The sequence below is a fragment of the Coprococcus sp. AF99-45 genome, assembly GCF_027663865.1.
Classification (GTDB): domain Bacteria; phylum Bacillota; class Clostridia; order Lachnospirales; family Lachnospiraceae; genus Allocoprococcus; species Allocoprococcus comes.
In genome coordinates this window covers 1-42,898 of record NZ_JAQDGZ010000024.1, presented here as the reverse complement: position 1 = coordinate 42,898, position 42,898 = coordinate 1, and the positions used below count along the sequence as shown (strand labels likewise).

Sequence of the window (42,898 nt, the reverse complement as noted above, 5' to 3'; positions counted from 1 at the left end):
AACTATTGACAATTTTTTTGTTATCTGATATAATACATTTATATTCAAAATATACTATCTTTCTTTAGATAGTAAAGTAAACATCTTGGATACTATTCAGTATCACAATTTCCCAAACAAAAGGTTGCGTAAAACAAAATAAATAAAATAACAGAATCCATGGTAGTGCTGTTCTGTATTTTTGGTGTTTGCAAAGAGAGCAAACAAAAAAGTCCAACTCGAAAAACGCCAAAAGAAGATGTTTCTCCGTATGAAATCTTTCTAAAAAGAGCTAATACTTTCTACAGTGCCTTACCAACTCTGTATTTTAAGTATGGCTCTTTTTTTTTATGCAAACAAGAAAAAGGAGGTAGAACAGAAAAACATGGGTAGAAAGAAGAAAAATAGAGTCTATGTAGGAATTGACGGTATTGATATAAAAGTTAATACAACGAGCATTTTAGAAGAAAATTACTATGCATTTAAAAACAAAAATGGTGAAGAGATTGGAACTCTTAAAGCGGTAAAAGATGGCTATTTATTACATTTATGTTTGCCGAAAGTATTAAGAAACGATAATATAACACCTTTTACCACAACAGATTTTAAACATATGGAAAGTGTATTGAAATATATACAGAAACAATTGAAAACCATATTCGGTAATGAAATATATGAAACAGTTGTACGCACATGTGAAGTCAACGCCACAGCAGAGCTGTCTGACGTAACAAAGACAGAACCTATGCTAAAATTGCTTGCTAAAATCCTTTTGACAAAAGGTGAGAAGCTTTTCATATGTGCAACAGGAGAACAAACAGGGAAACGCTACGAAGCTGTGAAATGTCTATGTTCTGGACAAAGGATAGAAAGCATAAAAACAGCACAGCTTTCAAATTCAAGAGTGAAGCTTAAATTGTATAACAAAAGTAAGGAACAAAATATAACAGACAGAGGTTTATTGAGAATAGAATTTATCTACTCTTCACGTGGTTTAAAAGTTGCTAAGACTGGAAAAACACTTGCAGAGTTTTTAACTCCAACTTCAATACATTCTCTTTTGGAATGGTATAGAAAAGACTATAAAGATTTACTCATAGCAAGGTATTGGAACAACAACGATCGCTACAGTTTAAATGATGGGTACAGTGTACCAATATACAAAGAGATGATTGAAGTCATTTACAATGATTTAGTCGCACATGAGGGACAACCACTATCTGTTGCCCTTATCAATAAAAATCTGATAGAGATTGATTATGAGCTTTTTAAACGTGCGTGTAAAATGTATTATCCAAAACTAAATAGTGCGCAGAAAGCATGGGCGAGGGTTCAAAAATCTGGTGAAATACAAATAAACATGGGTGTGATTGATGAGTTTGTTTCAATCAGTAGACAGATAATATACGAGTAAAAATGGATAGTCGTGTCCGTTTTGGTACATAGGTAACAACCGAGAAACGTTGAAAATTCGTATGTTTTTCAATTTTTCAGTCCCTCTAAAGAAAAGACATATACATGTAAAGGTAGGTGACAAAAACAATGAAACAAAAACAGCGTGGTAGACCAAACCTCTGTAGAGGAACGAAAGAAAGAAAAAAAGTATTTGATAGCAGACTGCAAGGCTACAGCCTACAAGCTTTAGAAAATGTTATTCATATTGCAGAGTCAGCATATGACGTAAATACAAAATTAAAAGCAAACTGTTATTTATTGGATAAGACAGTCGGTAAAGAATATAAATCAATAGAACAAAACAGAGAAAATGAACAAAAGGAACTGTCTATAAATTTGAATATAGTAGAACAAAAACATTCTATAAATACAGAACAGATTGAAAAAGAAATCAAAGAAACCGAAGCCGATTTAGAGGATGATGAAAGTTGGGGCGATAATTTATATACCCCATAGAAAAAGTCCCTTAAACAGGCAAATACGAGCTTAGAGAGGTATATAAAAAGGAGGAAAATTAACATGACAATTATGTATACAAGTAATGCCGAGCGAATGTATTATGAGAGGAATCCGAAAGCGAAAAAGGAACGGGAAAGTCTCGAAGATAAAAACTGTAGGTTATCCAGAATGTATAATAACTGTTCTTGTGTTATTAGTGAAATCAAAAATAGAACAGATTATAAGAAAGCACAGGAACTTATCAATTCTTATGCAGATGAAACGGACAGCCAATTGGATATTTACAGATTGAATAAAATGTTATCTGAGAAGATAGCTTCTTTATTACAACAAAATGACGAAAACATGAAGAAAATACAAAAGGAAATTGCTGACATTAAAGCAGTCCGAGTTGAAGAATCTACAGACCAATTACAGAAATTAGAATATGAAAGCAATAATATTTTATATTCAATGATGGCACAATTACATAACGGTATAAATGAAAACAGTGATAGACGTAGGGTTGGAAACTGGTGTAAGAACCCATCAAGACAGGAGTCAATTGCGTTACAGAAGTTATACGCCCTTCCACAATACCAGAAACTTTTTACAGCACATCAGAAAGAAGTGATTGTTGCAAACGGCAGAAATCCAGATGAAGTAGCTCATGAACAGGCTATGCAACCAGTACTACAGGAAAAAAATTCACAACTTGCCAAAACATATTTAAACGGGTTTGGGTTGCGTAATATTCAAATGCAGATGTCAAACAAATTAACGGCGTTAGAAAAGGATGGTGAAAACTGATGAACAAAACAACAGCCAATGCAATACAAAAAACAGCACAGGACATTGCAAACACACGTAGAAAACAGAGTTTACAAAAGAGAAAAGATTTTGTTATGGGACTTCCAGATTGTCCCCCTCTTCTATCACTGAATGAACTAGCAAACAAGACACGTTTACCGTATAAGTTTTTAAGGCATCTGATAATAGAACAGAATAAAATCCCGTACTTAAAAATAAATGCTAAGTATTATATCAATTATCAACACTTTCTCAACTATATGGACGAGTTAAATTAAATAGGAGGTGGAAATAATGACCGAACATGAAAAAGATACCCTTGCAATTTATAAGCTCCTGTATGATGCATATAAGGAATCTCATAAGAAAAGCTATGAATTATTACATGAAGGTTTGGAAAGTGCCTTAAATCACTTACCAGAAGATGCAGTTATATATATGCTTATGGAAGAAGTAAAGGAACATAGGAATATGTCATAATATCTAAACTAAAATAGGTTTTAAACAAATATGTCAAAATATATTGACAAATAGGTTAATTGACACTATAATAAACTTGTAAGCAAACAATAGATTAAATGACACATACAAGTGAGGGAAACAAAGCTATGAAACATAACTATTTCGGTTATATGAGGATTAGCACAAAAGAAGAACGCCAGAAACAAAGCTACATAAGACAGTCGGTTGCTTTAGATTATTATGCAGACAATCACGGTTTTGAATATGTCGCTGTATTAAAAGAAGATGTCTCTGGTAAGTCTTTTGATAACAGAGAACAATGGAAAAAATTAGAACAGTTAGTCCATACAGGTGATACGATTGTATTCAAGGATATTTCCAGATTCACAAGAGAAACAGAAAATGGATATCAAAAGTATATGGAGCTGTACACCAACGGGGTTGAGCTTATTTTCATCGATAACCCTACTGTCAGTACACCATATATCAAAAAGATGTTAGATATCGCCAAAGAACAAAATTTAATTGCAAGAATTACATTGGAGAATACAGTTAAGCTATTACTCATGGTAGAACTTGATAGAGTTGAACAGGAACGCAAGATAATAGTGAAGCGTATTAAAGATGGTATACAAGCCAGCAACAAGAAATCTGGACGTAAGACAGGCTCACTGGATAAGATGTCAGATGAACTAAAAGCAGATATACAACAGTTTTTGAAAGACAGAAGCATAAAACAAATTGATTTAATGAGGAAATATAACATAAGCAGAAATACTTTAAAGAAGTATATAGCTATTATCTCTGAGGAAGAGAACACAAAACAAAAATAATATTGATTTAAAGCAAAAGTACAGGGAACAAAAGGTATGAGAAATAATAAAACTTATGCGTTTTTGTTCCCTGTTTTTAGTAAAAAGCAAAAAAATTGTTGATACAGAAAGTTAGGAGGTAACTAAGATGAATTGTATTTTTGAAATAAAAATGGAGCATATAAATGAGAGATTTTACGGAAAGGGACTTATTAAACTTAAATAATTTAGATGAAAGCGAGAAATATGTTATAATAAAATTTGTAGATGCAATAGGCAGAACAAATGATATGAAGAACAAAGAGTATTTAAAGATGCATCCATATGCTATTTCTTGTGGGAATGATGGCTACTATAGAACATATCTTCCATTACTGAATGGAAAACGTAAACAAATAAAAAAGAAGAAATTGGAAGATTTAGAAGCAGTTATCATTGACTATTGGAAAAACAATTCAACGACATCATTTAAAGAAAGATATAAGGTCTGGATTGAACGCCAAAAGAACAAAGGTGTTTCCGATAATACAGTTTACAAATATAAAACAGACTACAATAGATTTTTTAAAGATAGTGAAATTGAAAACAAAGATATTACCACTATAGATGCAGATTATTTAAATACGTTTATCAATCATCTTTTAACTGAAAAAGAGATTCCATACAGAGCATTAAAAGGTATGTTTGGATATATGAAAGGAATATTCGATAAAGCTATAAAAGATGGATTGATAAAGAGTAATCCTTGTGACAGGGTGGATTTACCGCTATTTCAAAAAAAATGCAAACAACAGATGTTAAAAGGTACAGAGGAAAGAACATTCTCACAGGACGAGAAAAAAACTCTTTTAGCAGACTTGCAACAGAAATATGAAACAACACCGAACTATATCGTTCCGTATGCGGTTGAATTGGCATTACTTACGGGAATGAGAGTTGGTGAATTGTCTGGTTTAATGTGGGAAGATATAGATTACAAACATAGAGTAATCAATATCAGACATAGCGAAAAGCGTAACCGTTTAACAAATGAGTATTCTATCTCAACACCTAAGAATGGAAAAATAAGAATATTTCCATTAACAGAGGAAATACATAATTTGTTAAAACGAATTAAAGCAGTTGAAACAAAGTTTGGATATCTAACAGAATATGTTTTTTCAAATGAAAACGGAAGAATCCATGCAAGAGTTATTTCTGACTATGTAAAACATAGAACAGCTAGAAAAGAGTTCACAAATACTAAAAGTATCCATACTGCAAGAAGAACATTAAATTCTGAATTGATAGCGTCTGGTGTCCCTAGAGAAGCGTGTTGTGCAATGATTGGAAACACAGAGCGAGTAAATGAACAATACTATACTTATGATATGTCTAGTATTGATTACAAAATGCAGATGGTATCTAAAGCAAATAAACAGTTGATAGCACAAGGATAACAAAATAGTAATCAAAGGTAATCAGAATTATAAAACAAAAAAAAGTTCCGAAACCCTTATAAAATAAGGATTCCAGAACAAAATGAGAAATGCCGGCAGCGGGACTTGAACCCGCACGCGGTCACCCGCAACAGATTTTGAGTCTGCCTCGTCTGCCATTCCGACATGCCGGCATAAAATTCATGTTTTTTAATCACGAACCGAAAATAATCATATCATACTTATCTTCGGTTCGCAAGTATTTTTTCAAAATAAACTATTTGAAATTATTTTCCAAGCTTATCCGCTTCTTCCGTATTCTTCTTAAGTTCCTCATAAACCGGGAAGCAGTCGAAAGTTGCAAAGTAATCCATCGGCGTCTCTGCTCTGCGGATCAGCTGTGTACCTCCGTCCTCTTTCAGAAGAACTTCTGCGGAACGAAGACGTCCATTGTAATTATATCCCATAGAGAATCCATGTGCTCCGGTATCATGGATCACAAGCAGATCTCCCATGTCAATCTTCGGAAGCTGACGGTCGATTGCAAATTTATCATTATTCTCGCACAGAGAACCAGTCACATCGTAAGTATGATCGCATGGTTCATTTTCTTTTCCCATGACAGTGATGTGATGGTAGGCACCATACATAGCCGGACGCATCAGGTTTGCGGCACATGCATCTACACCGATGTACTCTTTGTGCGTATGCTTTTCATGGATTGCTTTTGTCACAAGGCATCCATAAGGTCCAAGCATAAAACGGCCAAGCTCTGTGTAAATCGCCACATCGCCCATTCCAGCCGGAACAAGAACCTCTTCGTACACTTTTCTTACACCTTCACCGATCACCTTGATATCGTTCGGTTCCTGATCCGGTTTGTAAGGAATTCCCACACCACCGGAAAGGTTGATGAACTTGATATGTACACCGGTCTCTTTCTGAAGCTTAACTGCTACTTCAAACAAAGTACGTGCAAGTGTCGGATAATATTCATTAGTTACAGTATTACTTGCAAGGAATGCATGGATACCGAACTCTTTTGCGCCTTTGGACTTCAGGATCTTGAATGCCTCAAAAATCTGTTCAGTTGTCATACCGTATTTGGCATCTCCCGGATTATCCATAATGCTGTTGGAAATTTTGAAAAGTCCACCCGGATTATAACGGCAGCTGATTGTCTCCGGAATCTTTCCGATCGTCTTTTCCAGAAAATCAATGTGTGTGATATCGTCCAGGTTGATGATCGCGCCGAGCTTATCAGCAAGTGCAAATTCCTCTGCCGGTGTATCATTGGAAGAAAACATAATATTTTCTCCAACCTGTCCGACAGACTCAGACATTAAAAGCTCTGTATAGGAAGAGCAGTCACATCCGCATCCATATTCTTTTAAAATATTGAGGATATATGGGTTTGGAGTTGCCTTTACTGCAAAATATTCTTTATATCCTTTGTTCCATGCAAAGGCTTCTTTGAGTGCTTTTACATTTTCACGAATCCCTTTTTCATCATAAAGATGAAACGGAGTCGGATATTCTTTTACGATTTCATCTAACTGTGTCTTTGTTACGAATGGTTCTTTTTTCATTCTGTTCATCTCTCTTTCGTCTAGTCGATGGTTGCAATACGCATCATATTACTTACAGAACCCTTTTCACGCTGTACGCTCGGTGAAGGAATACCAGCTGTCAGGACAACAATATCTCCACTGTCCACGCATTTCTTTGCCTGTGCAAGATCAATTGCCCCACTGCAGATATCATCTGTTGTATGGAATTCCAGAGACTTCAATCCTCTTACGCCCCAGTAGATCGACATCCGGCGAAGGGTACGTTCGTTCGGTGTAATTCCAAGGATTTCCTGTCTCGGACGAAGGTTGGATACAACCCTTGTTGTTGCACCGGATACAGATGGAGTGATGATGCATCTTGCATTCAGGTTCGCTGCCGCAAGTACAGAAGCATATCCGATTGCACTGGACACACCTGACTTCAGATGATCTCCGGCTTTAACAAGAATGGAATCATAGTCCAGATGTTCCTCTGTCGTCTCTACAATTTGAACCATCATCTGGAGTGCTTCCAGAGGGTATTTCCCCTGTGCTGTCTCTCCGGAAAGCATAACTGCATCTGTTCCGTCGTATACCGCATTGGCAACATCCGTCACTTCTGCTCTTGTCGGACGCGGATTACGCATCATAGAATCCAGCATCTGTGTTGCAGTAATAACAGTCTTAAAGTTGTCATTACATTTCTGGATGATCATTTTCTGGAGATGTGGCACTTCCTCTGCCGGGATCTCTACACCAAGATCTCCACGTGCCACCATGATACCATCAGCCGCACGGATAATCTCATCAATATTCTCAATACCTTCTGCGTTCTCTACCTTTGCAATGATTGGAATATACGGAGCGCCGAGTTCTTTTAAGTATGCCTTGATCTCAAGTACACACTCTGCATTTCTTACAAATGATGCTGCGATAAAGTCAATATCCTGCTCTACACCGAAACGGATATCATCCTTATCTTTTTCTGTAATAGCCGGAAGACGAATGGCTACGTTCGGTACGTTAACACCTTTTCTTTCGCCAAGTTCTCCACCATTTACTACAGAACAGACAATCTCTGTCTCTGTCTTGCTCTCTACACGAAGTCCGATCAGGCCATCGTCGATCAGAATGGTACAGCCTTTATAAATATCCTGTACCAGTCCCTTATATGTGATAGATACTCTCTTATTATCTCCTACGATATCTTCTGTTGTCAGAGTGAAGGTTTCTCCTTCTTTTAAAGTAATCTTCTTTCCATCTTTCAGGATTCCTGTACGAATTTCCGGTCCCTTTGTATCCAGAAGGATTGCAGTGTTTGTATGTTCCTCTTCACGAAGCTCTTTGAGCATATCCATTCTGAACTTCTGTTCTTCATGATCACCATGTGAGAAATTGAAACGTGCCACATTCATTCCATTCTGGATCAGCTTTCTCATCATTTCTCTGTCGTTGGTGTTTGGTCCCATTGTACAAACAATCTTGGTTTTTTTCATTGTTTCCTCCTCTTATTATTCAATTTGATTCTATGTTAGAACTCTACTTCACATGTTCGTGTGTGAAAAGATGGTCCTGACAATATTCATAATTCCCGTTACACTTTGAACAATAACGGAACTCCAGTGTCGGATTGTCAAGTTCCGTACGACCGCACACTGCACATCTGTGCTTTGCACCGCCTGCATACTGATTCTGCGGACGGCTTATCTGCTTCTGGAATTTCTTTCTGCGGGCAGCCTGTTTCGGACTGTGTCCACGCAGATTCCGGTTGCAGAAAAAGAAAATAATAAAGTTCAAAAGCGATGCGATGATCACGATCCGTATGATCAGACCGCCCTGCACTGCGTCTACCGCAAGCAGAACCACATCCAGAACTGCAAGCCACTTCATCTTGATTGGGATAATGCCGTAAAGCAAAAGCTGATAATCCGGCATGATGGATGCACATGCAAGGAAAATGGACATATTGATATAGTAAGTACTGTAAAGGCTTCCAAATCCGGTAATGCCTCCGATCAGTCCATTCACAATAAAAGCTCCAATAACTGTAAATAATATTCCTGAGAAAATGTAAACATTGTAACGAAATGCCCCCCAGTAGCTTTCCAGCGTATTACCAAGGGAATAGTATAACAGCATCATAAAGATAACAAAAATAATATTGTCATTCGGTGGGATGATCACCCAGCTTAGAAGTCGCCACACCTGCCCTTTCAAAATCAGTGCCGGTTCCAGTGTAAAATAGGTAAGAAGCTGTGGCATCGTAAAACTCAAAAGATATCCGATTGCATAACCTGCAAGCAGATACATCGTAAGATTTCTAATTGCATAGCGCCCGAACCTGCGCTCCATTTTATCTAACCAGTTCTTCATTCAAAACCTCCTTCCACGTATGTTATTTTATCGTCTGCTTTTTACTTTGTCAATTCCATTCCACCTCTTTACTCTCTTTTCACATAATTTACATCTTTTGTTCACTTCCAGGCACTTTTTTCTACAATGCCATACATAACTTCTGTTTGTATTTTCGTTGGTTCTGTCGTATAATGTAAGATACTGTAGTTCTCTGCGAACTACATTTAATAGGTAATAACACAGACAAATTTTTTAATTGTAATAAGGAGTAGTTAAATCATGAATCAGACAGAATTACATACCCTGGGGATTGACATCGGTTCTACAACTGTTAAAATCGCAGTTCTGGACAGTAATAATGATGTTCTGTTTTCTGATTACGAGCGTCACTTCGCCAATATTCAGGAAACCCTTTCTGATCTGCTTGGTCGTGCTATCTACAAGCTCGGTCAGATCAAGGTATCTCCAATGATTACCGGATCAGGTGGTCTTACTCTGGCAAAGCATCTTGGCGTACCTTTTGTCCAGGAGGTTGTTGCCGTTTCCACCGCTCTTCAGGATTATGCACCACAGACCGATGTAGCGATCGAGCTGGGCGGCGAAGATGCCAAGATCATCTATTTTGAAAATGGAAATATTGAGCAGCGTATGAACGGAATCTGCGCCGGAGGTACCGGATCTTTCATCGACCAGATGGCGTCCCTTCTCCAGACAGATGCAACCGGTCTGAACGAATATGCCAAAAATTACAAAGCACTTTATACGATTGCAGCCCGCTGTGGCGTATTTGCCAAGACAGATATCCAGCCGCTGATCAATGACGGTGCTACCAAAGAAGACCTGTCTGCTTCTATTTTCCAGGCAGTCGTCAACCAGACCATCAGTGGTCTTGCCTGCGGAAAACCAATCCGCGGACATGTTGCTTTCCTCGGTGGACCGCTTCATTTCCTCTCTGAATTGAGAGAAGCGTTTATCCGTACTCTCAAGCTGGATGACGAACACATTATCGCACCAAAGTATTCCCATCTTTTTGCAGCCGTCGGCTCTGCGCTGAACTCTAAAAAGGATGTAGTCACCTCTCTTGGTGAGATGCAGAAAAAGCTGGATGCCCATATTGAAATGGACTTTGAAGTTGAGCGTATGCAGCCGCTCTTTTCCAGCGAAGCAGATTACAATGAATTTAAGAACCGCCATGCAAAGCATCAGGTGCCGGTTGGTGATCTTGCCAGCTACCGCGGTAATGCCTACCTTGGAATCGATGCCGGTTCTACCACCACGAAAGCCGCTCTGGTCGGAGAAGACGGTACTCTTTTGTACTCCTTCTACCATGGCAATGACGGTGATCCTCTTGGTACGACCATCGGTGCGATCAAGGATATTTACAGCCAGCTTCCGGAAGGCGTACAGATCGTTCACTCCTGCTCAACCGGTTACGGAGAAGCGCTCATTAAAGCCGCACTTCTTCTGGATGAAGGCGAAGTTGAAACCGTATCTCACTATTACGCCGCTTCTTTCTTCGAACCGGATGTAGACTGTATCCTCGATATCGGTGGTCAGGATATGAAGTGTATCAAGATCAAGAATCAGACTGTAGACAGCGTACAGCTCAACGAAGCATGTTCTTCCGGATGCGGTTCCTTTATCGAGACTTTTGCCAAATCCCTGAACTACACCGTAGAGGATTTTGCACATGAAGCACTTTTTGCGAAACATCCGATTGACCTCGGTACCCGTTGTACCGTATTTATGAACTCAAAGGTAAAACAGGCGCAAAAAGAAGGTGCTGAAGTATCCGATATTTCAGCCGGACTTGCTTATTCGGTTATCAAAAATGCTCTTTTCAAAGTTATCAAGGTATCCGATGCATCTGAGCTTGGTAAAAAAATTGTTGTACAGGGTGGTACATTCTACAATGATGCCGTACTCAGAAGCTTTGAGACCATCGCCGGATGTCAGGCAATCCGTCCGGATATTGCAGGAATCATGGGTGCTTTTGGGGCTGCACTGATTGCAAGAGAACGCTATGGTTTCAAAGAATGTAAAAATACAACCATGCTTTCCATTGATGAAATCAATGAACTTACCTATACAACCTCAATGGCAAAATGTAACGGCTGTACCAACAACTGTCGTCTGACCATCAACAAATTCAGTGGCGGACGTCGTTTTATTTCCGGAAACCGTTGTGAGCGCGGTCTTGGAAAAGAGAAAGCAAAGAGTGATGTGCCAAACCTTTTCGCTTATAAAAATGAACGTTATTTTGGTTACACGCCATTAGATCCATCCGAAGCAAAACGTGGAACGGTTGGTATTCCAAGAGTTCTCAACATGTATGAGAACTATCCGTTCTGGTTTACTTTCTTCACAAAACTGGGATATCATGTGTTACTCTCTCCTGCTTCTACACATAAGATTTATGAACTTGGTATTGAATCTATTCCGAGCGAATCCGAGTGTTATCCGGCAAAGCTGGCGCACGGACATGTACAGTGGCTGATCAACCAGGGTGCAGACTTTATCTTCTACCCTTGTATACCATACGAACGTGGTGAATTTGCCGATGCCGACAATCATTATAATTGCCCAATCGTCACCTCATACGCGGAGAACATCAAGAACAATATGGATCCAATCGTACACGGTGAAGTAGATTTCATGAATCCATTCCTCGCCCTCACAAGCGAAAAGACAATCACAGACGGACTGGTCCGTGAATTTACTTCTGCAAAGAATCTTCCAGCAGAAGAAATCAAAAATGCCGCTCATGCTGCATGGGAAGAACTTGCTGCATGCCGTCAGGACATCCGCAAAAAGGGTGAAGAAACACTCGCTTACATGGAAAAGACAGGAACCCGCGGCATTGTACTTGCCGGTCGTCCATACCATTACGATCCGGAGGTCAACCACGGTATCCCGGAGATGATCACCTCCTACGGACTTGCCGTTCTGACGGAAGATTCTATCTCCCATCTGAATCCGGTAGAACGTCCGCTGATTGTTATGGATCAGTGGATGTATCATTCCCGACTGTACGCAGCAGCCAATTTTGTAAAGACAAGAGATGATCTGGATCTGATCCAGCTGAACTCTTTCGGATGCGGTCTTGATGCCGTAACAACCGATGCTGTTGCAGATATTCTGACCGGTTCCGACAAGATTTATACCTCTCTTAAGATTGATGAGGTTAATAACCTGGGTGCTGCACGTATCCGTATCCGTTCTCTTCTCGCCGCCATCCGCGTCCGCGAGCAGAAGCATATGGAGCGCACCATTCGTCCGGCAAATATCGAAAAAATTCCTTTTACAAAGGAAATGAAGGAAACCTATACCATTTTGTGTCCGCAGATGTCACCGATCCACTTTTCACTGATTGAGCCAGCCTTCCAGGAAGCAGGCTACAAACTGGAAGTACTGAAAAATGATAACAAGCATGCAGTTGACATGGGCCTTAAATATGTAAACAATGATGCCTGCTATCCGTCTCTGATGGTAGTTGGACAGATCATGGAGGCTATCCTTTCCGGCAAATATGACACCGACCACCTGGCTGTCATTATTTCGCAGACCGGTGGCGGATGCCGTGCTTCCAACTATATCGGATTTATCCGCCGTGCTCTTAAAAAAGCCGGTTACGGACATATCCCTGTTATTTCAATCAACTTAAGCGGGCTTGAAAGCAATCCTGGATTCAAGATCACCCTTCCACTTGTACTGAAAGGTGTGTATGGTCTGATATTTGGTGATCTCTTCATGCGCTGCCTGTACCGTGTCCGCCCATATGAAGCTGTTCCAGGCTCTGCCAATACCATGCATAAGAAATGGGAAAAGACAGTTATCGAATTTATCAAGAAAGGTTATCCAAGCAGACACGAGTTTAAGCGTCTCTGCCGCCAGATCGTAGAAGATTTTGATTCTCTTCCATTAAAAGATGTCAAAAAGCCACGTGTCGGAGTTGTCGGAGAAATCCTTGTTAAATTCCTTCCAGCTGCCAATAACTACCTGGTAGATCTTCTTGAACAGGAAGGTGCCGAAGCCGTGGTTCCGGATCTGACCGACTTCCTGCTCTACTGCTTCTACAATACAAACTTTAAAGCAGAACATCTCGGCATGAAGAAATCAACCGCCCGCATGGGTAATCTCGGAATCAAGGCTCTGGAATGGTTCCGCAAGCCTGCCGTTGATGCATTAAAAGCAAGTAAACGCTTTGATCCACCATCACATATTGAACACCTGGCTTCGATGGCAAAAGAAATTGTTTCTCTTGGAAACCAGACCGGTGAAGGATGGTTCCTTACCGGAGAAATGCTGGAGCTGATCCACAGCGGTGCACCAAACATTGTCTGCACACAGCCTTTCGCCTGTCTGCCAAACCACGTAGTCGGGAAAGGTGTTATTAAAGAACTGCGCCGCCGTCATCCGGAATCCAACATCGTTGCAATCGATTATGATCCGGGAGCAAGCGAAGTAAACCAGCTGAACCGCATCAAACTGATGCTTTCGACTGCGCAGAAGAAGATGTAAGACTTTTGGATATGTAAAAATAATAGGTTCTAATGGGACGACCAGAGGAATCCAAAATATTCCCCACGCATTGAGTGGCACTAACCATTCCGTTCAAGCCTCTTGGGGCGGGGATCGTGTTCAGCAAAGGCTTCCACGATTCCTGAGTCTTGGACTCCATAGTGCAAATGCATGTGTGGCGAATATTTTGGATTCCTCTGGTCTGTGTATTGGTAACTTTTTTTACATATGCAAAAGTTTTTTGGATGGTGAGAACTAGGATTTAGGAAATTGCAGGACTTTCTTTTGTAAAATCGACCACACAACCTTTATTTAAAAAAACAGCGGACTCCTTTTCGGGAAAATCCACTGTTTTTCACATATATTAAGCTTCTTCGACTTCTACTTTTTCGCCAAGAATTTTATCAATACTTACCAGTTTTACGCTGAGTACGAATACCTGTGCTGCAACTTCCAGTTCTTCTGGTGTCGGGAAGGACGGTGCAATTCGGATATTGCTGTCTTTTGGATCCTTTCCGTATGGGAAGGTTGCTCCCGCTTTTGTCAAGATCAGTCCGGCTTCTTTTGCTTTTGCTACGATTGCTTTTGCACATCCATCCAACGCATCGAAGGAAATGAAGTATCCTCCTCGCGGTGCCATCCAGGAACCAACCTCAAGTCCGCCAAGCTCACTTTTCAGTACACTTAATACGGTGTCAAATTTCGGTCTTAAGATATCTGCATGTTTCTTCATATGCTGAACCATTCCATGGATATCACCGAAGAAACGCGCATGTCTGAGCTGGTTTAATTTATCATGACCGATGGTCTGTACGGACATCATCTTGCGGATTTCCGCAAGGTTTTCATCGGATGCTGCAATTGCTGCAATACCAGAACCCGGGAAGCTGATCTTGGAAGTAGAACCGAATTTGTAAACCATGTTCGGATGTCCTTCTTTTTTACATTCCATCAAAATCTCGATCAGATAATCCTGTTTATCCTCATACAAATGATGGATTCCATATGCATTATCCCAGAAAATACGGAAATCTTCTGCCGCTGGATTTAATTTCGCAAAACGGTGTACGGTTTCATCAGAATAAGTGATTCCCTGTGGGTTAGAATATTTCGGTACACACCAGATACCTTTTACAGCCGGATCATTCTCCACATACTGCTCTACCAGATCCATATCCGGTCCATCCGACGTCATTGGAATATTGATCATCTCAATTCCAAAATGTTCGGTGATTGCAAAATGTCTGTCATATCCAGGTACCGGGCAAAGGAATTTTACCTTGTCAAGCTTTGCCCAAGGGGTGCTTCCCATGATACCATGTGTCATCGCTCTTGCAACAGTATCATACATTACGTTCAGGCTGGAGTTACCAAAGATGATAATATTGTCCTTCGGTACTTCCATCATATCAGAAAGAAGCTGTTTTGCTTCTTTGATTCCGTCGATCACTCCATAGTTACGGCAATCTACTCCTTCTTCGCAGACAAGATCTGATGTGCTCTTAAGTACATCCATCATCCCCATAGAAAGATCAAGCTGTGCTTTGGACGGTTTACCTCTGGACATATCCAGTTTCAGACCTTTTCCTTTAACATCTTCAAATTCTTTTTCCAGTCTGCTCTTTAATTCAAGCAGTTCTTCTCTACTCATATCTCTATATGCAGTCATCTTGAAAACCTCCCATAATCATCAACTAATCATTGTGTGTTTCCTGCCGTACTTTATACTTCCGAAATCTGCCATCTGCAGTTTCTTTCAGCTGTTTTGACAACATCAAAACTCACTACAAGTAGTAAGTATATAGGAAAAATGATTTTTCGTCAACCAATTCTTGCATATAAATATGACATATCGTGATTTTTGTTGATTTAAATGTGTTTTTTTGAATTTTTGTTTTTCATTTCATGCATTTTTCCATTTCGATGCTTTTCAAAAAGAGTAGATCAGATTTATATGCAGCATATTTTCTTTTCTCCTGCAGTATGTTTTGCTCTTCTGACAATCGAGTAGGCTGACTCCTACTCGATTCGTATACTTTGTACACCATCTCGCTTAACAGCCAGGTGATGTACATTCGTCAAGTACAGATTCTTGTGCAAGCACAACTCTGTACTTGGCTCATCGTATACACAAAACACCCGGAACCATTTTCATGATTCCGGGCAAATATATTTACTATTTTACTAATAATGATTTTCCAGTCATATCTGCTGGCTGCTGCATTCCCATCAGCTCGATCAGCGTCGGAGCGATGTCTGCAAGGCATCCGCCTTCACGAAGCTTATATGCAGGATCTGCATTTACAAGAATGAACGGAACCGGGTTCGTTGTATGAGCGGTAAATGGTTCTCCTGTCTCTTCATCGATCAGCTGTTCTGCATTTCCGTGGTCAGCGCAGATAAACATCTGTCCACCAACTTCTTTCACTGCATCAACTGCTTTTCCTACACATTCATCAACAGCTTCAATTGCTTTGATCACTGCTGCTTCTACACCGGTATGACCAACCATATCCGGGTTAGCAAAGTTGATTACGATCACATCGTACTTATCAGCCTTGATTGCATCTACAAGCTTGTCACATACTTCATATGCGCTCATTTCCGGCTTCAAGTCGTAAGTTGCAACCTTTGGAGATTTGACAAGGATTCTGTCCTCGCCCTTGTTCGGTTCTTCTACTCCGCCGTTGAAGAAAAACGTAACATGTGCATATTTTTCTGTCTCAGCGATTCTTGCCTGTGTCATGTTGTTTGCTGCAAGGAATTCGCCAAATGTATTCGTGATGCCTTCTTTTACAAATGCAACCATTTTATTTGGAATTGTCTCATCATACTCTGTAAAACATACATAAGTTGTCTTGATACGTTCTCCTCTGTCAAATCCGTCAAAATCATCCGCACAGAATGTTCTGGTGATTTCTCTTGCTCGATCCGGGCGGAAATTAAAGAAGATCACAGAATCTCCGTCTTTTACAGTTGCAACCGGTGTACCGTTTTTTGTCACTACAAATGGTACTACGAATTCGTCAGTTACTTCTTTGTCGTAAGAAGCCTGGATTCCTTCTGTTGCTGATGCTGCTGTGTCACCTTCGCCGCGTGTAAGTGCTGCGTATGCTTTTTCTACACGGTCCCAACGGTTGTCACGGTCCATTGCATAGTAACGTCCGGAAACACTTGCAACTTCACCTACACCGATTTCTTTCATCTTTGCTTCTAACTGTTCAACATATTCTTTTCCAGATGCCGGAGGTGTATCACGTCCGTCAAGGAAGCAGTGAACATATACTTTGTCCAGCCCCTGTCTCTTTGCAAGTTCCAAAATTCCATAAATATGTGTAATGTGACTGTGTACACCACCATCAGATACCAGTCCCATCAGATGAAGAGCTGTACCGTTCTTCTTCGCATTTTCACAGGCTGCAAGAAGTGCCTTATTTTCAAAGAAATCACCATCAGCGATTGCTTTTGTGATCTTGGTGAGCTCCTGGTAAATAATACGTCCTGCACCCATATTCATATGACCTACTTCCGAGTTACCCATCTGACCGTCCGGAAGTCCTACAGCAAGTCCGCTTGCATTTCCTTTTACAAACGGATATTCAGCCATTAATTTATCCATAACCGGTGTGTTTGCCTCTGCAATACCGTTGCCTTTCTTTTCATCTCTCAGACCGTAACCGTCTAAGATCATCAAAACTGTTGGTTTTTTACTCATCGTCTTACACTCCTTCATTTTGTCTTAAAGCGTTTGATTTCTCTTTCAGTTAAATATTGTACATGATTTTATATATGCTTGCAAGCACTTGTTAAAACTTTGACAGCTGAAAAACGCAGGCATTTCTGCCTGCGCCTTGGTATAATTGACTATTTCCAGTTTACAATCTTACCAAAATCTGGTTTTAAAGAAGCACCACCTACAAGTCCACCATCGATATCCGGCTGAGCGAATAATTCCGGTGCTGTAGCTGCATTTACAGATCCGCCGTACTGAATACGGATTGCTTCTGCTGTAGCTTCATCATAAACTTCAGCGATACATTCACGGATAGCTTTGCAAACCTCCTGAGCCTGCTCTGTTGTAGCTGTCTTACCGGTTCCGATTGCCCAGATTGGCTCATAAGCGATAACTGCTGTCTTAGCCTGATCTGCTGTTACATTCTGGAATCCAACTTTAACCTGCTGACGGATGAAGTCCATTGTCACACCCTGTTCACGCTGTTCAAGAGTTTCTCCACAGCACATGATCGGTGTAAGTCCATGTTCAAATGCTTTCAGCATCTTTTTGTTCACAGTCTCGTTTGTCTCTGCGAAGTATTCTCTTCTTTCAGAGTGTCCGAGAACAACATATTTAACACCAGCATCTGTAAGCATGTTCGGAGAGATTTCTCCTGTGTATGCACCTTTTTCTTCAAAGTACATATTCTCTGCTCCGACCTGGATGTTGCTTCCTTTTGCAGCTTCTACAACCGGAATGATATCGATTGCCGGTACGCAGAATACCACGTCAGCCTCTTCTGTCACAACCAGAGATTTGAGTGTATTCACAAGCTCTACTGCCTCTGAAGGTGTCATATTCATTTTCCAGTTACCTGCAATAATTTTCTTTCTTGCCATTGCAATAATCTCCCTTATTTTATCTTAATTACAGACGCTGCTTATTTATCGTTAGCAGCTGCTACACCTGGCAGTTCCTTACCTTCAAGGAATTCAAGGGAAGCTCCGCCACCCGTAGAGATGTGAGTCATCTTGTCGCCGTATCCGAGCTGGTTAACTGCTGCTGCCGAATCACCACCACCGATGATTGTTACTGCATCTGTCTCAGCAAGTGCTTTTGCGACTTCTTCTGTTCCTTTTGCAAAGTTCGGCATCTCGAATGCACCCATAGGTCCGTTCCATACAACTGTCTTTGCATCTTTTACAGCGTCAGCATAGATCTTGATTGTCTCTGGTCCGATGTCAAGTCCTTCCCATCCTTCCGGAATTTCGCCAGCTTTAACAACTTTGATATTTGCATCATTTGAAAAATCATCTGCAATTACGTTGTCTACCGGAAGAAGGAGTTTTACGCCTTTGTCTTTAGCTTTCTGAATCATGTTCAGTGCATATTCACAGTAATCTTCTTCAAGAAGAGATTTTCCAACGGTTCCGCCCTGTGCTTTGCTGAATGTATAAGACATACCTCCACCAATGATCAGAGTGTCTACTTTATCGATCAGGTTTTCGATTACAGAAATCTTGCTTGAAACTTTAGCTCCACCAAGGATTGCAACGAACGGTCTTTCCGGATTGTTTACTGCATTTCCAAGGAAATCGATTTCTTTCTGCATAAGATATCCTACAACTGCTGTATCAACATATTTGGTAACACCAACGTTAGAGCAGTGTGCACGATGAGCTGTTCCGAATGCATCGTTTACGAATACATCACAAAGAGAAGCGAGTTCCTTAGAGAATTCATCTCCGTTCTTTGTTTCTTCTGCTCTGTAACGTGTATTTTCAAGAAGGATTACCTCTCCATCTTTCATAGCTTCAACTGCTGCTTTTGCATTTGGTCCTACTACTTCAGGATCTGCTGCGAATTTTACTTCCTGTCCGAGAAGTTCTGAAAGTCTTACTGCAACCGGTGCAAGAGAAAGCTCCGGTTTCGGTTCTCCCTTCGGTTTACCAAGATGTGAGCAGAGGATTACTTTTCCTCCGTCAGCGATCAGTTTCTTGATTGTAGGAAGTGCTGCAACAAGACGGTTCTCGTCTGTGATCTTTCCATCGATCAGCGGTACGTTAAAATCGCATCTTACAAGGACTTTTTTCCCTTTTACATTGATATCATCTACAGATTTTTTGTTAAGCATAATCCTGCCTCCTGTTTACATTTCGTTTAAATGGAATGTGCCGGGCACATTTCCGTGCTGAGCGCAGTTGCTTGCGACAATCTGCGTTTTCACACGAATACACATCTTGGGCACATAGTGCCTTTTATTTAGCAGGAAGCTCCATCAGAATTTCCTGTTAAATAAAAGAGCCCGGTCCATGTAGACCGGACCCTTGCTTGAGTCTAACTCTGGAATATTCCAGTAAGAATCAATTCAGCCTGTCCAAACAAACGTTACGGATTAAAGTAATGTTCCGAAGTGTTTGATTGTTCTTACCATCTGGCTTGTGTAAGAGTTTTCATTGTCATACCAAGAAACAACCTGTACTTCTGTTGTTCCGTTGTCAAGCGGAAGTACCATTGTCTGAGTAGAATCGAAGAGAGAACCAAATCTCATTCCTACGATATCGCTAGAAACGATCTGATCTTCGTTGTATCCGAATGATTCGTTAGAAGCTGCTTTCATAGCTGCGTTGATCTGTTCTACAGTAACTTCACCTTCAACTACTGCTGTAAGGATTGTTGTAGATCCTGTAGGGGTTGGTACACGCTGTGCAGATCCGATAAGTTTTCCGTTAAGTTCCGGAATAACAAGTCCGATTGCTTTTGCTGCTCCTGTGCTGTTAGGAACGATGTTTACTGCTGCTGCACGAGATCTTCTCAGATCACCTTTTCTCTGTGGTCCGTCAAGAGTCATCTGATCACCTGTGTAAGCATGGATTGTGCACATGATACCAGATTTGATCGGTACAAGATCATTAAGAGCCTTAGCCATTGGTGCAAGACAGTTTGTTGTACAAGAAGCTGCAGAAATGATTGCGTCATCTTTTGTAAGCTGTGTATGGTTTACATTGTAAACGATTGTAGGAAGGTCATTTCCTGCCGGTGCAGAAATGATAACGTGTTTAGCACCTGCATCGATATGTGCCTGAGCTTTTGCTTTAGATGTGTAGAATCCTGTACATTCAAGAACTACATCTACTCCGATTTCTCCCCATGGAAGTTCAGCTGCATTAGCTTTAGCGTAGATTTTGATTTCTTTTCCGTCTACTGTGATGGAGTCTTCTCCAGCAGATACTTTATCAGCTAATTCATATTTTCCCTGTGTTGAATCATATTTTAATAAGTGAGCCAGCATCTTAGGAGATGTTAGGTCGTTGATTGCTACGATCTCAAATCCCTCTGCTCCAAACATCTGTCTGAATGCAAGACGTCCAATACGTCCAAATCCATTGATTGCTACTTTTACTGCCATGATTTAGTCCTCCTAAAGATAAATTGTATTACTGTATATAACAGTTACATTTTTCTTGATAAATCTTATCATTGTTTAAGATTTATCAACTGTAATTTATTGTACTAAATTCAGAACAAAAATTCAATCCCCTTTTTTCACTTTATTTTTCTGAAAACCGGGGCCCTTTTTATGAATTCTGCATAATATTTAAAACCACATGCTTCGAGAATATTGTCAACTATGTTAAAATCATACCCTACATGCTCTGGTTTATGTGCATCTGCGCCGACGGTGATGATCTCTCCCCCCAGCTTTTTGTATCTTTTTAACACATCCGGATGCGGGTGTGCAAAAGGAAGGCCATACTTCAGTCCTGCCGTATTGACTTCCAGCCCTTTTCCGTGTTCGATAAGATACCGCAGGATTTCATCTATTTCATCCGCAAATCTGCCGTAAGAATATTCCTGTTCCCGATGTTTTCCATAGCGTACCACATAATCCAGATGTCCGAGCACATCAAAATCCGCTACAGCCCTGATATCGGCTATTGTCTCCTGAAGTGCCATCCGGTAGGCCTCTTCATCCGAAATCCCCTCAAAGAACTCAGGATAATAAGGATCCTTCCCACCAACCACATGCATGGATCCGATCACAAAATCATACGGATTTGCCGCGGTAAATGCTTTTGCTTTCTTCGCAAGGTGTGGCTGAAGTCCAAACTCCACACCGATCCGGATATCCAGCTTCTCTTTATACTTTTCCTTCAGTGCTCCAAGCTCTTTAAAATAGGTTTCCGGATCAAACACAAATTCAATATCATCACAAAAATAATCAATATCTTCATGATCCGTAAAACAGATTGCTTCCAGTCCTTTATCGATTGCTGCAAGAACCATATCTTCCGGTTTTGCCTCTGAATCTCCGGAAAAATAAGTGTGCATATGGCAGTCCGCTCTCATAATTTTTCCTCCTTGTCATTCTTCATGTGTAAATCCACCCGGCTTTCCCGCAAATCATTTGTTGGATTGCAGTACGGTCCCAATATACCAAAAAGCAGAACAATTCTGAGCTATCCCAGAATTGTTCCGCCTCCAAGTACATAATCTCCATCATACAGTACCAGTGCCTGCCCCGGTGTAACCGCTCTCTGCGGTGTCTCAAAGATGCACTCTATCTCATCTTCTCCCGTTTTGCGGACTGTGCACCAGTCCCCTTTATGGTTGTATCTGATTTTGGCAAATACGCGCATCTCACCTTCCAGATCCTCTACTGTCATAAAGTTCAGCTTATTTGCACGGACCCGCGTCGTCATCAGATCTTCATTCGTCCCTATCACAACTTCATTCGTATCCGGACGGATCTCAAGCACGAATGCCTGATACCCAAGAGAAAGTCCAAGTCCTTTTCTCTGTCCGATCGTATAGTGGATGATTCCTTTATGCCGTCCCAGGATCTTTCCGTCCGGTGTTACAAAATTACCTTCCGGGATTTTCTGGTCACTTTCTTCTTCAATAAAAGATGCATAATCGTCATCGGATACAAAACAGATATCCTGACTGTCCGGTTTGTTCGCAATCAGCAATCCGATCTCTTTTGCGATCTCGCGGATCTGGTCTTTTTCGTATTCACCGACAGGCATCAGCGTTCTTCTCAGCTGATCCTGGGTAAGATTATAAAGCGCATAGGTCTGGTCTTTTGACCAGGTTGCCGAATGCCGGATCGCATAGCGTCCGTTCGGCAACTGTTCTACTCTCGCATAGTGACCTGTTGCAATATAGTCTGCTCCGATCTCCATGCTCCGTGTAAGAAGAGATTCCCATTTTACATAACGGTTACACGCAATGCACGGATTTGGTGTCCGGCCATGCAAATATTCATCCACAAAATAATCGATTACCTTCTCCTGAAAATCCTTCTTGAAATTCATCACATAATACGGAATCCCGATCTGTGCCGCAACTTTTCTGGCATCATCTACCGCGCTGAGTCCACAGCATCCGCCGTTTTCTTCCTGTATTTTCGATTCTTCGTCCTGCCAGATCTGCATCGTCACACCGATCACATCATATCCCTGTTCTTTCAGAAGATATGCCGCTACCGATGAGTCGACACCACCTGACATTCCGACTACCACTTTCTTTTTTGCCATTCTCTTTTCTCCTGCAGAAAATTCTAATACTCTTCCTCTTCTGCTTCTTCACCTTCACTGATATCGTTCTTCGGCTTCTGGAGTCCTTCGATCTTGATCCCGTGCTTCTCTGCATAATCCCACAGCGCTGCATGGATTGCCTCCTCTGCCAGTAAAGAACAGTGTACCTTAACCGGCGGCAGTCCGTCAAGTGCTTCCATAACGGCTTTGTTTGTTACCTGCATTGCTTCTGAAATATGTTTTCCCTTTACAAGTTCTGTTGCCATACTGCTTGTTGCAACAGCCGCGCCACATCCGAATGTCTTAAATTTTACATCATTAATAATTCCGTTATCATCAATATCAAGGTAGATTCTCATGATATCACCACATTTGGCGTTACCAACAGTACCCACTCCGCTTGCGTTCTCGATTTCTCCCATATTACGTGGATGCTGAAAATGATCCATTACTTTCTCTGTATACATTGTAAATTCCTCCTAAAGCTGTATTTTCTATCGAATTATTTATTCTGTTTTTTTGCAAAATCTTCATAAAGCGGTGACATTCCGCGTAAATCGCTTACGATTGTCTTAAGCTGATCTACTACATAATCAATGTCTTCTTTTGTGATCTCTTCATTCAGAGTCAGGCGCAGAGATCCATGCGCAATCTCGTGCGGCAGTCCGATTGCAAGAAGTACATGGGATGGATCAAGAGATCCGGATGTACATGCAGATCCACTGGATCCGCAAATTCCTGCCATATCAAGACGGATCAGCATAGATTCGCCCTCAATGAAACGGAAGCAGAAGTTTGCGTTATTTGGCAGACGGTCTGTCGGATGTCCGTTCAGCTTGGTGTACGGGATTTCTTCCATCACACGTTTAATCAGATAATCTCTCATCTCGCGCTCTTTTGCTGTACGTTCTTCCATCGTAGCGATAGCACGTTTTGTTGCTGTACCGATTCCAACAATACCCGGAACATTTTCTGTACCTGCACGACGTTTTCTTTCCTGTGCCCCACCATGAACGAAGGAACGGATTTTCACGCCTTTTCTGATATAGAGGAATCCGATTCCTTTTGGTCCGTTCAGCTTGTGTCCGCTGGCACTTAACATATCAATATGACATTCATCTACATTGATCGGGACCTGTCCGAAAGCCTGTACGGCGTCTGTGTGGAACAGGATACCATGTTTGTGGGCGATCTCACCGATCTCTTTGATCGGTTCAATTGTTCCGATCTCGTTGTTTGCATACATTACAGAGATCAGGATGGTATCCGGGCGGATTGCTGCTTCCACATCTGCCGGATTTACTTTTCCGTATTCATCCACATCAAGATAAGTCACTTCAAACCCACGCTCTTCCAAATAAGCTGCTGTATGCAGGATCGCATGATGTTCGATCTTGGTTGTGATAATATGTTTTCCTTTATTCTGATAAGCCTCAGCGGTTGCTTTGAGTGCCCAGTTGTCAGACTCTGATCCGCCGGCTGTAAAATAAATTTCGTTGCTCTTTGCACCGAGTGCGTTTGCGATTCTTTCTCTCTGTTCTGCCACAACATCTTTGTTATGGGATGCGAAGCTGTAGATCGCAGAAGGATTGCCATACTGCTCTGTAAAATATGGCAGCATTGCTTCCAGAACTTCTGGTGCAGTTTTTGTTGTTGCTGCGTTATCCAAATAAATTAATTTACTCATCTTTTTGTCCTTCTTTCTTTATTTCTTTATTCATTTCCACAAGGGTATTTATCATAATACTGTCTACCGTCTGTGCCATGCTTTCATTGACTTTCTTCCAGACATATTTCGTGATACAGCTGCCCTGGATCTCGCAGCTGTCTTCCGAATGAAGTGCTGCACAAGTCGCAGGTTCCAGGTCTCCTTCAAGTGCTCTGAGTACATCACCAACAGAAACTTCCGCCGCATCCTTTGCCAGCCGATATCCTCCTCCCGCTCCACGGATACTCTTGACGAGACCTGCCTTTTTCAGCTTCGCCATGAGCTGTTCCAGATATCGTTCCGATATCTCCTGCCTGGCTGATATACTGCTGATGGAAACCGGTTCTTCTGCGCCATAACACGCAAGATCGATAAAGGCGCGCAAACCATAACGACCCTTCGTTGAGATCTTCAATCCATCACCTTCTCTTTATTTTTTATATCCCACTGTTTTACTAGGATTTCTTGCAAATTGAGGATATCACCTCTGTTATGTTCTGTCAAGGCTCTTTCTTGCATATATTTTAAAACAAAAATGCCTTTGGAGCTGCTATGTCACAAAAACATTTTCTCCTGAAAGGAACTTTTATCCTTACTGTAGTCGGCATTCTCACCCGTGTAATGGGATTTTTTTACCGTATTTTTCTCAGCAGATCTTTCCCTGCAGAAGAAATCGGTCTGTATCAGCTGATTTTCCCTGTCTACACACTTGCTTATGCTGCAACTTCAGCAGGGATCGAGACGGCTCTGGCGCGCCTGGTTGCCGCCTCTTCTGCAAAAAAGCAGTCTGCAAAAGCTTATTCTTACCTGAAAGCAGCACTGCTTTGTTCTCTTTTTCTTTCCATCTGCTGTCTTTTTCTGTTGCAGAAAAATGCTGTTTTCCTCACCACAGTCATACTTGGTGATCCCCGATGCGCCTCTCTCATCTTCCTGATAGCATATGCACTTCCATTTGCAGCTCTGCACAGTTGCAGCTGTGGTTACTTTCTGGGGCTCAAGCAGATCCGGCTTCCTGCCCTCTCCCAATTATTTGAACAGCTGGTCCGGATCTTTTTTGTTATCTTCCTCTATACAGCCGATGCTCATACCGCTTTTACACCATCTGTCGCAATTGCTGTCCTCGGAATTGTCGGTGGTGAAATTGCAGCCACTTTTCTTTGCATCCATAAGCTCAGAACTGCCGGGCAACCTTTCTCCCCACACCGGGAGCCGGCTCTTTCTGCTGTTCCTCCCCTGCTTTTTTCTGCCCTTCCACTGACCGCAAGCAGAGTCCTTTTGAATCTTTTTCAGAGTCTGGAAGCAATTTCTATTCCTCTTGCCCTGCAAAAGTATGGAATGAGTATCTCCGCTTCTCTTAGCACCTACGGAATTCTGACCGGAATTGCCCTTCCCTGCATTTTATTTCCATCTGCCCTCACCAATTCCATCTCCACAATGCTCCTCCCCGAAGTTGCCAGTATGCCGGATGCTCAGAAAAAGCATGCTCTTCCGCAGCTTTTACGGAAAGTTATTTTTTTCTGCCTGTTTCTTGGTTTTGCCTGCCTGCTATTTTTCTTTATCGCATCCGGCTTTATCAGCAGACGGATCTTTCATACACCAGAAGCCGGAAATTATATCTTAACACTAGCATTTATCTGTCCTTTTCTTTATAGTAACACCGCACTGATCAGTGTGTTAAATGGTCTGGATCTTGCCGGAAAAACTTTTCTGATCAATCTGTTTACCCTGGCAGTACGAATCTGTGGTGTTCTGTTTCTGATTCCGCAGTTCGGGATTCTTGGCTATCTGTGGGCACTGCTTGCAAGCCAGCTTCTTACATTTGGCTGCTGCATGTTTCTCCTGATAAAACAAGGGCGATAAAAAACGGCAGAAAGTCCTCTTTACCGAATTGTTCAGTAAGAGGGATTTCTGCCATTTTCTATCACCTGACGCTAAAATGTGGCGAACACATTCTTGCTATGTAAGAACCTTCACAAACCAGCGGACAATCTCGGGGTTTAAATATACCTCAGACAAAATTCCCGCCACGATCATCATAACAGTAAATCCTGTTTTTGTTCCATTCCATTCACTTTGCGGATAACGATAATAATACCGGATCAATAGAAGATATGCCGGTACATAAAAAATATATTGCGGGAAAATACCGGCAATACACAACAGCATTCCGCAAAGGCCCATCCTTAAAACTGCCGCCACAGACAGTATCCCGGCTGCAAAGCCTGTCCAAAGGAGGATTCCGGCTGCTGTCAGTCTGCGAAACCCCAGATTTGCCACACAGACCGCTAACGCCAGAGGCATCACTCTCCATCTGAGCAGGTACCACAGGTAATCTTCATTTATGATTTTCACCTGTGTATACTGATTTAGAAAATATTCATGGAAAATTCCAGTCATCGTAACATAATTTTTCGCAATAAAATTAGCATATAAGATACCCATTCCAAAACCGATCAGATATAGCATGGGCAGCTGATATTTCTTCCGATAAAATTCCACATTCCGGCCTCCAATAATTTCACATAGTTCATTATATGACCGGAGTTGTCAATTATGCGTTCACTTTATCTGTTATACTTTGCATCATAGGCAAGGATAGCAGCTACAGTCTTGGAATCTTCAATCTTTCCTTCAAAGATCATCTGCTTTAATTCTTCAACCGTATGTGCCTCTACATTCACAAATTCATTCTCATCCAGATGCTGATGGGTACGGATCAGGTTTCGTGCAACATAAACTTCGATTTTTTCGTTGCAAAGTGCTACAGTTGTTCGAAGCGTGATCAGCCATTCCAGATCATCACTGTGATATCCGGTCTCTTCTTCCAATTCTCTTGCTGAACAGTCTCGTCCCGGTTCATCCGCTTGGTCCAGCCCTCCTGCCGGAAGCTCCAGTGTAAAGCGGTCCAGTGCATTCCGGTACTGTCTTACCATCAGGAGTCTGCCGTCATCCATCACAGGTATCACAGCAGCAGCCCCTTTGTGGTGGATATAGTCCCACACCTCATGATTTCCATTGGAAAACTCCATATAATCTTTGTATACATCAACAATTGTTCCCTGATATACCCTTTCTCTTTTTACACGTTTGATTTCTTTTTTCATCCGTTTTCCTCTTCCTTTTCACACAACTATGAGAAACACGCTCCGTGAGTTTCTCAAGTTATCGCGGCAGTCGCCAAGTCTCGTGCAAGCGCGGACTTTGGCTCGTTGCTCGCGTAAATTAAATACAGCCATCCAAAAGACCGAATCTTTTGGACGGCTGTCGTTTTCTGATTATCGTGTTATTTAGCATAATCTGTAACACGGGATTCCCGGATTACATTTACTTTAATCTGACCTGGATATTCCAATTCATATTCAATCTGTTTTGAAATATCTCTTGCCAGCAATACCATATCATCATCAGATACTTGTTCTGGAACTACCATTACGCGAATCTCTCTACCCGCCTGAATAGCAAATGACTTCTCAACCCCTTTAAACTGGTTGGTAATATCTTCTAACTGTTTTAATCTGTTTGTGTATGTCTCCAAGGTTTCTCTTCTTGCACCTGGTCTTGCAGCCGAAATCGCATCTGCTGCCTGAACAACGCCTGCAATCAGAGACTGTGGTTCTACATCACCATGATGTGCTTCTACCGCGTTGATAATAAGCGGCGACTCTTTGTATTTTCTACAAAGGTCTACACCAATCTGAACATGTGAACCTTCTACATCGTGATCGATCGATTTACCGATGTCATGTAAAAGACCTGCACGCTTTGCGATACGGACATCCAGCCCGATCTCGCCCGCAAGCAATCCGGATAGCTGAGCAACCTCGATTGAATGCTTCAGTGCATTCTGACCGTAGCTCGTTCTGAACTTCATACGTCCAAGAAGACGAATCAGTTCTGGATGGATGCCGTGTACACCAACTTCAAGTGCTGCTGCCTCTCCTTCTTCGCGCATCATAGTCTCTACTTCTTTCTGCGCTTTTTCAACCATCTCTTCAATTCTTGCAGGATGGATTCGTCCATCTACGATCAAACGCTCCAGTGCAATTCTTGCCACTTCTCTTCGGATTGGATCAAATCCGGAAAGAACAACTGCCTCCGGAGTATCATCAATAATAAGCTCTACTCCTGTCAGTGTCTCAAGAGTACGGATATTCCGTCCCTCTCGTCCGATAATTCTACCCTTCATCTCGTCACTTGGAAGCTGAACTACCGAGATCGTAGTTTCAGCCACATGATCTGCCGCACATCTCTGGATTGCGGTGACAACATACTCTTTCGCCTTCTTGTCAGCCTCTTCCTTTGCACGTGTTTCAAGCTCTTTCACCATCTTGGCAGTGTCATGTTTCACATCTTCTTCAACAGTTTTTAATAGATAATCCTTTGCCTGTTCGGAGGTAAGTCCTGAGATTCTTTCTAGTTCCTGTACTCTTTTCTGGCTGAGTTCTTCAACTTCAGCCTCCCGCTGCTTCATCGCTGTCTCTTTTGCAGTAAATGCAGTCTCTCTCTGCTCAATTGCCGCAGATCTCTTATCCAGAGATTCTTCTTTTGAAAGTACACGCTTTTCATAACGCTGAAGTTCAGCTCTGCGTTCCTTAGTCTCTTTTTCAAGTTCATTCTTTGTCTTGATGGACTCTTCCTTTACTTCCAAAAGTGCTTCCTTCTTCTTTGTCTCTGCTGTCTTCAAAGCATCATCAATAATTTCTCTTGCTTTTACATCAGCGTTCCCAATTTTAGAATTTGCATCGTTCTTCAACTTGGAAACAGTAACAAAATAAGTAACCGGCATTACTACTATAAGCGTAACAACTACAGCAATAATTATAGGTATCAGCACAGGAGCACCTCCTTATTTAGTTTTCATTGTACAAATACAACACTTAAATTCTATACTGTTTTCACAAATATGTCAAGCATTCCAATCGCAAACTTGTATTACTTGACGGATATCTTCGTAACGAAATCCTTTCCGCACCAAATATCCATATATTTTCTGCTTTTCTTTCGGATCTGTACAGGCAAAGTCCCAGTGTTTTTTGCGAAGAAGCTCCCGGATTGCTTCCTGATCGGAATGCTCTTCATACATCTCTTCCATGATCTCTTCTGCCCGGTTCATATCCACGCCCTTCTGTCTCAGAAGGGCATAAATCTCCCGTCTGCTCTTTTTATCTTTCCTGCTGTCTATAAAGTTCCGAATGTAGGCGTCATCATTGATATATCCAAATGATTTCACATAGGCAATCGCCGCTTCGGTGATCTCCGATGGATAGCCGCCCAGCTTTAATTTATCTCTGAGTTGGGATTCAGTTCTTGCCATGTCATTCAGCAGGTGCATCGCACGAAGCTTTGCCCGCTTCAAAAGGACTTCTTTGATCTTTGCATAAGTATCCTCTGTCAATTCACACTCTTCTTTCAGGTGAAAACGGGACAGTTCGCCTTTGTAAACCACAAAGGCGAACTGCTCATCAACAGATACCCGATACTTTGTCTTTGTAACTGGCTCGATTCGGGTAATTCTCATCATATGTTTTATTCTTCCTCATCCATCACTTCTTCAGCATCTGCCGGAGCAGCCTGTGCCGGTTCTTCTGCTTCCTGCCCTTCTGCACCGATTCCGTAATGCGCACGGACTTTTTCTTCAATCTCTTCCATAATCTCCGGATGTGTTGTCAGATAAGACTTTGCATTCTCACGTCCCTGACCGATCTTTTCTCCGTTGTATGCATACCATGCACCACTCTTATTGACCAGATCAATCTTCGTCGCAAGATCCAGGATATCTCCTTCTCTGGAAATTCCTTTTCCGAACATGATATCAAATTCTGCTTCCTTGAACGGAGGTGCAATTTTATTCTTCACGATCTTCACGCGGACATGGTTACCAACCATCTCTCCGCCCTGCTTCAGAGTCTCAGTTCTGCGGACATCCATACGGACAGATGAATAGAACTTCAGTGCCCGTCCACCCGTTGTTGTCTCCGGATTACCGAACATAACGCCAACCTTCTCACGCAGCTGGTTGATAAAGATTACAACACAGTTTGATTTACTGATAACCGGTGTCAGCTTTCTGAGTGCCTGTGACATCAGTCTTGCCTGCAGACCTACATGTGTATCACCCATATCACCCTCAATCTCCTGCTTCGGAACAAGTGCTGCAACAGAATCGACTACGATAATGTCAATCGCACCGGAACGTACCATTGTCTCAGTAATCTCCAATGCCTGATCTCCGCTGTCTGGCTGTGAAATATAAAGTTCATCAATATCTACACCGATATTCTTCGCATATACCGGATCCAGTGCATGCTCTGCATCGATAAATCCCGCAATGCCGCCTCTTTTCTGTACTTCTGCGATCATATGTAATGCAACTGTCGTCTTACCACTTGATTCAGGTCCATAAATTTCAATAATACGTCCTTTCGGAACGCCGCCAACACCAAGTGCCAGATCCAGACTCAAAGAACCGGTCGGAACCGTCTCAACATGCACCTGTGCCGCCGGATCACCCAGCTTCATAACTGCTCCCTTACCAAAATCTTTCTCAAGCTTTGCAATTGCTGCGTCTAATGCTTTCTTTTTATTCTCATCATTCATTGTATTATTCGCCATCATTAATCTCCTTATCCCAGATTCTTCGCCCACGCTCTCCATCGAACGAATGTTTGTTCTGGTTCTATATTAGTACATATGTTCTGGTTTGTCAACTACATTTTTAAATCAGATCCACACGTCTCACCTTCCCCGGAGAAGAAACCGAACCCCTCCCGAAAACCTTTCTCGCCCAGATCCTCAAAGCTTCTGACTCCCCCATCATACCACATCTCCCCCTTCCCCCACAACCAGAACACTTCTTCTCGGAAGCCATTGCTGACATAATTTTCGCATTCGGAGACTCATCGGAATGCCCTGCACAACTAAATCTGTCCGGTTTATTTTATTAAAAGCGCGTCCGTCTTCTATTTTCCCGCAGACCGCCCGTCCTGCAATCTAAAGCTCAAACACCTCAAGATCATCCGGTACAAACAACTTCCCGTGATAGTACTCCCGTCCTTCCCGCGTATAAAGCTCTTTCCTCTCCTTAAGATGCATCTCTTCCGTATGATACAAGATCAGATGCGGAATCTGAAGCTCCTCGGCAAGCTGACATGCTTCTTTCACAGTACTGTGGTGTTTTTCATAAGGCTTGAACTTATCTGCTTCTCCATACAGGCAGAACGCCTCATGGGTCAGCCAGTCGCTGCCTTTCACAAATTCATAATCTTTCTCATTGTACGGTTCGTCACCGCAGCAGGTAAACTTCACTCCGTTCGGAAGCAGCATCGTAAACCCGAACTGCTTTGCCTTCGTGGAAAAAATATCGAAAAAAGTGACCGGACAGCCAAGGATTTCCTTTGTCTCTCCGTGATGCACCGGCACAAAAAGAATCCGGTCATCAAAATATTTCGTCACCTTTTTCTGGATTGTAAGCTCTGCGATCATGCGGATTGATCTTGCCAGCTCTTCATGGCAGTAGATCCGCAGATTCCCCTCATATTTTCCCTGGCCGATCTTCTTCTGCCCGATCATCCGTATCAGCCAGATCACGCCCAGAAGATGATCGATATGTTCATGGGTAATAAAAATATCGTGAATGTCTTCCAGCTGGATCCCGGTGTCTTTTAACACCTTTAAAATACGGTTTCCGCCGCCGGTATCCACCAGAAAATGCCTGTTTCCATCCGAGAGGGCAAAACATGTATTATAGCATTCCGTTACTGTTGCATTTCCCGTTCCAAGTATTGTAAGCTTCATCCGACATTACTCCTGTCTCATTTCAACTACTTCACCTGCACATTTGTAAATACTTCCTCCCGGCACAAATCCTCTCACCGAAGAAAGTGGATAAATATTGGTATGCGGTCCTACTACACTTCCCGGGTTCAGAATGGTTCCACATCCAACTTCTACATGGTCACCCAGCATCGCGCCGAACTTTTTCATACCGGTCTCGATATTTCCTTCCGGCGTCTTTACAACCACCAGTTTTTTATCGGATTTCACATTAGATGTGATAGAACCTGCTCCCATATGTGACTTGTATCCAAGGATTGAATCCCCCACATAATTATAATGTGGAACCTGTACTTTATTGAAGAGGACCACATTTTTCAGCTCGGTAGAATTTCCGACAACTGCCCCTTCTCCTACGATCGCATTTCCACGGATAAACGCACAGTGTCTTACCTCTGCGTCCTTTCCGATGATCGCCGGACCGCCGATAAATGCAGTCGGTGCAACCTTTGCGGATCTGGCAACCCACACATTTTCTCCACGTTTTTCATACTCTTCTTCCGGAAGAGACGCACCCAGTTCCAGGATAAAACTGCTGATTTTCGGAAGTACTTCCCACGGGTAGGTCACTCCTTCAAACAAATCCTTTGCGATCGTCTCTTCCAGCGTATACATTTCTTTAACCGTCATTTCTTTCATTCTTTCTTTCCTTTCGATGCTCTGCCTTTGGTTTCTTTTTTATAAAATGCTGCTGCCCTGTCATAGCAGCTTCTTAACTGATACTGGTTATTCAGTCCCAGTACTCCGTTGGTTCTGCTGACAATAAAATGATCCAGTTTTGTCATATATTCATCCGATGTAATTTCTCCCTCTGCCACATAGTTAAGCCCCTTTTCCCAGCTTGCCGTCAGCTCCGGATTCAGAAGTGAACGGATAGAATTCAACACCACATCATAGATCATTTCTCCAAGAAGCGTCGGTGTGATCACCTGCGTCTTTTTATTCAATGCCAGATATTTGATATTGAAGAGCTTTTTCAGGATCTCCGCCCTGGTCGCACTGGTTCCGATCCCGCTTCCTTTGATCTGCGCACGAAGTTCCTCATCCTCGATCAGCTGACCTGCATTTTCCATCGCAAGGATCATGGAACCGGAATTGTATCTCTTCGGCGGTGAAGTTTCTCCCTCTTTGATATCCAGTGATTTCACATCCAGGATATCACCTTTTTTTAACTTCTGGATGGATGCAAAAAATGCGACATCCAGATCCACATTGTTATCACTTCCATCTCCTTCCGCGTCATTTCCATTTGCATTTTTCTTTGGTGCAGGGACCCCTGCCACCTTCAGATATCCTTCTTCCGCAAGTACACGGAAGTTGGAGAAAAACTGTTCTTTTCCGATCTGTGTTACCAACGCCACTTTCTGATAAACTGCCGGAGGATAGAAGATACTCAGAAACCTCCGGACGATCACATCATACACATGATGAGCTGTTGCAGATACCGAATTCAATGCTGAAAGTCCCTGTCCTGTCGGGATGATCGCATAATGATCCGTGATCTGCTTGTCATTGACATAACGCGTCTTTGCCAGATTTTTATATGCTCCGTAATGCAGAATATCCTGCATATATGGTGCAGCCATCTGGTATTTACTCAGCCCGTTCAGGTTCTTTGTGATCTCCTTTGATACTGCCGTCGAAAGCACTCTGGCGTCTGTTCTCGGATAGGTGACAAGCTTCTTCTCGTAAAGTTCCTGCACAATGCGGAGCGTTTCATCCGGACTGATCTTGAACCGTTTGGAGCATTCGTTCTGAAGTTCTGCAAGGTTAAACAGAAGTGGCGGATTCTTTTTCTCTTTTTTCTTTTCGATGGATACAATCCGGCAGGTAAGAGGGGATGTTCCCTCTTTCAAAACAGCTATCAGCTTTTTGGCCTCCTCTTTCTCTTTAAATCCATTCTCTTTGTAGAGCTTTGGAGACTCAAAATAAGCCGAACCTTTCACTGCACGCCACTCACCGGTAAAAGTATGTCCGTCTACATTTACCGATTCGATCACACGATAGAACGGCGTTTTAACAAATTCACGGATCTCCCGTTCCCGCCTTACGACCATTCCAAGGACACAGGTCATCACACGTCCGACAGATACAACCGTGTATTTATTCCCAAGATAATTTGAAATGCTGTTTCCATATTTGAGTGTCAGAAGTCTGGAAAAATTGATTCCCATCAGATAATCTTCCTTCGCACGGAGATAAGCCGAAGCTGACAGATTATCGTATTCTGACAGATCCTTCGCCTCACGGATTCCTCTGAGGATCTCTTCCTCCGTCTGGGAATCGATCCACACACGCCGGCGTTCTTTCCCTTTTACGCCTGCCATCTGTTCCACCAGACGGTAAATGTATTCCCCTTCTCTTCCCGAGTCGGTACAGACATAAATCCGGTCTACGTCCTTCCTGGTCAGTATTCCTTTTACGATCTCAAACTGCTTCTTTACTCCCGGTATCACCTCATAGAGAAATTCCTGCGGAATGAATGGCAGTGTCTGCAAAGACCATCTCTTATACTTTTCATCATATACTTCCGGATAACTCATCGTGACAAGATGACCAACACACCAGGTTACGATCGCCTCATCTGATTCCAGATATCCGTCTTTTCTTTTCAAATTCAAATGCAGTGCCTTGGCAAATTCCTGTGCCACACTCGGCTTTTCTGCAATATATACCGATTTACCCATATAATAATTTTGTACTCCTGTATTTTCACGCTATAGCAACTCTCACAGCGTTTAAAAAGTGAAGCTGATACCAGCTCCACTTTTTTATCATATCATATTCAGAACATAAAACAAATTATTTTCTTCGAAAAATCTTCCGGATTTTATCAACGAAGCTTTGTTTTGTCCGTCCTTCCGGATGTCTGACGGTGATTGCTTCACGCATAAAATATTCCTGGGAATTGACTTTTGAAGTTCCTTTTTCTTTCATGTAGTATTTGCCGTCACTCTTTAATTCCCGCGCTTTTACATTGTCCGCAAGCATGATCTTCAGCATATGTGTCAGCTGTTTCCTGATAGTTTCATCGTAAACCGGACATGCCACTTCCACGCGTTTTTCCGTATTACGCGTCATCATATCTGCGGAACCGATATAGATTTTCTGATCCGCTCCGGTTCCAAAAAGGAAAATACGCGGATGCTCAAGATAACGTCCGACAATACTGGTCACACGGAGATTCTCTGTGTACCCTTTGACTCCCGGAAGAATACAGCAGATCCCACGGACGATCAGATCCACCTTCACCCCTGCATTCGATGCCTCGGAAACCTTCTGGATAAAATCTACATCTGTCACAGAATTCATCTTCATGATGATCCGTCCGTTCGTTCCCTTTTTGATCTCCTCGTCCATCAGTGAAAGCACCTTTGGTTTCAGACTGGTCGGTGAAACAATAATGTGCTGATAGCTTCCATTGAGATTGCCAATGGACATATTCTTGAAGAAGACGGCTGCATCCTCTCCGATTCCCTTATCCGCTGTGATCAGCGACACATCCGTATACATCGTCGCTGTCTTTTCATTGTAGTTTCCGGTTCCCACCTGCGTAATGTACTCGATATTGTTGCGGTTCCGGTAAGTGATCAGACAGATCTTGGAATGCACCTTATAACCTTCAAATCCATAAATCACACGGCATCCTGCTTCTTCCAGACGTTCGGACCAGTCAATATTGTTCTGTTCATCGAATCTGGCTCTCAGCTCGATCAAAACCGTAACCTCTTTGCCGTTCTCGGCCGCTGCACATAAGTACTCTACCAGCCGTGCCTTCTTTGCCAGACGGTAGATTGTGATCCTGATCGTAAGAACGGTCGGATCATAAGCCGCTTCCTTGATCATACGCAGAAACGGATCCATACTCTCATACGGATAAGAAAGAAGTATATCTTTTTTCTTTACCTGCGGAATCACTTTTCCATCCGTCAGATAGCGGGACGGCTGCGGAGTAAACGGTTCGTCGATCAGAGAACGTTTCAGCGATGCCGGAACCTTATCCATAATCGAAAAAATATAATCCAGCTTCATCGGCATCTTGGTCCGGTAGATCTGTGCCGGTGTGATCTTAAATTTGTCACAGAAATACTTTTCCAGTTCCTTATCCAGCGGCTCCGCTGTCTCCATGCGGACTACTGCCATTCTGCGACGCTTGTGAAGGGTTTCCTGCATCAGCAGGCGGAAATCATCATTGATCTCCAGTGCCTCATCGTCCGGCGACACATCTGCATTCCTTGTCACGCAGATATAATTCTTGTTCGATACCTCGTATTTGTCGAACACCACATCCAGATATTCCATGATCACCTTTTCCATACGGATATAACGGATATCATGGCCCGGAAGATATAAAATATCTGACACAAACTGTGGAACCGGTACGATTCCAATCATGGAAGTTCCATTCTGCTTCAGACTTGCGATCACATACAGTTCCTTATTGAGCAGATGTGGGAATGGATGATTGGCATCCACGATCTGTGGAGACAGGATCGGTAGGATCTGGTCTTTGAAGTACTTTTTCACATACTTCTTTTCCTGCTGCTCCAGCTCTTTTATCGATAGTCCACAGACACCGTATGGATTCAGCAGCTTCTTGATTTCCGAGTAAGTCTTGTCCCGCTCTTTATACAATGGTGCTACAGCCGCAAAGATTGCATCCAGCTGCTCTTTCGGATTCATCCCCGAACGGCTGTCGATCGTGCTGTTATCCGTAAGCGACATATCATACAGGCTTCCTACGCGGATCATAAAAAATTCATCCAGGTTGCTTGTAAAAATGGATACAAACTTCATTCTTTCAAGAAGGGGTACTGAAGAATCCTTTGCTTCCTCCAGTACCCTCTGATTGAACTTCAGCCAGGACAGTTCTCTGTTCTGTGTATAGTTCTGCATTTCTTTTTTCATATTAGCCCACCTTCACTCTTCCTTTACACTGGTATAATTTCATTCTACCACTGAATCAGAAGAAAGAAAAGTTAACTTCTTTTAAACTTTCCTGCAAAAGCTATTTCTTTGTGATAAAACCTTTTGCAGTCAGTGTCTCAGCACAGAGAACAGCTCCTCCTGCCGCACCGCGGACTGTATTGTGAGAAAGTCCGATAAATTTATAATCGTAAAGGGAATCTTCTCTGAGTCGTCCGATAGAAATTCCCATTCCGTTCTCATAATCTACATCCAGTTTCACCTGCGGACGGTTGTCTTCTGTCATATAGCGGATGAACTGCTTCGGTGCACTCGGAAGCTCTGCTTCCTGCGGGAAGCCTTTGAAACTTTCCAGTTTTTCGATCAGCTGCTCTTTGGTTGGTTTCTTTTCAAAATTGATAAATACGGCAGCGGTATGTCCGTTAAGAACCGGTACACGTACACACTGGCATGTGATCTTCGGAGAATCTGCTTTTACGATCTGTCCATTTTCAACTCTGCCGAGAACACGAAGCGGTTCCTGCTCGCTCTTTTTTTCTTCTCCACCAATGAATGGAATGATATTTTCTACCATTTCCGGCCAGTCTTTAAAGGTCTTTCCTGCACCTGAAATTGCCTGGTAGGTTGTAACAACCAGTTCTTTCGGTCCGAATTCTTTCCATGCTGCAAGGCAAGGCGCATAGCTCTGGATCGAACAGTTTGGTTTTACTGCGATAAATCCTCTTGTAGTTCCAAGACGCTTTTTCTGGTCTTCGATGACTGCAAAATGTTCCGGGTTTACTTCCGGGATTACCATCGGTACATCCGGTGTCCATCTGTGGGCACTGTTATTAGATACAACCGGTGTCTCTGTCTTTGCGTATGCTTCCTCGATCGCACGAATCTCATCTTTTGACATATCAACTGCACTGAATACAAAGTCAACTGTCTTTGCAACTTCTTCTACTTCGTTGACATTATGTACAACGATCTTCTTGACTGCTTCCGGCATCGGAGTGTCCATTTTCCAGCGGTCTCCGACTGCTTCTTCATATGTCTTTCCTGCGGAACGCGGGCTTGCAGCAAGTGTTACTACCTCAAACCACGGATGATTTTCCAACAGAGAGATAAATCTCTGTCCTACCATTCCTGTTGCACCAAGAATACCTACTCTTAATTTCTGATCCATTTTTATGTCCTCATTTCCTGTTTTGTCTTTTTAATGCGTACATTTGTACGCGTGATTTGTATATCATAGCGCATTTTCCGACATTTTTCAACCCTGACAATTGAAAAACTATGTCTACTTATTAACGCTCATGTTACTGTTCCCAGTACCTGTGACCAGCAATGCTCATTTTCCTTATAACGATTAGCACTCTTCCAGATACGCTTCGTGAAGCGCGATCACCTTTTTCATAGCTTCCGGTCCAGGTGCACCGATCGTATTTCTCTTATTGACACAGGTCTCCATGCTGATCGCATCATAAATATCTTCTTCAAATACCGGAGAGATCTCCTTATATTCTTCCAGTGACATATCATCTAACGCAATCTTCTTATCGATGCAATAAAGTACCAGCTTTCCTACGATTCCATGTGCATCACGGAACGGTACCCCGTGATTTACCAGATAGTCAGCTGCATCTGTTGCATTGGTAAATCCGTGTCTGCAGCTTTCCAGCATACGTTCTTTGTTGAACTTCATGGTTGCGAGCATTCCGGTAAATAAAGCCAGGCATCCTTTCACGGTATCGATGGCATCAAATACCAGCTCTTTGTCCTCCTGCATATCTTTATTGTAAGCAAGCGGAATTCCTTTCATTGTAGTCAGGATCGAAGTCAGTGCACCGTATACACGTCCTGTCTTTCCACGAACAAGTTCCGCAATATCCGGATTCTTCTTCTGTGGCATGATACTGCTTCCGGTGCTGTAGCTGTCATCGATATCGACAAACTGGTATTCATTGGAATTCCAGATGATCACTTCTTCTGAGAAGCGGCTTAAATGCATCATAATCGTAGATAGAGCACTCATCAGCTCGATCAGATAATCACGGTCCGATACCGAATCCATACTGTTCAGTGTCGGTCCGTCAAATCCGAGAAGCTCTGCGGTGTATGCTCTGTCCAGATCATAAGTAGTTCCTGCAAGTGCTCCGGATCCAAGCGGACAGGTATTCATTCTTTTGTAAATATCTTTCAGACGCATATGGTCTCTTTTGAACATTTCAAAATAAGCACCCATATGGTGTGCCAGTGTGATCGGCTGCGCTTTCTGCAGATGGGTAAATCCAGGCATGATCGTCTCGGTGTTGTCCTTCATGATCGCAAGAAGTTCGCGGAGCATATCCACAACCAGTCCCTGCAGTGCGGTGATCTCACTTCTTGTATAAAGCTTCATATCCAGTGCAACCTGGTCATTACGGCTTCTTCCGGTATGCAGCTTCTTTCCTGCATCCCCGATCCGGTCGATCAGATTTGCCTCTACAAAACTGTGGATATCTTCGTATTCCTCTGTAATCTCAAGCTTTCCGCTCTCTACATCCCTGCGGATGCTTTCCAGTCCGTCCAGAATCTGCTGCTTCTCATCGTCTGTCAGGATCCCCTGCTTTGCAAGCATCATAACATGCGCCTTGCTGCCCTGGATATCCTGCTCATAAAATCGTTTATCAAATGAAATGGACGCATTGAAATTATAAACCAGTTTGTCGGTTTCTTTCGTAAAACGTCCTCCCCATAACTGTGCCATAGCTTTCCCTCTTTTCTTCAACGTAATTCTGTGCTTTAGTGTACCATAGAATGTCGGATTCTGTAAAGTTCCCCTCTTAACTTTTCACAGAACTTTCCTCTTCCTCCCGAAGTTTCTTTTCCCGTTCTCTCTGATTTTTGGAATAAATACAGCCACAATAGTCCTGGCGGTAAAGTCCGTAAATCTTTGACAGCTCGGTTGAACGCTTATATCCATTTCTCTTTTTAAAATCTGAAACCAGATAAGCCACTCCATATTCCCCGGCAAGCCGCTCACCAATCTCATTCAGCTTCTGTGCATTTTTCAGCGGACTGATGGAAAGGGTTGTGGTGAAATAATCATATCTGCCTTCTTTTGCAAATCTCGCAGCTTCCCGGAGTCTGAGCTCATAACACCTGAAGCACCGCTCTCCACCTTCCGGAATCATCTCCAGTCCCTTCGCCATCTCGTAAAATTTTTCACTGTCATAATTTCCCGCCTGAAAATGGATCGTATGTTTCGCCGGAAGCTCACGGATCAGCTTCTTCTGTTCGTGGATCCGTTTTTCAAATTCGGATTCCGGAAAAATATTCGGATTGTAATAAAAGACCGTAATCTCAAAATATTCCGACAGATATTCCAGCACATAACTGCTGCATGGTGCACAACAGCTGTGAAGGAACAGACGTGGAACCTTCTTTTCCGATACGATCTGTTCTATCTTTTTATCCAGTTCTTTCTGGTAATTCTTTTTCTGCATCTGTTCATCTCTCCTCATATTGCAGATTTGTTTCTTATTATAGTGCAGCTGTTCTCTTCGCACAATATCTTTTCTGCTCTGTTTTTCTTTTTCCGCTCCATTCCAGCCAGATGCACACACGCTTTTTTTTATTTCTCATAAACTGTAAGTAAAAGACTTATGATCGTTTCTGTATCTGGAGGATTATCATGCAATATGAACTGGAACTGAAAAACGTTCATTATGCTTACCATACACTGGAAGGAGAAACCTACGCCCTGAAAGACATCACCTTTTCGGTCCGCGAAGGGGAATTTATTGCTCTGGTCGGTCCCTCCGGGTGCGGAAAATCTACACTGCTCCACCTGATTGCGGGTCTTCTCACCCCGGAAAAAGGTCTCATCAAAATAAACGGCAGCTATCATCCGGACAATACTTCCGGCATCGGATATATGCTGCAAAAGGATGAACTTCTTGAGTGGCGTACCATCTATCAGAACGTTCTTCTCGGTCTCGAGATTCAGCATGCACTGACTGCCCGTTCCCGCGCACTGGCAAGAGCCCTTCTTACACAATACGGCCTGAATGCCTTTGCAAATGCAAAACCATCCGAACTTTCCGGGGGAATGCGCCAGAGAGCCGCGCTGATCCGCACGCTGGTCCTGAAGCCGGATATCATGCTTTTGGATGAACCCTTTTCTGCCTTGGATTATCAGACCCGGTTAAATGTCAGTGATGATATCGGGCAGATTATCAAAAAAGAGAAAAAAACAGCGATCCTTGTCACCCATGACCTTGCCGAAGCGGTCAGTCTTGCTGACCGGATCCTTGTTCTCACAAGCCGTCCGGCAACCATTGGGCAGACGGTCAATGTTTCCTTTTCTGATCCGGGACTTTCCCCGCTTGCCCGCCGCAATGCCCCGGAATTTAAGACTTATTTCAATCTGATCTGGAAGGAGCTGAACCCGGATGAATGAACTTTCAAAAAACCAGCTGCATTACCTGAATATGCACCGCAGACATAAACGGATCGTTGCCGTTTCCAGAGTCTCCATCCTGCTTGCCTTTCTCTTCCTCTGGGAATTTTCGGCAAATACAGGACTCATCGACTCCTTCATCTTCAGCAGCCCCTCCCGGATTGCCCTGTGTTTTCTGGAAATGACCGGTGACGGCAGTATTTTCCGTCATATCGGAGTGACTCTTTACGAAACCCTGGTCAGTTTTATCCTGGTAATCTTCTTCAGCCTTTTTGTCACCGTCCTTCTCTGGCTCTTTCGGAAGCTTTCGGAAATCCTGGAGCCTTATCTGGTCGTCCTGAACAGTCTGCCAAAATCTGCGCTTGCTCCGCTTCTCATTGTCTGGCTCGGCGCAAACCGCACAACAATTATCATTGCCGGAATGTCTGTTGCAATCTTCGGGAGCATACTGAACCTCTATTCCGAATTTTCCGAAGTAGACCCAGATAAAATCATGCTCATCTACACTCTTCACGGAAACCGGCTCCATGCCCTCTCCAAGGTAGTGATCCCAAGCTGCATTCCGGCGATCATCAGCACCATGAAGGTCAATATCGGGCTCTGTCTGGTGGGCGTGATCATCGGAGAATTTATCGGCGGCAGGGAAGGACTTGGCTATATGATCATCTACGGCAGTCAGGTCTTCAAGCTCGACTGGCTGCTGATGAGCATCTGCATCCTCTGCGTGATCGCCATGCTGCTCTATGCTCTGATCGGACTGATCGAGAAGTGGTATCTTTGCCGGTGTAAGATTTCCTGATATTTATCAGAAACTTCACAGGGAAAGTCTCTTCTTTCTCCCTCGCTTTTTCAAAAAGGAACCATACTTTTCAGATCATTTCTGGTATGCTCCCCGTCAAGAGGACAATAAAAAATAATAAATTTTTGTGGGGATGTGAAAAAACTCGATT

At 42.6% G+C, this 42,898-nt stretch carries 36 protein-coding genes and 1 tRNA gene; 11 read left to right on the top strand and 26 right to left on the bottom strand.

The annotated features are described in order from the left end of the window. Positions 1–364: 364 nt before the first annotated feature. From PGR14_RS13805 to PGR14_RS13775, 7 genes are all read left to right on the top strand, one after another. Positions 365–1,393: a hypothetical protein gene (locus PGR14_RS13805; RefSeq protein ID WP_270223597.1), complete on the top strand. Its 1,029-nt coding sequence runs from the start codon at positions 365–367 to the stop codon at positions 1,391–1,393. A gap of 128 nt (positions 1,394–1,521) precedes the next feature. Then, positions 1,522–1,890 (top strand): hypothetical protein, encoded by a 369-nt coding sequence (locus PGR14_RS13800; RefSeq protein ID WP_270223595.1) that lies wholly within the window; start codon positions 1,522–1,524, stop codon positions 1,888–1,890. 63 nt (positions 1,891–1,953) lie between these two features. Next, complete coding sequence (locus tag PGR14_RS13795) at positions 1,954–2,682, top strand: hypothetical protein (RefSeq protein ID WP_270223593.1); 729 nt, start codon at positions 1,954–1,956, stop codon at positions 2,680–2,682. Further along, entirely contained in the window at positions 2,682–2,960 is a 279-nt protein-coding gene (locus PGR14_RS13790) for a hypothetical protein (RefSeq protein WP_270223591.1), read from the top strand. Before PGR14_RS13795 ends, PGR14_RS13790 begins: the two co-directional genes overlap by 1 nt. Positions 2,961–2,976: 16 nt before the next feature. Then, entirely contained in the window at positions 2,977–3,162 is a 186-nt protein-coding gene (locus PGR14_RS13785) for a hypothetical protein (RefSeq protein WP_270223589.1), read from the top strand. A gap of 128 nt (positions 3,163–3,290) precedes the next feature. Further along, entirely contained in the window at positions 3,291–3,977 is a 687-nt protein-coding gene (locus PGR14_RS13780; protein WP_270223588.1) for a recombinase family protein, read from the top strand. 164 nt (positions 3,978–4,141) lie between these two features. Continuing rightward, positions 4,142–5,395 carry a tyrosine-type recombinase/integrase gene (locus PGR14_RS13775; RefSeq protein ID WP_270223587.1) on the top strand — a complete coding sequence of 418 codons (1,254 nt, stop codon included), beginning with the start codon at positions 4,142–4,144 and terminating at the stop codon, positions 5,393–5,395. 90 nt (positions 5,396–5,485) lie between these two features. On the opposite strand, the gene PGR14_RS13770 is transcribed toward PGR14_RS13775, so the two are convergent. The 4 genes from PGR14_RS13770 to PGR14_RS13755 form a co-directional block, all read right to left on the bottom strand. Continuing rightward, a tRNA-Leu gene (locus PGR14_RS13770) sits at positions 5,486–5,568 on the bottom strand. A 93-nt stretch (positions 5,569–5,661) separates the two neighbouring features. Next, positions 5,662–6,963, bottom strand: a complete 1,302-nt coding sequence (locus tag PGR14_RS13765) for a diaminopimelate decarboxylase (RefSeq protein WP_022220112.1) — start codon at positions 6,961–6,963, stop codon at positions 5,662–5,664. A gap of 20 nt (positions 6,964–6,983) precedes the next feature. Beyond that, complete coding sequence (pyk, locus tag PGR14_RS13760; RefSeq protein WP_055156614.1) at positions 6,984–8,420, bottom strand: pyruvate kinase; 1,437 nt, start codon at positions 8,418–8,420, stop codon at positions 6,984–6,986. A 43-nt stretch (positions 8,421–8,463) separates the two neighbouring features. Beyond that, on the bottom strand, positions 8,464–9,297 hold the full coding sequence (locus PGR14_RS13755; RefSeq protein WP_172676475.1) for a hypothetical protein: 834 nt from the start codon (positions 9,295–9,297) through the stop codon (positions 8,464–8,466). 261 nt (positions 9,298–9,558) lie between these two features. On the opposite strand from PGR14_RS13755, the gene PGR14_RS13750 reads away from it, so the two are divergent. Next, a complete protein-coding gene (locus PGR14_RS13750; protein WP_055156612.1) occupies positions 9,559–13,800 on the top strand; it encodes a 2-hydroxyacyl-CoA dehydratase in 4,242 nt (1,413 codons plus the stop codon). A gap of 364 nt (positions 13,801–14,164) precedes the next feature. Here the strand turns inward: PGR14_RS13750 and PGR14_RS13745 are convergent, their stop codons facing one another. From PGR14_RS13745 to PGR14_RS13700, 10 genes are all read right to left on the bottom strand, one after another. Continuing rightward, positions 14,165–15,469 (bottom strand): aminotransferase, encoded by a 1,305-nt coding sequence (locus PGR14_RS13745; protein ID WP_055296681.1) that lies wholly within the window; start codon positions 15,467–15,469, stop codon positions 14,165–14,167. 507 nt (positions 15,470–15,976) lie between these two features. Continuing rightward, positions 15,977–17,515 carry a 2,3-bisphosphoglycerate-independent phosphoglycerate mutase gene (gpmI, locus tag PGR14_RS13740; RefSeq protein ID WP_055296683.1) on the bottom strand — a complete coding sequence of 513 codons (1,539 nt, stop codon included), beginning with the start codon at positions 17,513–17,515 and terminating at the stop codon, positions 15,977–15,979. A 149-nt stretch (positions 17,516–17,664) separates the two neighbouring features. Next, positions 17,665–18,414, bottom strand: coding sequence for a triose-phosphate isomerase (gene tpiA / locus PGR14_RS13735; protein WP_008372272.1), 750 nt, complete (start codon positions 18,412–18,414; stop codon positions 17,665–17,667). Between the two features lie 41 nt (positions 18,415–18,455). Next, the gene (locus tag PGR14_RS13730; RefSeq protein WP_022220114.1) at positions 18,456–19,649 is read right to left on the bottom strand and encodes a phosphoglycerate kinase; all 1,194 of its coding nucleotides are present in this window, start codon (positions 19,647–19,649) and stop codon (positions 18,456–18,458) included. 261 nt (positions 19,650–19,910) lie between these two features. Next, positions 19,911–20,924 (bottom strand): type I glyceraldehyde-3-phosphate dehydrogenase, encoded by a 1,014-nt coding sequence (gap, locus tag PGR14_RS13725; RefSeq protein WP_008372277.1) that lies wholly within the window; start codon positions 20,922–20,924, stop codon positions 19,911–19,913. Positions 20,925–21,061: 137 nt separating this feature from the next. Then, a complete protein-coding gene (locus PGR14_RS13720) occupies positions 21,062–21,865 on the bottom strand; it encodes a histidinol-phosphatase HisJ family protein (RefSeq protein WP_055296685.1) in 804 nt (267 codons plus the stop codon). A gap of 110 nt (positions 21,866–21,975) precedes the next feature. Next, positions 21,976–23,055 carry a tRNA 2-thiouridine(34) synthase MnmA gene (gene mnmA / locus PGR14_RS13715; RefSeq protein ID WP_055296687.1) on the bottom strand — a complete coding sequence of 360 codons (1,080 nt, stop codon included), beginning with the start codon at positions 23,053–23,055 and terminating at the stop codon, positions 21,976–21,978. 23 nt (positions 23,056–23,078) lie between these two features. Next, positions 23,079–23,522 (bottom strand): Fe-S cluster assembly scaffold protein NifU, encoded by a 444-nt coding sequence (gene nifU, locus PGR14_RS13710; RefSeq protein ID WP_008372281.1) that lies wholly within the window; start codon positions 23,520–23,522, stop codon positions 23,079–23,081. Positions 23,523–23,557: 35 nt separating this feature from the next. Next, positions 23,558–24,742, bottom strand: coding sequence for a cysteine desulfurase NifS (gene nifS / locus PGR14_RS13705; protein ID WP_022220116.1), 1,185 nt, complete (start codon positions 24,740–24,742; stop codon positions 23,558–23,560). Then, on the bottom strand, positions 24,735–25,178 hold the full coding sequence (locus PGR14_RS13700; protein WP_055260503.1) for an RrF2 family transcriptional regulator: 444 nt from the start codon (positions 25,176–25,178) through the stop codon (positions 24,735–24,737). Before PGR14_RS13700 ends, nifS begins: the two co-directional genes overlap by 8 nt. Before the next feature lie 137 nt (positions 25,179–25,315). On the opposite strand from PGR14_RS13700, the gene PGR14_RS13695 reads away from it, so the two are divergent. Beyond that, positions 25,316–26,623 carry an oligosaccharide flippase family protein gene (locus PGR14_RS13695; RefSeq protein WP_055260502.1) on the top strand — a complete coding sequence of 436 codons (1,308 nt, stop codon included), beginning with the start codon at positions 25,316–25,318 and terminating at the stop codon, positions 26,621–26,623. A gap of 96 nt (positions 26,624–26,719) precedes the next feature. On the opposite strand, the gene PGR14_RS13690 is transcribed toward PGR14_RS13695, so the two are convergent. From PGR14_RS13690 to PGR14_RS13635, 12 genes are all read right to left on the bottom strand, one after another. After that, the gene (locus PGR14_RS13690; RefSeq protein WP_070098602.1) at positions 26,720–27,262 is read right to left on the bottom strand and encodes a hypothetical protein; all 543 of its coding nucleotides are present in this window, start codon (positions 27,260–27,262) and stop codon (positions 26,720–26,722) included. A gap of 65 nt (positions 27,263–27,327) precedes the next feature. Continuing rightward, complete coding sequence (locus PGR14_RS13685; protein WP_008372292.1) at positions 27,328–27,867, bottom strand: NUDIX hydrolase; 540 nt, start codon at positions 27,865–27,867, stop codon at positions 27,328–27,330. A gap of 179 nt (positions 27,868–28,046) precedes the next feature. Further along, entirely contained in the window at positions 28,047–29,597 is a 1,551-nt protein-coding gene (rny, locus tag PGR14_RS13680) for a ribonuclease Y (RefSeq protein ID WP_008372294.1), read from the bottom strand. A 72-nt stretch (positions 29,598–29,669) separates the two neighbouring features. Next, positions 29,670–30,281 (bottom strand): regulatory protein RecX, encoded by a 612-nt coding sequence (locus tag PGR14_RS13675; RefSeq protein ID WP_055156726.1) that lies wholly within the window; start codon positions 30,279–30,281, stop codon positions 29,670–29,672. An 8-nt stretch (positions 30,282–30,289) separates the two neighbouring features. Further along, positions 30,290–31,360, bottom strand: coding sequence for a recombinase RecA (recA, locus tag PGR14_RS13670; protein WP_055156721.1), 1,071 nt, complete (start codon positions 31,358–31,360; stop codon positions 30,290–30,292). Positions 31,361–31,753: 393 nt separating this feature from the next. Next, positions 31,754–32,557 (bottom strand): MBL fold metallo-hydrolase, encoded by an 804-nt coding sequence (locus tag PGR14_RS13665; protein ID WP_055156598.1) that lies wholly within the window; start codon positions 32,555–32,557, stop codon positions 31,754–31,756. 6 nt (positions 32,558–32,563) lie between these two features. Then, positions 32,564–33,235 (bottom strand): acyltransferase, encoded by a 672-nt coding sequence (locus PGR14_RS13660; RefSeq protein WP_008372303.1) that lies wholly within the window; start codon positions 33,233–33,235, stop codon positions 32,564–32,566. Further along, positions 33,232–35,283, bottom strand: coding sequence for a DNA topoisomerase (locus PGR14_RS13655; protein ID WP_055260501.1), 2,052 nt, complete (start codon positions 35,281–35,283; stop codon positions 33,232–33,234). Before PGR14_RS13655 ends, PGR14_RS13660 begins: the two co-directional genes overlap by 4 nt. Positions 35,284–35,398: 115 nt before the next feature. Further along, the gene (gene ppk1 / locus PGR14_RS13650) at positions 35,399–37,504 is read right to left on the bottom strand and encodes a polyphosphate kinase 1 (protein ID WP_055248284.1); all 2,106 of its coding nucleotides are present in this window, start codon (positions 37,502–37,504) and stop codon (positions 35,399–35,401) included. A gap of 100 nt (positions 37,505–37,604) precedes the next feature. After that, complete coding sequence (gene asd / locus PGR14_RS13645; protein WP_270223585.1) at positions 37,605–38,690, bottom strand: aspartate-semialdehyde dehydrogenase; 1,086 nt, start codon at positions 38,688–38,690, stop codon at positions 37,605–37,607. A gap of 183 nt (positions 38,691–38,873) precedes the next feature. After that, positions 38,874–40,253 (bottom strand): argininosuccinate lyase, encoded by a 1,380-nt coding sequence (gene argH, locus PGR14_RS13640; RefSeq protein WP_008372312.1) that lies wholly within the window; start codon positions 40,251–40,253, stop codon positions 38,874–38,876. A gap of 76 nt (positions 40,254–40,329) precedes the next feature. Continuing rightward, positions 40,330–40,992 (bottom strand): epoxyqueuosine reductase QueH, encoded by a 663-nt coding sequence (locus PGR14_RS13635; RefSeq protein WP_055260570.1) that lies wholly within the window; start codon positions 40,990–40,992, stop codon positions 40,330–40,332. A 188-nt stretch (positions 40,993–41,180) separates the two neighbouring features. On the opposite strand from PGR14_RS13635, the gene PGR14_RS13630 reads away from it, so the two are divergent. Further along, positions 41,181–41,948: an ABC transporter ATP-binding protein gene (locus PGR14_RS13630; RefSeq protein ID WP_270223584.1), complete on the top strand. Its 768-nt coding sequence runs from the start codon at positions 41,181–41,183 to the stop codon at positions 41,946–41,948. Continuing rightward, positions 41,941–42,747: an ABC transporter permease gene (locus tag PGR14_RS13625; RefSeq protein WP_055260500.1), complete on the top strand. Its 807-nt coding sequence runs from the start codon at positions 41,941–41,943 to the stop codon at positions 42,745–42,747. Before PGR14_RS13630 ends, PGR14_RS13625 begins: the two co-directional genes overlap by 8 nt. Positions 42,748–42,898 lie beyond the last annotated feature (151 nt).

Bases quoted from the DNA above. Each gene is read 5' to 3' on its own strand.
- PGR14_RS13795 (WP_270223593.1), top strand. From the start codon at position 1,954: ATGACAATTATGTATACAAGTAATGCCGAGCGAATGTATTATGAGAGG.
- PGR14_RS13665 (WP_055156598.1), bottom strand. From the start codon at position 32,557: ATGAAGCTTACAATACTTGGAACGGGAAATGCAACAGTAACGGAATGC.
- PGR14_RS13720 (WP_055296685.1), bottom strand. From the start codon at position 21,865: ATGAGAGCGGACTGCCATATGCACACTTATTTTTCCGGAGATTCAGAG.
- recA (WP_055156721.1), bottom strand. From the start codon at position 31,360: ATGAATGATGAGAATAAAAAGAAAGCATTAGACGCAGCAATTGCAAAG.
- PGR14_RS13765 (WP_022220112.1), bottom strand. From the start codon at position 6,963: ATGAAAAAAGAACCATTCGTAACAAAGACACAGTTAGATGAAATCGTA.
- PGR14_RS13635 (WP_055260570.1), bottom strand. From the start codon at position 40,992: ATGCAGAAAAAGAATTACCAGAAAGAACTGGATAAAAAGATAGAACAG.
- PGR14_RS13790 (WP_270223591.1), top strand. From the start codon at position 2,682: ATGAACAAAACAACAGCCAATGCAATACAAAAAACAGCACAGGACATT.
- mnmA (WP_055296687.1), bottom strand. From the start codon at position 23,055: ATGGCAAAAAAGAAAGTGGTAGTCGGAATGTCAGGTGGTGTCGACTCA.
- PGR14_RS13750 (WP_055156612.1), top strand. From the start codon at position 9,559: ATGAATCAGACAGAATTACATACCCTGGGGATTGACATCGGTTCTACA.
- PGR14_RS13660 (WP_008372303.1), bottom strand. From the start codon at position 33,235: ATGAAAGAAATGACGGTTAAAGAAATGTATACGCTGGAAGAGACGATC.
- PGR14_RS13800 (WP_270223595.1), top strand. From the start codon at position 1,522: ATGAAACAAAAACAGCGTGGTAGACCAAACCTCTGTAGAGGAACGAAA.
- ppk1 (WP_055248284.1), bottom strand. From the start codon at position 37,504: ATGAAAAAAGAAATGCAGAACTATACACAGAACAGAGAACTGTCCTGG.
- gpmI (WP_055296683.1), bottom strand. From the start codon at position 17,515: ATGAGTAAAAAACCAACAGTTTTGATGATCTTAGACGGTTACGGTCTG.
- PGR14_RS13685 (WP_008372292.1), bottom strand. From the start codon at position 27,867: ATGAAAAAAGAAATCAAACGTGTAAAAAGAGAAAGGGTATATCAGGGA.
- PGR14_RS13755 (WP_172676475.1), bottom strand. From the start codon at position 9,297: ATGAAGAACTGGTTAGATAAAATGGAGCGCAGGTTCGGGCGCTATGCA.
- PGR14_RS13655 (WP_055260501.1), bottom strand. From the start codon at position 35,283: ATGGGTAAATCGGTATATATTGCAGAAAAGCCGAGTGTGGCACAGGAA.
- PGR14_RS13745 (WP_055296681.1), bottom strand. From the start codon at position 15,469: ATGACTGCATATAGAGATATGAGTAGAGAAGAACTGCTTGAATTAAAG.
- PGR14_RS13730 (WP_022220114.1), bottom strand. From the start codon at position 19,649: ATGCTTAACAAAAAATCTGTAGATGATATCAATGTAAAAGGGAAAAAA.
- nifU (WP_008372281.1), bottom strand. From the start codon at position 23,522: ATGTATACAGAGAAAGTAATGGATCATTTTCAGCATCCACGTAATATG.
- gap (WP_008372277.1), bottom strand. From the start codon at position 20,924: ATGGCAGTAAAAGTAGCAATCAATGGATTTGGACGTATTGGACGTCTT.
- argH (WP_008372312.1), bottom strand. From the start codon at position 40,253: ATGGCACAGTTATGGGGAGGACGTTTTACGAAAGAAACCGACAAACTG.
- PGR14_RS13695 (WP_055260502.1), top strand. From the start codon at position 25,316: ATGTCACAAAAACATTTTCTCCTGAAAGGAACTTTTATCCTTACTGTA.
- PGR14_RS13805 (WP_270223597.1), top strand. From the start codon at position 365: ATGGGTAGAAAGAAGAAAAATAGAGTCTATGTAGGAATTGACGGTATT.
- PGR14_RS13780 (WP_270223588.1), top strand. From the start codon at position 3,291: ATGAAACATAACTATTTCGGTTATATGAGGATTAGCACAAAAGAAGAA.
- PGR14_RS13630 (WP_270223584.1), top strand. From the start codon at position 41,181: ATGCAATATGAACTGGAACTGAAAAACGTTCATTATGCTTACCATACA.
- PGR14_RS13785 (WP_270223589.1), top strand. From the start codon at position 2,977: ATGACCGAACATGAAAAAGATACCCTTGCAATTTATAAGCTCCTGTAT.
- pyk (WP_055156614.1), bottom strand. From the start codon at position 8,420: ATGAAAAAAACCAAGATTGTTTGTACAATGGGACCAAACACCAACGAC.
- PGR14_RS13675 (WP_055156726.1), bottom strand. From the start codon at position 30,281: ATGAGAATTACCCGAATCGAGCCAGTTACAAAGACAAAGTATCGGGTA.
- tpiA (WP_008372272.1), bottom strand. From the start codon at position 18,414: ATGGCAAGAAAGAAAATTATTGCAGGTAACTGGAAAATGAATATGACA.
- PGR14_RS13625 (WP_055260500.1), top strand. From the start codon at position 41,941: ATGAATGAACTTTCAAAAAACCAGCTGCATTACCTGAATATGCACCGC.
- nifS (WP_022220116.1), bottom strand. From the start codon at position 24,742: ATGAGTAAATTAATTTATTTGGATAACGCAGCAACAACAAAAACTGCA.
- PGR14_RS13775 (WP_270223587.1), top strand. From the start codon at position 4,142: ATGAGAGATTTTACGGAAAGGGACTTATTAAACTTAAATAATTTAGAT.
- asd (WP_270223585.1), bottom strand. From the start codon at position 38,690: ATGGATCAGAAATTAAGAGTAGGTATTCTTGGTGCAACAGGAATGGTA.